Origin of the sequence: Paenibacillus taichungensis (assembly GCF_003287275.1) — a bacterium.
Classification (GTDB): domain Bacteria; phylum Bacillota; class Bacilli; order Paenibacillales; family Paenibacillaceae; genus Paenibacillus; species Paenibacillus taichungensis_A.
In genome coordinates this window covers 403,700-461,370 of sequence record NZ_QEVW01000009.1, presented here as the reverse complement: position 1 = coordinate 461,370, position 57,671 = coordinate 403,700, and the positions used below count along the sequence as shown (strand labels likewise).

The 57,671-nt window shown below is 46.0% G+C and carries 60 protein-coding genes and 1 riboswitch (2 of these 61 running past the window's edge); of the genes, 7 read left to right on the top strand and 53 right to left on the bottom strand.

The annotated features are described in order from the left end of the window. The 11 genes from DC345_RS16910 to DC345_RS16860 all read right to left on the bottom strand — a co-directional run. Positions 1 to 519: the 5' portion of a segregation and condensation protein A gene (locus DC345_RS16910; protein WP_024630942.1), read on the bottom strand. The gene continues 282 nt to the left of window position 1, outside the view; only the first 519 of its 801 coding nucleotides appear in the window; the start codon lies at positions 517 to 519; its stop codon lies beyond the left edge, outside the window. A 102-nt stretch (positions 520 to 621) separates the two neighbouring features. Further along, positions 622 to 1,089, bottom strand: coding sequence for a 6,7-dimethyl-8-ribityllumazine synthase (ribH, locus tag DC345_RS16905; RefSeq protein WP_063565743.1), 468 nt, complete (start codon positions 1,087 to 1,089; stop codon positions 622 to 624). An 86-nt stretch (positions 1,090 to 1,175) separates the two neighbouring features. Next, positions 1,176 to 2,414, bottom strand: coding sequence for a bifunctional 3,4-dihydroxy-2-butanone-4-phosphate synthase/GTP cyclohydrolase II (locus DC345_RS16900; protein ID WP_113054033.1), 1,239 nt, complete (start codon positions 2,412 to 2,414; stop codon positions 1,176 to 1,178). Positions 2,415 to 2,471: 57 nt separating this feature from the next. Further along, positions 2,472 to 3,140 (bottom strand): riboflavin synthase, encoded by a 669-nt coding sequence (gene ribE / locus DC345_RS16895; protein WP_113054032.1) that lies wholly within the window; start codon positions 3,138 to 3,140, stop codon positions 2,472 to 2,474. 40 nt (positions 3,141 to 3,180) lie between these two features. Beyond that, on the bottom strand, positions 3,181 to 4,284 hold the full coding sequence (gene ribD, locus DC345_RS16890; RefSeq protein ID WP_181586613.1) for a bifunctional diaminohydroxyphosphoribosylaminopyrimidine deaminase/5-amino-6-(5-phosphoribosylamino)uracil reductase RibD: 1,104 nt from the start codon (positions 4,282 to 4,284) through the stop codon (positions 3,181 to 3,183). Positions 4,285 to 4,643: 359 nt separating this feature from the next. Continuing rightward, positions 4,644 to 4,807: riboswitch (FMN riboswitch) on the bottom strand. A gap of 146 nt (positions 4,808 to 4,953) precedes the next feature. Further along, entirely contained in the window at positions 4,954 to 5,385 is a 432-nt protein-coding gene (locus DC345_RS16885; protein ID WP_024630947.1) for a peptidylprolyl isomerase, read from the bottom strand. Between the two features lie 222 nt (positions 5,386 to 5,607). Next, positions 5,608 to 6,939 (bottom strand): diaminopimelate decarboxylase, encoded by a 1,332-nt coding sequence (gene lysA / locus DC345_RS16880; protein ID WP_113054031.1) that lies wholly within the window; start codon positions 6,937 to 6,939, stop codon positions 5,608 to 5,610. A 102-nt stretch (positions 6,940 to 7,041) separates the two neighbouring features. Next, positions 7,042 to 8,652 carry a spore germination protein gene (locus DC345_RS16875; RefSeq protein WP_099858268.1) on the bottom strand — a complete coding sequence of 537 codons (1,611 nt, stop codon included), beginning with the start codon at positions 8,650 to 8,652 and terminating at the stop codon, positions 7,042 to 7,044. Between the two features lie 83 nt (positions 8,653 to 8,735). Beyond that, the gene (locus DC345_RS16870; RefSeq protein WP_076291911.1) at positions 8,736 to 9,164 is read right to left on the bottom strand and encodes a stage V sporulation protein AB; all 429 of its coding nucleotides are present in this window, start codon (positions 9,162 to 9,164) and stop codon (positions 8,736 to 8,738) included. Next, the gene (locus DC345_RS16865) at positions 9,145 to 9,801 is read right to left on the bottom strand and encodes a stage V sporulation protein AA (protein ID WP_076291910.1); all 657 of its coding nucleotides are present in this window, start codon (positions 9,799 to 9,801) and stop codon (positions 9,145 to 9,147) included. The genes DC345_RS16870 and DC345_RS16865 overlap by 20 nt, the downstream gene beginning before the upstream one ends. A 441-nt stretch (positions 9,802 to 10,242) precedes the next feature. Then, positions 10,243 to 11,154: an AraC family transcriptional regulator gene (locus DC345_RS16860; RefSeq protein WP_113054030.1), complete on the bottom strand. Its 912-nt coding sequence runs from the start codon at positions 11,152 to 11,154 to the stop codon at positions 10,243 to 10,245. Positions 11,155 to 11,263: 109 nt separating this feature from the next. Between DC345_RS16860 and DC345_RS16855 the strand changes: the two genes are divergently transcribed. Further along, positions 11,264 to 12,196: a DMT family transporter gene (locus DC345_RS16855; RefSeq protein WP_113054029.1), complete on the top strand. Its 933-nt coding sequence runs from the start codon at positions 11,264 to 11,266 to the stop codon at positions 12,194 to 12,196. An 88-nt stretch (positions 12,197 to 12,284) separates the two neighbouring features. On the opposite strand, the gene sigF is transcribed toward DC345_RS16855, so the two are convergent. The 11 genes from sigF to DC345_RS16800 all read right to left on the bottom strand — a co-directional run bounded on the left by sigF (position 12,285) and on the right by DC345_RS16800 (position 20,999). Beyond that, positions 12,285 to 13,040, bottom strand: a complete 756-nt coding sequence (gene sigF / locus DC345_RS16850) for an RNA polymerase sporulation sigma factor SigF (RefSeq protein ID WP_076291907.1) — start codon at positions 13,038 to 13,040, stop codon at positions 12,285 to 12,287. Between the two features lie 14 nt (positions 13,041 to 13,054). Then, positions 13,055 to 13,510, bottom strand: a complete 456-nt coding sequence (gene spoIIAB / locus DC345_RS16845; RefSeq protein ID WP_062324397.1) for an anti-sigma F factor — start codon at positions 13,508 to 13,510, stop codon at positions 13,055 to 13,057. Beyond that, a complete protein-coding gene (gene spoIIAA / locus DC345_RS16840; RefSeq protein ID WP_036663380.1) occupies positions 13,507 to 13,860 on the bottom strand; it encodes an anti-sigma F factor antagonist in 354 nt (117 codons plus the stop codon). The genes spoIIAB and spoIIAA overlap by 4 nt, the downstream gene beginning before the upstream one ends. A gap of 143 nt (positions 13,861 to 14,003) precedes the next feature. Then, positions 14,004 to 15,125 (bottom strand): D-alanyl-D-alanine carboxypeptidase family protein, encoded by a 1,122-nt coding sequence (locus tag DC345_RS16835; protein ID WP_258530698.1) that lies wholly within the window; start codon positions 15,123 to 15,125, stop codon positions 14,004 to 14,006. A gap of 307 nt (positions 15,126 to 15,432) precedes the next feature. Beyond that, complete coding sequence (locus DC345_RS16830; RefSeq protein WP_090900713.1) at positions 15,433 to 16,257, bottom strand: purine-nucleoside phosphorylase; 825 nt, start codon at positions 16,255 to 16,257, stop codon at positions 15,433 to 15,435. 189 nt (positions 16,258 to 16,446) lie between these two features. Beyond that, positions 16,447 to 17,337: a tyrosine recombinase gene (locus DC345_RS16825; RefSeq protein WP_113054027.1), complete on the bottom strand. Its 891-nt coding sequence runs from the start codon at positions 17,335 to 17,337 to the stop codon at positions 16,447 to 16,449. Between the two features lie 73 nt (positions 17,338 to 17,410). Then, complete coding sequence (locus tag DC345_RS16820) at positions 17,411 to 17,653, bottom strand: DUF4227 family protein (RefSeq protein WP_024630960.1); 243 nt, start codon at positions 17,651 to 17,653, stop codon at positions 17,411 to 17,413. 157 nt (positions 17,654 to 17,810) lie between these two features. Further along, positions 17,811 to 18,278 (bottom strand): ferric iron uptake transcriptional regulator, encoded by a 468-nt coding sequence (gene fur / locus DC345_RS16815; RefSeq protein WP_024630961.1) that lies wholly within the window; start codon positions 18,276 to 18,278, stop codon positions 17,811 to 17,813. Positions 18,279 to 18,386: 108 nt separating this feature from the next. Next, complete coding sequence (gene spoIIM / locus DC345_RS16810) at positions 18,387 to 19,016, bottom strand: stage II sporulation protein M (protein WP_113054026.1); 630 nt, start codon at positions 19,014 to 19,016, stop codon at positions 18,387 to 18,389. A 187-nt stretch (positions 19,017 to 19,203) separates the two neighbouring features. Further along, positions 19,204 to 20,424 carry an endonuclease Q family protein gene (locus tag DC345_RS16805; RefSeq protein WP_397333674.1) on the bottom strand — a complete coding sequence of 407 codons (1,221 nt, stop codon included), beginning with the start codon at positions 20,422 to 20,424 and terminating at the stop codon, positions 19,204 to 19,206. Continuing rightward, positions 20,424 to 20,999 (bottom strand): NUDIX domain-containing protein, encoded by a 576-nt coding sequence (locus DC345_RS16800; RefSeq protein ID WP_113054025.1) that lies wholly within the window; start codon positions 20,997 to 20,999, stop codon positions 20,424 to 20,426. Before DC345_RS16800 ends, DC345_RS16805 begins: the two co-directional genes overlap by 1 nt. Positions 21,000 to 21,120: 121 nt before the next feature. Between DC345_RS16800 and DC345_RS16795 the strand changes: the two genes are divergently transcribed. Then, a complete protein-coding gene (locus DC345_RS16795) occupies positions 21,121 to 21,255 on the top strand; it encodes a Z-ring formation inhibitor MciZ (protein WP_090810664.1) in 135 nt (44 codons plus the stop codon). 126 nt (positions 21,256 to 21,381) lie between these two features. Here DC345_RS16795 and DC345_RS16790 read toward each other — a convergent pair whose 3' ends face one another. Next, a complete protein-coding gene (locus tag DC345_RS16790; protein WP_113054024.1) occupies positions 21,382 to 22,515 on the bottom strand; it encodes a tripeptidase T in 1,134 nt (377 codons plus the stop codon). An 81-nt stretch (positions 22,516 to 22,596) separates the two neighbouring features. On the opposite strand from DC345_RS16790, the gene prli42 reads away from it, so the two are divergent. After that, positions 22,597 to 22,698 carry a stressosome-associated protein Prli42 gene (gene prli42, locus DC345_RS16785; RefSeq protein ID WP_090810668.1) on the top strand — a complete coding sequence of 34 codons (102 nt, stop codon included), beginning with the start codon at positions 22,597 to 22,599 and terminating at the stop codon, positions 22,696 to 22,698. A 27-nt stretch (positions 22,699 to 22,725) separates the two neighbouring features. On the opposite strand, the gene lipB is transcribed toward prli42, so the two are convergent. From lipB to lpdA, 5 genes are all read right to left on the bottom strand, one after another. After that, positions 22,726 to 23,433 (bottom strand): lipoyl(octanoyl) transferase LipB, encoded by a 708-nt coding sequence (lipB, locus tag DC345_RS16780; protein ID WP_113054023.1) that lies wholly within the window; start codon positions 23,431 to 23,433, stop codon positions 22,726 to 22,728. A gap of 166 nt (positions 23,434 to 23,599) precedes the next feature. After that, the gene (locus DC345_RS16775; RefSeq protein ID WP_113054022.1) at positions 23,600 to 25,054 is read right to left on the bottom strand and encodes a dihydrolipoamide acetyltransferase family protein; all 1,455 of its coding nucleotides are present in this window, start codon (positions 25,052 to 25,054) and stop codon (positions 23,600 to 23,602) included. 48 nt (positions 25,055 to 25,102) lie between these two features. Beyond that, the gene (locus DC345_RS16770; protein ID WP_024630968.1) at positions 25,103 to 26,089 is read right to left on the bottom strand and encodes an alpha-ketoacid dehydrogenase subunit beta; all 987 of its coding nucleotides are present in this window, start codon (positions 26,087 to 26,089) and stop codon (positions 25,103 to 25,105) included. Positions 26,090 to 26,091: 2 nt separating this feature from the next. After that, positions 26,092 to 27,120 (bottom strand): thiamine pyrophosphate-dependent dehydrogenase E1 component subunit alpha, encoded by a 1,029-nt coding sequence (locus DC345_RS16765; RefSeq protein WP_113054021.1) that lies wholly within the window; start codon positions 27,118 to 27,120, stop codon positions 26,092 to 26,094. 139 nt (positions 27,121 to 27,259) lie between these two features. Next, entirely contained in the window at positions 27,260 to 28,684 is a 1,425-nt protein-coding gene (gene lpdA, locus DC345_RS16760) for a dihydrolipoyl dehydrogenase (RefSeq protein ID WP_113054020.1), read from the bottom strand. Positions 28,685 to 28,928: 244 nt separating this feature from the next. Between lpdA and DC345_RS16755 the strand changes: the two genes are divergently transcribed. Together DC345_RS16755 and DC345_RS16750 are read left to right on the top strand one after the other, a co-directional pair. Continuing rightward, positions 28,929 to 29,252: a DUF2627 domain-containing protein gene (locus DC345_RS16755; protein ID WP_064636780.1), complete on the top strand. Its 324-nt coding sequence runs from the start codon at positions 28,929 to 28,931 to the stop codon at positions 29,250 to 29,252. A gap of 185 nt (positions 29,253 to 29,437) precedes the next feature. Further along, positions 29,438 to 29,785 carry a potassium channel family protein gene (locus tag DC345_RS16750; RefSeq protein WP_024630972.1) on the top strand — a complete coding sequence of 116 codons (348 nt, stop codon included), beginning with the start codon at positions 29,438 to 29,440 and terminating at the stop codon, positions 29,783 to 29,785. 8 nt (positions 29,786 to 29,793) lie between these two features. On the opposite strand, the gene DC345_RS16745 is transcribed toward DC345_RS16750, so the two are convergent. Next, positions 29,794 to 30,006, bottom strand: a complete 213-nt coding sequence (locus DC345_RS16745) for a hypothetical protein (protein WP_113054019.1) — start codon at positions 30,004 to 30,006, stop codon at positions 29,794 to 29,796. A gap of 184 nt (positions 30,007 to 30,190) precedes the next feature. Here DC345_RS16745 and DC345_RS16740 point away from each other — a divergent pair, with 184 nt between their 5' ends. Then, positions 30,191 to 30,784: a thymidine kinase gene (locus DC345_RS16740; protein WP_113054018.1), complete on the top strand. Its 594-nt coding sequence runs from the start codon at positions 30,191 to 30,193 to the stop codon at positions 30,782 to 30,784. 221 nt (positions 30,785 to 31,005) lie between these two features. Here DC345_RS16740 and DC345_RS16735 read toward each other — a convergent pair whose 3' ends face one another. From DC345_RS16735 to DC345_RS16715, 5 genes are all read right to left on the bottom strand, one after another. Next, entirely contained in the window at positions 31,006 to 31,482 is a 477-nt protein-coding gene (locus tag DC345_RS16735) for a hypothetical protein (RefSeq protein ID WP_024630975.1), read from the bottom strand. A gap of 538 nt (positions 31,483 to 32,020) precedes the next feature. Beyond that, positions 32,021 to 32,665, bottom strand: coding sequence for a hypothetical protein (locus DC345_RS16730; protein WP_113054017.1), 645 nt, complete (start codon positions 32,663 to 32,665; stop codon positions 32,021 to 32,023). Positions 32,666 to 32,889: 224 nt separating this feature from the next. Then, positions 32,890 to 33,927 carry an NAD(P)/FAD-dependent oxidoreductase gene (locus DC345_RS16725; protein WP_113054016.1) on the bottom strand — a complete coding sequence of 346 codons (1,038 nt, stop codon included), beginning with the start codon at positions 33,925 to 33,927 and terminating at the stop codon, positions 32,890 to 32,892. A 157-nt stretch (positions 33,928 to 34,084) separates the two neighbouring features. Next, positions 34,085 to 36,064, bottom strand: a complete 1,980-nt coding sequence (locus DC345_RS16720; RefSeq protein WP_113054015.1) for an AraC family transcriptional regulator — start codon at positions 36,062 to 36,064, stop codon at positions 34,085 to 34,087. A gap of 184 nt (positions 36,065 to 36,248) precedes the next feature. Next, positions 36,249 to 38,207, bottom strand: a complete 1,959-nt coding sequence (locus DC345_RS16715; RefSeq protein WP_181586612.1) for an ABC transporter substrate-binding protein — start codon at positions 38,205 to 38,207, stop codon at positions 36,249 to 36,251. Positions 38,208 to 38,400: 193 nt separating this feature from the next. Between DC345_RS16715 and DC345_RS16710 the strand changes: the two genes are divergently transcribed. After that, positions 38,401 to 39,210, top strand: coding sequence for a FlxA-like family protein (locus tag DC345_RS16710; protein ID WP_113054013.1), 810 nt, complete (start codon positions 38,401 to 38,403; stop codon positions 39,208 to 39,210). A 113-nt stretch (positions 39,211 to 39,323) separates the two neighbouring features. Here DC345_RS16710 and DC345_RS16705 read toward each other — a convergent pair whose 3' ends face one another. The 19 genes from DC345_RS16705 to accB all read right to left on the bottom strand — a co-directional run. After that, a complete protein-coding gene (locus DC345_RS16705; RefSeq protein WP_258530694.1) occupies positions 39,324 to 40,154 on the bottom strand; it encodes a GGDEF domain-containing protein in 831 nt (276 codons plus the stop codon). A 174-nt stretch (positions 40,155 to 40,328) separates the two neighbouring features. Then, positions 40,329 to 41,102, bottom strand: coding sequence for an EAL domain-containing protein (locus DC345_RS16700; protein ID WP_258530693.1), 774 nt, complete (start codon positions 41,100 to 41,102; stop codon positions 40,329 to 40,331). A gap of 392 nt (positions 41,103 to 41,494) precedes the next feature. Further along, entirely contained in the window at positions 41,495 to 42,310 is an 816-nt protein-coding gene (gene spo0A / locus DC345_RS16695) for a sporulation transcription factor Spo0A (protein ID WP_024630982.1), read from the bottom strand. A gap of 192 nt (positions 42,311 to 42,502) precedes the next feature. After that, positions 42,503 to 43,834: a SpoIVB peptidase gene (gene spoIVB, locus DC345_RS16690; RefSeq protein ID WP_113054011.1), complete on the bottom strand. Its 1,332-nt coding sequence runs from the start codon at positions 43,832 to 43,834 to the stop codon at positions 42,503 to 42,505. Positions 43,835 to 43,954: 120 nt separating this feature from the next. Continuing rightward, positions 43,955 to 45,673 (bottom strand): DNA repair protein RecN, encoded by a 1,719-nt coding sequence (gene recN / locus DC345_RS16685; protein WP_113054010.1) that lies wholly within the window; start codon positions 45,671 to 45,673, stop codon positions 43,955 to 43,957. Between the two features lie 57 nt (positions 45,674 to 45,730). Continuing rightward, on the bottom strand, positions 45,731 to 46,180 hold the full coding sequence (ahrC, locus tag DC345_RS16680) for a transcriptional regulator AhrC/ArgR (RefSeq protein ID WP_063565708.1): 450 nt from the start codon (positions 46,178 to 46,180) through the stop codon (positions 45,731 to 45,733). 111 nt (positions 46,181 to 46,291) lie between these two features. After that, entirely contained in the window at positions 46,292 to 46,777 is a 486-nt protein-coding gene (locus tag DC345_RS16675; protein ID WP_113054009.1) for a hypothetical protein, read from the bottom strand. Positions 46,778 to 46,861: 84 nt separating this feature from the next. Further along, entirely contained in the window at positions 46,862 to 47,707 is an 846-nt protein-coding gene (locus DC345_RS16670; RefSeq protein ID WP_113054008.1) for a TlyA family RNA methyltransferase, read from the bottom strand. 68 nt (positions 47,708 to 47,775) lie between these two features. Further along, on the bottom strand, positions 47,776 to 49,683 hold the full coding sequence (gene dxs, locus DC345_RS16665) for a 1-deoxy-D-xylulose-5-phosphate synthase (protein WP_113054007.1): 1,908 nt from the start codon (positions 49,681 to 49,683) through the stop codon (positions 47,776 to 47,778). 281 nt (positions 49,684 to 49,964) lie between these two features. Continuing rightward, a complete protein-coding gene (locus DC345_RS16660; protein WP_076291882.1) occupies positions 49,965 to 50,870 on the bottom strand; it encodes a polyprenyl synthetase family protein in 906 nt (301 codons plus the stop codon). Continuing rightward, positions 50,863 to 51,120 (bottom strand): exodeoxyribonuclease VII small subunit, encoded by a 258-nt coding sequence (xseB, locus tag DC345_RS16655; protein ID WP_063565703.1) that lies wholly within the window; start codon positions 51,118 to 51,120, stop codon positions 50,863 to 50,865. Before xseB ends, DC345_RS16660 begins: the two co-directional genes overlap by 8 nt. Further along, positions 51,110 to 52,474: an exodeoxyribonuclease VII large subunit gene (xseA, locus tag DC345_RS16650; RefSeq protein ID WP_113054006.1), complete on the bottom strand. Its 1,365-nt coding sequence runs from the start codon at positions 52,472 to 52,474 to the stop codon at positions 51,110 to 51,112. The genes xseB and xseA overlap by 11 nt, the downstream gene beginning before the upstream one ends. Positions 52,475 to 52,480: 6 nt before the next feature. Then, on the bottom strand, positions 52,481 to 53,341 hold the full coding sequence (gene folD / locus DC345_RS16645; protein ID WP_113054005.1) for a bifunctional methylenetetrahydrofolate dehydrogenase/methenyltetrahydrofolate cyclohydrolase FolD: 861 nt from the start codon (positions 53,339 to 53,341) through the stop codon (positions 52,481 to 52,483). A gap of 266 nt (positions 53,342 to 53,607) precedes the next feature. After that, complete coding sequence (gene nusB, locus DC345_RS16640; protein WP_063565701.1) at positions 53,608 to 54,060, bottom strand: transcription antitermination factor NusB; 453 nt, start codon at positions 54,058 to 54,060, stop codon at positions 53,608 to 53,610. Positions 54,061 to 54,255: 195 nt separating this feature from the next. Continuing rightward, positions 54,256 to 54,489, bottom strand: a complete 234-nt coding sequence (locus tag DC345_RS16635; RefSeq protein WP_053784412.1) for a DUF2273 domain-containing protein — start codon at positions 54,487 to 54,489, stop codon at positions 54,256 to 54,258. 14 nt (positions 54,490 to 54,503) lie between these two features. Continuing rightward, positions 54,504 to 55,043 carry an alkaline shock response membrane anchor protein AmaP gene (gene amaP / locus DC345_RS16630; RefSeq protein WP_076291879.1) on the bottom strand — a complete coding sequence of 180 codons (540 nt, stop codon included), beginning with the start codon at positions 55,041 to 55,043 and terminating at the stop codon, positions 54,504 to 54,506. Positions 55,044 to 55,192: 149 nt separating this feature from the next. Then, positions 55,193 to 55,603, bottom strand: coding sequence for an Asp23/Gls24 family envelope stress response protein (locus DC345_RS16625; protein WP_024630996.1), 411 nt, complete (start codon positions 55,601 to 55,603; stop codon positions 55,193 to 55,195). Between the two features lie 226 nt (positions 55,604 to 55,829). After that, positions 55,830 to 57,173: an acetyl-CoA carboxylase biotin carboxylase subunit gene (gene accC / locus DC345_RS16620; protein ID WP_099858204.1), complete on the bottom strand. Its 1,344-nt coding sequence runs from the start codon at positions 57,171 to 57,173 to the stop codon at positions 55,830 to 55,832. Positions 57,174 to 57,228: 55 nt separating this feature from the next. Beyond that, positions 57,229 to 57,671, bottom strand: partial view of an acetyl-CoA carboxylase biotin carboxyl carrier protein gene (gene accB, locus DC345_RS16615; RefSeq protein ID WP_113054062.1) — the 3' portion only. 22 nt of this gene lie beyond the right edge of the window; the window shows 443 of its 465 coding nt (coding positions 23-465); its start codon lies beyond the right edge, outside the window — the gene reads right to left on this strand; it ends in the stop codon at positions 57,229 to 57,231.

Sequence of the window (57,671 nt, the reverse complement as noted above, 5' to 3'; positions counted from 1 at the left end):
GGTTGTCCGCTTCTCTGCCTTGCGCAGCGCCTTCTGGAAGGCCGCAATCAGATCCGAGGTATGCAAACCCTCGACCGGATTCGATTGTGCTTCTACAGGCATATACGGCCGCAAATCTTCGGGCTCTTTGGAGAAAATAAGGCTGCGTTCCCACTCCCGTTCGTGCAAGTGACGCGCAATCCCCTTGTATTTGCGATATTCAATCAGACGCGCAATCAGTTCTGCACGTGGATCATAATCTTCATCTTCCATATATGCATAATCCTCAAAGTCCTCGATTACCGGTGGTTTGGGCAGTAATAGTTTGCTCTTTATCGACAGAAGTGTTGCCGCCATTACCAGAAATTCACTCGTAATATCCAGCTCCAGCTCCTGCATCGAATGCAGATACGCCATATATTGATCGGTAATATCGCTGATGGGAATATCCTGGATATGAATCTCTGCCTTATCGATCAGATGAAGCAGCAGATCCAAAGGCCCTTCAAAAGTCTCCAGTTTGTATGTAACTACCGTCACTAGACGAATCCTCCCGCCAGAAAAATAAAAACCCCCGCTAAGCCGCCGAATCCGGTCTCCCGTTTTCGTCTGCGCAGAGCAGGGCACTATATTAAATAAGCACTATTTTAGCTGTTTCGTCAAGTTTGCCATTTCAATTGCGGCAGTAGCTGAATCCCAGCCTTTGTTTCCTGCCTTAGTTCCAGCACGCTCAATGGCCTGTTCAATATTCTCTGTTGTAACCAGGCCGAAGATTGTAGGTACACCTGTTTTCAGGTTAATTGCGGCTACACCCTTAGCCATCTCATTGCACACATAATCATAATGTGTTGTTGAACCGCGGATAACCGTCCCCAACGTAATGACTGCATCGTATTTGCCACTTTCAGCCATTTTTTGTGCAATCAACGGGATTTCAAAGGCTCCTGGAACCCACGCTACATCCACTTCATCATCTTGTACACCGTGGCGTTTGAACGCATCCAGTGCTCCGCTGAGCAATTTGCTTGTAATGAACTCGTTAAAACGTCCTACGACCACTCCATATTTTAATCCTTCTGATACCAAATGTCCTTCAAAAAAGTGTGGCATTCAAGTCATCTCCCTAATTGTATTATATGATGTACGCAGCTGATCTTTGGAAACTAGTTCACCCTTTTTAACCTCAGAAAAGCTACTCAGTTTTTTTCTTCATTCTGTTCGATATCATCGAAATTCAGCATATGACCGAGCTTCGCCTGCTTCGTGTGCAAGTAGACCGTATTATCCTCGTTCTCTTCCATCTGAATGGCAACTCGTTCCACCACTTCAAGTCCATACCCTTCAAGCCCTTTAATTTTGCGTGGATTGTTGGTTAACAACCGAATTTGGCGAACGCCTAGATCCTTGAGGATTTGGGCACCGATGCCGTAATCACGAAGATCGGCTGCAAATCCAAGCTTCAGATTGGCATCCACGGTGTCCAGACCTTCCTCTTGCAGTTTGTAGGCTTTGAGCTTGTTGATCAGTCCAATGCCTCGTCCTTCTTGTCTCATATAGAGCAGGACGCCATTGCCTTCGTCATGGATCTGTTTCAGGGCCGCATCGAATTGTGGACCACAGTCGCATCGATGAGAATGGAATACATCCCCCGTGAGACATTCGGAGTGTACGCGCACCAATACAGGTTTCGATCCATCAATTTCACCTTTAACCAAAGCGACATGCTCCTTGTTGTCCACCGCATTGGTGTATGCCACCGCCTGGAATTCACCAAAGTCCGTTGGCATGCGTACAGCTACTTCGCGTTGAACCAACTGCTCCTTCTCATTCCGGTACCGAATCATATCCTGAATGCTGATCAACTTTAGATCATGTTTGCGAGCGATCTCCTGCAGATCCGGAAGTCTGGCCATCGTGCCATCTTCCTTGATCACTTCACAGATTACACCTGCGGGATAGGAACCGCACATAATGGCGAGATCCACAGCCGCTTCCGTGTGGCCCGCGCGTCGTAGTACACCGCCATCTTTGGCGATAAGTGGGAACATGTGGCCCGGCTTGCGGAAATCTCCGCTTTTCGCTTCGGGGTCGATTAGACCCTTAACTGTAATGGAGCGTTCATGAGCCGAGATGCCCGTTGTGGTATCTTTATGATCTACAGAGACGGTAAAGGCCGTCCCATGAAAGTCCGTATTTTGCTGAACCATAGGTTTCAGGTTGAGTTCATCGGCACGTTGCTGCGTAATGGGAACACACACCAGACCTCTGCCTTCGGTAATCATGAAATTGATCACTTCAGGTGTAGCCTTTTCCGCCAAAGCGATAAAATCGCCTTCATTCTCCCGATCCTCATCATCCACCACAATGACCGGTTTACCCTGCATGAGATCGTAGATGGCTTCCTCAATAGAATTCAGAATGGATTTCTCTGACATAGGTCACCCTCCAGTTTCCATTTCAATTTATATTTGTAGTTAATTAATTATGATTTGTTAAGCAAATCCGTGATTAGCGAGGAAATCCTCACTGATACTTCGCGGCTTGCCCGCACCTGTCTCCTGATGTCCCTTACCATAGTGCAACAGATGATCCACGTATTTGCCCAAAATATCACACTCAATATTGATGGTATCACCCGTCTTTTTCACATTTAATACGGTCTCACCAATAGTGTGGGGAATAATGGATACAGTGAATGCGGTCTGTGAAGTATGCACAACAGTCAGACTAATTCCATCCAGGGTTACTGATCCTTTGGGTATCAGATATTTGAACAGCTGCGAATCATCAGGTTTGATCTCGAAAACAATTGCATTCTGGTCACGTGTAATGCTGCCAATCACCCCAGTACCATCGACATGGCCTTGAACGATATGCCCGCCAAAACGACCACCTGACAGCATGGCTCGCTCCAGATTAACTTTGCTGCCGGATTGCAACTGACTAAGATTGGTATGTCGATATGTCTCTGGCATTACATCGGCAGTAAACCCGCCACCCTCCAGGGTTGTCGCAGTTAAGCATACCCCGTTTACAGCTACACTATCGCCAATCTTCAGGTCGTTCATAATGGCGGAAGCTCCGATATTCAGGACCATCGCTTCGCCTTTCCGACCTATGCGCCGGATCTGACCAACTTCTTCCACCAAACCGGTAAACATGCTACCGCCTCCTTTATTTATTTCTTTATCGTTAATTCATTTATTCTGGCCAAACCGGAATTCCGCCAATACTAATATTATCTCCAACTTGCTCAATTTCCAGCTGATGCAATTGAATCGCTTGACTCATGCGCTCTACACCCTCGAAGCGGAAACTGCCTGGTGTTTCATATCCTCCGACGATTTTCGGAGCAATGAACATGAGCAGTCGATCTACCAACCGTGCTTCCAGCATGGCACCATTCAGTGTGCCCCCGCCTTCCAGCAGAATTGAACCAATCTCACGCTCACCGAGCTTGCTGAGTGCACTCAACAGATCAACTCGTGGTCCTGGACCACAACGTATAATCTCCACCCCATAGGCTTCCAGCCGCTCGGCCGCCTCAGAGCTCGCCTCATCCGTTGTAAGCACCCAAGTTGGTGCAAGGCCATCCTTGACCATTTTGGCTCCTACAGGCAGACGTAGCTTGGAATCGACCACAATTCGTACCGGGCTGATCCCTTCCACTTGCAAACGAGTCGTGAGTTCGGGGTTGTCTGCAATGACCGTTTCCACACCAACCATAATGCCTTGATGGCGATGACGAAGCGCGTGTACAATCTCGCGAGCTGACTCGTTAGAGATCCATTTGCTGTCACCGCTACGCGTAGCGATTTTGCCATCCAGAGTAGAGGCCGTCTTCAAAGTTACAAAGGGGAGACCTGTTGTAATGTATTTGATGAATTTCTCGTTCATCCGTCTTCCGCGCTCACGAAGCACGCCAACTTCAACTTCGATCCCTTGTTGACGCAGCATGCTGATCCCTCTGCCGGAGACTTGCGGATTCGGATCTTCGCAGCAGACGACCACACGTTTCACTTTCTCATGAATGAGACGTTCACTGCATGGTGGAGTCTTGCCATAATGACTACAGGGTTCGAGCGTAACATACACTGTACTGCCTTCGGCATCACTGCCCGCCATGTTGAGTGCATGAACCTCTGCATGACCCGTTCCCCGTTTGAGATGACTTCCGAGGCCCACGATACGTCCTTCTTTTACAACGACACAACCTACGACCGGATTGATTCCGGTCTGTCCTTGTGCCCGCTCTGCCATATCCAGTGCAAGCGCCATATAAAATTCATCATTAATCATTTCCAAGTCCGTTCACCCCACGGTTAAAATCTTAAGTTATAGACCTCCCTTCCAACAGAGAGGCATGTTCCATATCCAATAAAAAATCCCCGTCGAACAAACCGTTCGATGGGGATGATGAGAGACATGTGTCACCAGCAGTACTATTGATACATTGCCAACAACACATCGCCCAAAACTTCATTTCAGGCAAGTGAAAGCAGACACATACCTTAATGAACTTCAATTACAGGTAAAGAGCTTCTATGATGTGGCATATGTATGAAGATTGCCGGAAGTAACCGGATTTCTCCCTGCACAGAAAATGAATTCGTCAAAAACTGTACAGCAACACTCCTGCGGAATGCGGCCCCTAAAGACTGCACCCTCTCCTTCTCCCATCCAGACTATACTGTCGGTTCTGGAATTACACCAGATCAGCCATCTGCCACAGGCAGACGGGTCACGGACTTTGCATCAATGCTGGATAGATATCCTCACATACTGCATCACCGCCGGTAGGGAATTACACCCTGCCCTGAAGGATTCGTTGCGTTATTAATTGGATGTTAGCACTTTAACGTCAAAAAATCAATTGTTTTTTGTTCCTTTTTGTCACATACTAACTTTTAATAAGCTTAAGTGCAAACAAAAACCGCTTCGCTAATTGCGAAACGGTTTACATACAGTTATTGATTAAGCTTCTACTACTTCAACAGTTTCCATTTTGTCGCGACCTTCGAAAGCGTCTACGAACTCCATACCTTTGGTTACTTTACCAAATACAGTATGTTGTCCATCCAAATGTGGTTGCGGTTGGTAGCAGATGTAGAACTGACTTCCGCCTGTGTTACGGCCTGCATGTGCCATAGCCAATGTTCCACGCTCATGTTTGTTCGGGTTGATTTCACAGTTGATTGTGTAACCTGGGCCGCCTGCACCGGAACCGTTAGGACATCCGCCTTGCGCTACAAAGCCCGGAATAACACGGTGGAATACAAGACCGTTGTAGAAACCGGAGTTAGCCAGTTTCTCAAAGTTTGCTACTGTGTTTGGAGCTTCTTGATCGAACAAATCGATTACAACTTCTCCGCCGTTTGCCATTTTAATTTTTGCTTGTTTCGCCATATGTAAATGACTCCTTTCGTATTGACCATCGTTAATGGTGCCAGAACGCATGACCCTGGGCCAAGCTTTATAGCACTTTTCTTAGTGTACACCGAAAATGGTTTGATCGCAAAATAATCAGCAAGATTTTTTTCAAAATCCGGCCCTAAACATGCAAAAGAAGACAAAAAAGAGTGTCCTTTTTTGTCTTCTTCATATAGAACTCCGCTATTTGAACTTAAATTAACGGGTAACTGGCTGTTTTGCAATACGCTCAGGTACCAGATCATTCTGGATAATGTCCTGATACGTCTCACGGCGTACGACAACATCCCCTTGACCGTCTTTGACAAATACAACTGCCGGACGACGAATCCGGTTATAGTTGCTTGCCATGGAGTAGTTGTAAGCACCTGTGCAGGCTACTGCGAGCAGATCGCCACTTTGCACTTTAGGCAGGTCCAAATCCCAGATCAGCATATCGCCACTCTCACAACATTTACCAGCAACAGATACCGTTTCCTGAGCTACCTCATTTGCACGGTTTGCCAATACAGCTTCATATTTTGACTCATACAGCGCTGGACGTGGATTGTCTGTCATTCCACCATCCACAGCTACGTATTTACGAACCCCTGGAATATCTTTGCTTGTTCCAACCGTGTAGAGTGTTGTTCCGGCTTCACCTACGATGCTGCGGCCTGGTTCAACCCAGATCTCAGGCACGGCATAGCCGATTTGAGCAAAATGATTTTTTACCGCATCCGTGATAGCTTTCACGTATTGTGAAACTTCAAGCGGTGTATCTCCATCGATATAACGGATTCCGAATCCACCACCCAGGTTAACCACTTTGAAAGCAACATTAAGACGTTCATACACAGCTGCTGCAAATTCAGCAACACGTTGAACAGCCATCTGGAAGCCTTCAACTTCGAAGATCTGGGAACCGATGTGTGAATGCACACCGAGTAAAACTAAGTTCGACTGTTTGGAAGCCAATTCAATGGCTTCAAATGCGGTTCCGTTTCCGATATCGAATCCAAATTTGGAATCCGTTTGTCCTGTCGAAATATATTCATGCGTATGCGCTTCAACACCAGGCGTCACACGCAGCAAAATGTTAACTTTGCGATTTTTGTCTGCGGCTACAGCTTGCAGCAAGTGCAGTTCATTGAAGTTATCTACAACGAAGCAGCCAATTTCTGCATCAAGCGCCATTTCGATCTCTTCCAATGTTTTGTTGTTGCCGTGGAAGTGAATACGCTCTGCCGGGAAACCGGCTTGTAGTGCCGTGAACAATTCACCATCGGATACTACATCTAAGGAAAGTCCTTCTTCCGCAGCAAGGGCACACATGGCCATTACGCAGAATGCTTTACTTGCATAAGCAACTTGGAAACCCAGGCCTGAAGCACGGAACGCTTCCATGTACTCTCTGCAACGCTCACGAACTAATTGCTCGTCCACAACATACAGGGGAGTTCCAAATTGTTCTTTCAGGACGGTAGTATCGACTCCGCCAATTTCCAGATGTCCCTGTGCATTTATTTTACTTGTACCATGTAAATACATATCTGCATTCCTCACTTTTTATATACTGGAACAGCTGTTATTCCAATGATTTTACACCAGTATATCAAATTAGTGAATGAGAAGAATGGATTTTTCGGCAGATCATTTGTGTTTTTTACTTTTTTGCAATTCCCCGTCCGGATCACTGTCCATTTTGGTATTGTCACGCGTTTTGTTGATCGAAGGACGTTTTTTATTCTCCAACAGTGGCAAACGGAATAAAAAGTTACCCAAAGCCTTTGCATTAAACGGTATGAATGGCCAGAGATACGAAGAGTTGTAGGAGCGATGCAAGGTGAGCGCCACAATAATGAACGTCGTCCCGACAACGAAGCCGGGAACCTTGAATATCGCCACAGCAACGAGCAAAAACAACCTGACCAACCGATTCGCCAAACCAAGCTCATAACTGGGTGTTGCAAACATACCAATGGCGGCAATCGCCATGTAAAGTACAACTTCATTCACAAAATAACCTGTTTTCACGGCGATATCCCCGACCAAAATGGCCGCAATCAAACCCATGGCCGAAGCGAGTGGCGTCGGGGTATGAACTGCTGCCATCCGCAATAAATCCACCCCGAATTCAATAAGCAGGAACTGCAGAATCAGCGGAAGCTGTGCATTCTCGTGAGGGCCGATGAACTCCATTCCTGCTGGCTTAATGGCAGGGTCAATAACCATCAGCAACCACAACGGCAACAGGAAAAGTGAAATCAGAATACCTCCAAATCGTACCCAGCGCAGATAGGTTCCCATAAAGGCGGTCTGTCTGTTCTCTTCCGCATGCTCACATAGGTCAAAAAAGGTCGTGGGCAGAATCATCACACTGGGTGAAGTATCTACAAATACAACCACACGTCCGTCCATCAGATGGGAAGCTGTCACATCCGGTCGTTCCGAATACCGAACCAACGGATACGGGTGCCAACCCTTGTTAATAATCGCTTCTTCAAGCTGCTTATCGGCAGCAGGGATACCGTCGATATTTACTCGTTTGATTTTTTCGCGAACGGAATCTACCTGAACCTTGTCCACGATATCATCAATATACACAACACAGACATCCGTTTGCGATCTGCGTCCGACCTGCATAATTTCAAACTTTAATCCAGGGTCCCGTATTCTTCGGCGTACTAACGCCACGTTGGTCAGAAGTGTCTCTGTAAACCCGTCTCTAGAACCACGGACCACTCTCTCCAGCGAAGGTTCCTCTGGTGAGCGTACCGGATAGCTGCGGGTATCCATAACAATAACGGAACGATCCCCTTCGACGAACATGGCACTCATGCCTGTGAGGACCTTGTTAATGACAGCACTCATTTTCTCCACTCGCTCAACTTGAATATGAGGAATGTAGCATTCGAAATACGACTTCAGTGCATGTCCAGACACTTGCTCCGGTGTAAGATACGTTAATCTTTTTAACACTTCGAGCAAAATTTCATCCTTCGCAAATCCAGTCAGCAGCAGTAATCCAACGTGTTTGCCGCCCAAGACCATTTCCCTCATATTCACATCAAAGGACTCCCCAAGTCCCAACACTTGTTGAAGCGTATATCTGTTATCACTCATGCGAGGGGAAATATCGTCGTTTTCCTGCCAATATTCTACTGATTCCTCGATACTGTCAGACATTTCATTTTGCTTCTTTTTTTCGTAAGCCTTCTTTTCTTCTTCCTCCTGAATCTCATAAGGAGATTTATGCATCATCTCTTCGGATGTTGCTTCGCTGGAGTTATGCCCGTCGTTGTCTGATCTTACGTCCATTTCCCATCCTCCTTAGGCCAAACGTTTCAACGCTGGTATACAAAAAAGTCAAACAGGGAGCCTGTCATCTTCCCCAAAATCATGGCAAGCAGCAATCCAAATAGATACGATTTCATGCCCAGTCGTTTCGCCAGCACTGGCAGTACATTCAACACTTCTGTGAGTGCCGCAGCAAGCAGACCGATGAACACACCGCAAAACAGTCCGATGATCGGGCTCAGCAACACCGCTCCATGCACCTTCCAGTGCCAAAAATCCGCAACGGTACCGAGCAGCGAACCTCCGATCAAGGCCCCTTCATACCAATGGGTTTTGTCATAGGTTCGCGTAAGCTGAGCTAGTCTTGGGATCATATCAAGCACGAGAATAAGCGCAATCACACCACTTCCGACCGCGATCCCCCCCGCAATACCCAGCACAATGCTGATTGCTCCGTTAAGAACGCTCATCCGCATTCATCTCCCTGCGTTCCTCTTCATGCATACGTTCGGTTTCTTCAATCACCACATACTTGTCTACATTTTGCTGATATAGGAACATTTCCACCTCCAAAGGGGTAGGTTCTTCATTCCACTTTTTCTTGAATAAATGATTAAAGAACACGGCCATGCCAAATCCTATTCCGATTGAATACGCCACCTGAAACAGATACGGATGCTCATCCCGGCGGCCTGTAATCATCTCTACAATTCGAATCTGAACTTCCTGCATGTTTACGTCAGCATGAAAATTCATAATGGTCAACGCTGATCCAAAGAAAAGCAGCAGCCACACCAGGATAAACAGGGATTTGGAAGGTTTGCCACTTCCCGCAACTACCTCAACAAGCGTATGACCCGATCCGATCAATTCAACGGTGACATCTGGTAAGGCCCGACGGATCTGAGGGATGATCTGCAATATATCAATGAGGATCAGATTGCCATCCTCCGGTCCGGGGCGCAGCAATTCAAGTTCAAGCAACCTTCCTTCCTTTTCTTCGGGAGAGGTGAGCAAGTGAGCTACATCTCCAAGCTTGACACTTCGGCCCCTTTGGATACGAATACGGCTGCGCAATCGAACATAGACCGTTGGAGTGGGTGTCAGGGACATCCGAAACACTCCTTTACTGCGTAATTTAGGTTAGTATTTGAAGAATGTGCAAATTTATTACATTCTGGTTGGAAAAAGGTTTTGTAGACACTGAGGGCGCTTCGGGATGGATCGGCCATCGGTCGCTGTTATCCCCGGATTTCTTGAATCTCCTTTTTCAAGGAGGAAATCCGGTGCTAAAGGCGAACGCTTTGCTCCTTAGTCCGATTCCATCCCTCCGCTGCACGTGTCTCCCTTTTTTCCCAAAGGACTGAAATAAATATGCTGGGAGGCTGTAGTAAGAGAAATAATAGATGGTGAATTTGGACTTTATTTTTTCACAATCCTTTTGTTAAACAAACAAAAAAAGCCGCTATTATAGCGACTTACTGAGAAGAGAAGATCTTATGGATGGACTGGTAAGAAACTTGGGGATCAGGTATCTTTGGGGCATTTTTTTATTCACTGCCCAATACCCTCCTTATTCCTCAACTCCATTTCTCTTCTGAACTTTAACGGGGTGATTTGCATCGTTTTGCGAAATTGATTAATAAAATAGCTCGTGCTATTAAAGCCCACTTCATAAGCAATCTCGGTAATGCTGCGTTCTTGGAGTTGCAACAGCTCCACACTCTTTTGGATGCGATAATCGATTACATACTGCATGGGCGTTGTCTTCAACATTTGCTTGAAATAACGGCAGGTTTCCGAGCGACTTAATTGACCGGCTCTTGCAATGTCCTCCAATTTGATTGGTTCAGCGGAGTGCAGGTGAATCCATTCAACCATACCCTTCATTCGCTTGCTTCTGATGACTTCGGATGGATTGTATTCCAGTGCGTATCCGCTTGTAATTAGATGTTTCCATATCGTTAAAAGGCTTGAAGCCACATTCATTTCGTAAAATGGAGGCTGTTCATCCAGATTCTTTTTAACCTGCCGAATGGCGTTCAGGACTTGAGCTCCCCAGGAAATTTCCCTTTTGATATAAAGATAAGGTAAATTGGTTGCTGAGATATAAGGATGAACATACTTCAAATATAACTCGGGAGGCACAACAAAATGAGGAGAGACATTTAGACAAAGATAAATACAATTATCCTTCTTCCCCCGTTCCTCTGCCATGTGCATACAACCACTGTTGATAAACAGCCCATCGCCTTGCGTCACAATAATCTTTTGATTATTCACATGAAAAAGAGCTTCGCCCTGGACAACCAAAACAAACTGCAATTCATCATGCCAGTGCAATGGAATATGCCCGTGAACATTGCGTACAATTGTGGTTTCATAACACGCCAAAGGCAGTGTAACCGTACGATGCTCCGTCAGCTCCCTTCCATTTTGATCAATCCTGAATTCTGTTTTAAGCATATTTTCTCATCTCAATATAATGATATTTATCTGTGCGATATTGATATTATTATAGCCTATTCCATTTTAATATAGCACTATTCTTATATTTAAGGTGAGGGAACTATTCATGAAAATATCTATTAAGAGATCTAGGAAGTCAGGCCTATTCTTCGTTCTTACAGGTGCAATATGCTGGGGCGTTGGCGGAACGGTTTCACAAAAGCTGTTTCAACAATACGGAATTGAAGTCAACTGGTTTGTAACGGTACGACTGCTGATTGCCGGCATACTGCTCCTGACGGTTCAATCCTTTACAACAAGACGCTCGCAAATTTTCGATATGTGGAAGCAGAAAAAAACAGCCTTGCAGCTAATCATTTTCGGATTATTCGGGATGCTCGCTGTTCAATATACGTACATGGCGTCCATCCAACATGGCAATTCCGCGGTGGCGACCCTACTTCAATATCTGTCACCAGTCATGATCATGGTCTATATGATCTGGCGAAAACAGGCTGCTCTAACCAGAAAGGATGTTGCATCAGCGATTCTGGCTCTGAGCGGGTGTTTTCTCCTGCTGACCAATGGTTCTCCCTCTCAATTGTCTGTACCGTTACCCGCTGTATTGTGGGGGCTGTTATCCGGAGTTGCTGCTGCCTTTTATACCCTCTACGCCGTAAAACTGATTGAAAAGTTTGATTCACTCGTTGTTGTAGGCTGGGCAATGATTATCGGAGGGGCTGCACTGAGTCTCATCCACCCACCATGGAAAATGGACTTTGCCAGCTTGCGTTTGGAAACTTACGGATATATGGCTTTTACCATTATTTTTGGGACGATGATTGCATTCTGGTTCTATATCGAAAGTTTAAAAAGCCTGACAGCCAAAGAAACAAGTTTAATGGGAAGCGCAGAACCTCTTGCTGCCGTTGGCACAACTGTTATCTGGTTGCATGAACCCTTCGGGTTATTTCAATGGCTGGGGACCGCATGTATCGTTGGATTGATATTATTGTTGCAGTCGAATCGCCCCAAACCCATCCAGGCTAACGACAAATAACCTTCTCCGCATATTGACGCGCGATAGAAGGTTGTTAGTTGTCGTAAATTGGTATTTCAACACCAATATTGTTTTCTGCAATCCAAAATCACTGTGCGATCTGGTCGCGGATGGATTGAAGTATTTTTTTCTCCAGCCGTGACACCTGCACCTGGGATATACCCAGTCTACTGGCGACCTCGGACTGGGTCTGATCGCGATAATACCGGAGATATACAATCAGCCGTTCCCGTTCACTGAGACCGCCAATTGCTTCGTTTAGCGCCAGTTTGTCAAACCACCGTTCCTGAGACTCGTCGGCAATCTGGTCCATTAGTGTAATCGGATCGCCGTCATTCTCAAACACCGTCTCATGTATGGAGGTAGGCGGTTTGTTCGCTTCCTGCGCAAAAACAACTTCCTCCGGGGTTACCCCCAGCTCTTCAGCCACTTCCTTGATCGTGGGCAGACGGTCCAGGTTTTTGGACAACTCATCCCTTTTCTTGCGGACTTTATTCGCCATCTCCTTCAGTGAACGACTGACCTTAAGGGTGCCGTCGTCCCGCAGGAAGCGCTGAATTTCTCCGATAATCATCGGGACAGCATAGGTGGAGAATTTGACATCATAACTGAGATCGAATTTATCCACCGATTTGAGCAGCCCGATACAACCAATCTGGAACAGATCTTCCGGCTCATATCCCCTGTTCATAAAACGTTGTACGACGGACCAGACGAGTCTGATGTTGCAGTTCACCAGCGTATCCCGTGCGACATGGTCACCCGACTGACTGAGCGCAATCAGCCGTTTGACCTCGGCATCGTCCAAATAGGTCTGTGAAGACTGTTTCACTTCAGCATCCATAAGACCACCAACCCCTAATTATACAATGCTTTCTTGGATTCAATCCTTTTCTTCATCTTGATGGAGGTGCCTCTGCCGGGCTCACTGCTGACTTCGAATTCATCCATGAAGTTTTCCATAATGGTGAAGCCCATCCCCGAGCGCTCAAGTTCGGGTTTGGACGTATACAACGGCTGTTTGGCCAGTTCAAGGTCTTCGATGCCTTCACCGCGGTCTTCCACAATGATAGTGATCATGTCATCGCGAATCTCGGCTTGAATGGACACGACACCTTCCGGATTGTTGTTATAACCGTGAATGATGCTGTTCGTTACGGCTTCCGAAATGACTGTCTTCAGATCGCTAAGCTCGTCCATCGTAGGATCAAGCTGGGAGATGAAGGCAGCAACCGTCACCCGTGCGAACGATTCGTTCTCCGACTTGGCCGCGAATTGCAGATTCATGAAATTTGTCCCCGTTCCTTCATTCATGAGACGACCTCCAGACCCGAGAGAGCAGTTCCCTCATTTTCGTAAATCGGCATAATCTTGAACAAACCCGACATTTCCAGCAAACGATACACTGGCGGATTGACATCACAGACAACCATCTTGCCGCCTTTATTCTTAATGAGCTTGTATCTTCCCAAAATGACACCCAGACCCGAACTGTCCATAAATTGCAGATCTTTCAGGCTGAGTACCAGATGCTCGCATTGTCTGCGCTGGATGGCTTCATCCATCTGCATCCGTACCATGTCAGCTGTATGGTGATCCAGCTCCCCGGATAATCGCACAATCAGAATCCCGCGGTGATGTTCCATTTCCACATGCAAGTTCACGTTTGCTCACTCTCCTCCCTGTCTTGAACAAGGATTTCTACGTTCTCGAAGGCTTTTCCTGCCCCCCGACAAAACTAGAAGAAAACCCCTATTTAACTACAAAATATGTTCAACGGATGTGCGCAACCTGCATAAATCGCCGTTTAATCAAACAGATTGGAGGTTGTGCGTTTGAATAGCTTCCACCAGCCAGCCTTGTCCACATCCTGTGGAGCCTGAATGTCGAATTCCTTGATGACTTCATTGCCCTGGTAGACGACAAGCTTACCTACACTCTGACCTGCTTTGACCGGAGCTTTTACTTCTTTGGCCATCAGCAATTCATGACGGATCTCATCCGATTTCGCACCTTTGCGCATCAGCACACTATAATTTTGCGTTGCATTCAGCGGCAATTCGGCAACTTCACCTTTTTCAATTTTCAGGCTGCCCAGCAGGTCCCCTGACTTGTACAGAGCTTTCATCGTGTACTGCCCAAAAGCATAGTCAAACATCGAGGACACCTCGCTGTTCCGTGTTTTGGTATTTGGTTCACCCAATACCACGGAAACGACACGCAGCCCATCTTTCATCGCTGTAGCCGAGAGACAAAACTTCGCTTCGGAAGTGTATCCTGTTTTCAACCCATCCGCACCGGAGTAGAAACGAACCAATTTGTTCGTATTCACCAGCCAGAATGGCTTCTCGCTATCTTTACGAAGGTAGTCCTGGTATGCACCGGTATATTTCGTAATCCCCGGATGCTTCAGCAGTTCACGGCTCATGACCGCAATATCATGCGCGGAAGAATAATGATTATCTACCGGAAGGCCGTTACAGTTGGCAAAATGAGTATCCTTCATGCCAAGCTCCTTCGCCCGCTCATTCATTAATTGAACAAAAGCTTCCTCGGAACCGGCAATTTTCTCAGCCATCGCCACAGAGGCATCATTACCGGAAGCCATAGCAATCCCTTTTAACATATCGTCTACCGTCATCTCTTCCCCAGGTTCCAGAAATATCTGTGATCCACCCATGGATGCGGCATATTCACTCGTTCTCACTTTATCCGTCAGCTTCAGCTTGCCAGAGTCGACCGCTTCAATGGTGAGCAGCATGGTCATAATCTTCGTAATGCTCGCCGGAGGCAGCTGATCATGACTGTTTTTTTCAAAAATGACCGTGCCCGTATCTGCATCCATCAAAATGGCGGAGCGTGCCGACGGGGCCAAATCTGTTCCCCCCGCTGCTTTGGGAGTTTCTTCAGCCAGCGCGGTTGATGCCATCAGGGGCAGCAGGATACAAAGGGTCATGAACGATGCCATTATTCGTTTCTTCACTAGGGTTACCTCCTCAAATAACTTGCTTACTGCATGTTCCATGCATGCATGTACTGCTAATCATTGTCGGCCCGATTGAAGTAAATTATTCCATGTAAAGAATGATTTGCCGAACTTTTTATGTAATCCGTGTGAAACACCAAAAAACGAGCCTGAACTACTGGATGAGTGAACGGTCCGTTAAGGAAAATAAAAAAAGGCAACCTGCCCCAATGAATCACATTAGGGTAGATCGCCTTTTCTATATGATCAGTTACATTTGTGGAATAACAGCCAGGACAAGGGCCAGGAACGATTCACGAACACGTTCTGTTGTCTCCATAACTTCATCATGCGACAACGGCTGGTCCAGAATGCCGGCAGCCATGTTGCTGATACAAGAAATACCGAGCACTTCCAGGCCTGCGTGGCGTGCTACGATAACCTCAGAGACGGTAGACATGCCGACAGCATCCGCACCCAACGTACGCAGCATAACGATCTCAGCTGGTGTCTCGTAGTTTGGACCAAGCATACCTGCATATACACCTTCACGTACATCAAAACCTTGTGACGCGGCTGTATCCTTCGCCAGCGCACGCAGACGGCGGCTGTACGCTTCGGACAGATCCGGGAAGCGAACACCCAGTGCGGAGTCATTCGGTCCGATTAATGGATTCTTGCCTGTGAGATTGAGATGATCCGAGATCAGCATCAGGTCACCCGCTTCATAAGAGGTATTTACGCCACCTGCTGCGTTCGTTACGAGCAGAGAAGTTACGCCCAGCTCTTTCATAACACGTACCGGGAAGGCAGTCAGTTCAGGACCATAACCTTCATACATGTGGAAACGACCTTTCATCATAACAACCGGACGGCCTTTAATGGTCCCCACAAGCAATTCGCCTTCATGTCCCTCTACTGTGGACACCGGAAAATGCGGAATATCCTGATAAGCGATGCTTACACCATCTTCAATCAATTCCGCCAAAATGCCAAGCCCTGAACCTAAAATCAAACCGACTTCCGGTTTAATAGTACTTTTGCTTTGGATGTAAGATGCCGCTTCCAAAATCATCTGTTGGTTTAATGCTGTCATAAATGTTCCCCCTTGAGTTGAAACGATCCGTCTGTATCCGCAAATGGTATCAATCAAAACTACGCGTTATCAACGCGCTTAAATGATGCATTTGCTTATGTATAACGGCGTTTAAATGTGTTCAATTTATTTTATCCTAAATCGGACTATTGTTCCGCTTTTTTTTGCAGATTTATATCCAAGTAGAAACTATTTTGCCCGCGGATGATGAGATTCATAAATCTCTTTCATCGTTTTGCGGCCATGATGTCCATATTGTTGCCCAGGCTGCTCCACGTGACCGAGCATGTCCTGCACCGCGCGGGTATCTGCCCCACTGGCAATCAGGTGAGCGGCAAAGGAATGACGCAGCGTATGTGGTGTAATTTCACCCGATATTCCCGCATCCATCGCTGCTTTTTTGAGCAACTTCCAGAATCCTTGACGGGTTAATCGTTTCCCAGATACGTTGACAAAGAGAGCCTGCTCGTCCGTATCATTTTTAATTAGCAGGTTGCGGTACTCGTTCACATAAACACTTGCCCACTCTGCTGCAGGCGCACCTATTGGCAAAATCCGTTCTTTACCGGCACCTCCACAGCGGATAAAGCGCATGCCTGGCTGTACGTCCCGCACATCCAGTGCAATCAGTTCAGATACACGAATGCCTGTCGCATACAATAGCTCCAGCATGGCCCGGTCACGCACCCCTTGCGGTGAACGGGTATCGGGGGAGACGAGCAGCAATTCGATCTCTTGGACGGTCAACACCTGCGGCGGTGTCTTGTCTGCTTTTGGAGCCTCCACATCAAACGTAGGGTCCTGTAATATGTCACCACGCCGCATCAAAAAATGAAAATAGGAGCGCAGTGATACGACGCTGCGGGCAATGGTTGCATTCGCACGTCCTGCCTGTTTCTGCTGACCTATAAACAGGATAACATGCGTCCGGCGCACCTGCTCCGCTTCCCGGATACCGTATTCTTTATCCGCAAATTCGATGAACTTGTCCACGTCCCGAAGATACGATTCCAGCGTGCTGCTCGACATCCCTTTATCCTCTTCCAAGTATAAGGCATAGGCGTGTATCGTCTGCTTCATGCACAACGCTCCTCATCTGACAGGACTGCCACACGGGCAACCTGCTTCCGTATTTGCATCCCTGGCTGTCCAGCTACTCTCCGTACCAATAAAATAAACGGAGACGCTCTGCCATTGTAGGACGTCCTTCCCCGTTACTTGGCCAAACCGTTTCCTGAAATACTTTAACCGCATTTCCTGTTGGCATCTGATATTGGTCCACAGGTGAGATCCATCCGTTGAACAAATCCAGGACATGATAGAACAGATAAACTAATGCAGCAAAAAATACGATAAATCGAATAAAACGGAGTCCTCTCCGCAGCGATATAATCATGGGTTGTACCCCTTTCTGGTTCGAATCCGACTCGTCTAGAATCAGGGTATGTTACCGAACACAGGAATATGACATTCAGGGTAAACCTCACATCACACGCTGGACCAAAAAAGCTCTCCCGTCAAAACCGCCGGTGAGAGCTTGAAGATATGCTATGTTATTCTTCGTCTTTGGGCTTCTGGTCATTTTTAGCTTTGCAACGGTAACAAATCCCATGGAAATCCAGTCGGTGATCTACTACCGAAAAGTTAAATTCCCGCTCCAGTCGCTCTTCAAGCGGTCCAAGCCAGTCTTCACGTATTTCATCCATACTTCCGCATTGAACACAGATTAAGTGATGATGGTGATGCTTGGATGTATCTCCGCGTAGATCATAACGCGCTACACCGTCGCCGAAGTTGATTTTCTCTACAACATGCAGCTCACTCAGCAGTTCGAGGGTACGGTACACGGTTGCGAGACCGATTTCGGGAGCCTTTTCTTTCACGAGCATGAATACGTCTTCTGCGCTCAGATGATCTTCTTCATTCTCAAGAAGTACTCTTACGGTGGCTTCCCGCTGGGGCGTTAATTTATATCCTTGGGACTGTAGTTGCTGCTTAATTTTATCGATCCGTGCTTCCATTTTCTCCCTCCCCCTAGGAAATCACTGCACACTGCAACTTAACCCACTTCTTTCATTATAGGGGGAGTACATAATTAAAGTCAACATTTTACACTGTCACGCGCAAAGCTAAGCTGGTAGCAGCATCGGTGTGACCCAGCGCATCATCGCAGGTGTAACCCATGTTTCAAATGACGCAACCCCTAACAGCAGTGCTGCCATAACGAGAGTTAACACGATATATGAAGCAAAAGGTTTCTGACGACCTGGTGTCCGCTGCATCAGAACACGGTTCCGAATAATGTATAACGAAAAGGTCATGGCCGACACACTGCAAATGAGCAGCACCGGAATCACGAATAAATTATGAGGCGCAACGGAAACCAGGGCAAACAACAGCCCTTTCCATGAATACTGTCCAACAAGGTACCCCACGGTAAAACCAATGAGCACACCTTTCAGAAAATCCAGAACCAATATGCCCGGCAGACCGATGACCGATAAGCCCAGAATGAAAATCAGACCAACCCACTTTAAATGAAGCATGGCAATGTCCCAATAGGTTCCTGTCTCAATCACTTGTCCGCTGTGCTGTACCGTCATGAAGAAGTTACCGAGGTATCCCTCCAGATCCTGGCGCTGTTCAAGGGATAGGGCATTAACCATCAGGGCGCCAAAAATGACACCCACCAGGAACAAGACAGCCACAAATACATATAAAGAGGTTTGGCCTTTGAATGTGAAGTAGGCAGAACGCATACAGGTACGGGTCCCCTTTCCGGTTATCATGCTGCAAGGATAACGAGTGAAATCCTCATAGTCATTCTTATGAACCGGAAAGCACACGTATGACTTCTTGTCCAGATTCCAATTCCTTCTCCATGACAAAATGCCATTCCCGCACCAAATGGTGCTTACTCACTTTACGAACCTGCCGTAAACTCCTTTACTCTATTCTTTCCTTGTTGGACACTTTTCCGTAAGTGCCTCCACCACCAGATGACAGTTCCAGTTGGCCATTCCGCGCAGCAACGATAAGACCTGCAAGTACCTGTCCAACGACCTCTGCAAGTTCATCCTCGCTTGTACGATGTAATACGTTCATTTCGGTACCAAAACGATCCAGCAGCTGGCGCAATTTGGCTTTCCCCAAACCCGGGATGAATTCCAATGGTACCTGATAGTGATAAGCCGGTCGGTTTGCTGGAACATGCGGACTCTCCCGATCCGCGATTGCCAGTATGCGATCGAGCACACCTTGCACAAGTTTCATACTGCCACAGTATGGACAACGTTCTGCCGACATCGCTTGCTCATCCATAATGCTTCCACAAGATGCACAATAGGTGCGGTGGTATTTGCCAAGTCTTGGATTCAAACCGTAATTGGCTGTAAGGCTTCTACCTGCCTGTCCTTTAAGTGCCATATTGAATTCGTCAAAGGAAGGCTTCTCGAGTTGTAACTGGTTGTACTCTCGTCCAATCTTGCCCAGAGAATGAGCATCCGAGTTAGTTAAAAAAGGAACTTGCTCCAGTTCCCGAATATAACTGGCCATGGAAGAATCGGAGCTTAGCCCAAGCTCAACCGCATCGATCAGGCTAGTATCCAGCACATCGGCCATACGAGGGGCTGTGCTTCCGTATATGCCTTTATGCGGTGTGAACGCATGCGCTGGCACAATTAGCCCGCCACGCGCCTTTATCTCGGCCTGCATCTCAAGTGCGGGTACATATACCCGCTGTGAGCTCAGGTTTACATTTTTCATATAACGTTTCATCCAGTCCGTGAAGGACTTCATGGTTTTCAGATCACGGAAGTAGGCCAGCATATGAAACTCCCGCATTCCTGGCTCACGCAGCTCCAATTCCGTACCCAGCAGGATGGTTGTATCCTGATACGCAATACCCCCTCCCTCCAGCTCGGACATCGTGCCGTTCTCAAGCAGCTGTTCGATGTCCAGCTGTACAACCGGAGAGTGACAATCAATGACACCGAGTAGATGAATTCCTTTGCGATCCGAGGCTTCTCTAGCAATGTTCTCGAATGTCAAATCACGGCTGCCACTGATTTTAACTGTTTCACCGCGCGAAGTTCGTCCAATGTGAATATGGAGATCTGCATAACAAGGCTCCCACCCTGCAGACGCTGCCTGCTGCTCATTCATCATTAAAACCGTCCTGTCGTTCTGTAAAGATCCCATGCATACACAGCCATCATCGTTTTGGCATCACTGATCCGATTCTGATCCATCAACTGATAAGCCTCTTCAATTGTAATCTCGGACACTTCAAGAAATTCATCTTCGTCCAAAGCCATGTCCCCTGCTTCGAGCTCCTCAGCGATGTACAGATGGATGATCTCATCCGCAAATCCCGGCGAAGTGTAAAACGAACGCAGATGCCGCAGTGATTTGGCTACATAACCGGTTTCTTCGCGCAATTCACGCGCTGCTGCCACTTCAGGTTCTTCTCCTGGGTCCAGTTTGCCTGCCGGAATCTCAACTTCGGTACGTCCCATGGCCTGACGATACTGATCAACGACCAGCATACGATCGCCATTCAGCGCGAGGACAGCTACTGCTCCAGGGTGACGGATGATCTCACGGGTAGCGGTCTGACCGTTAGGCAGCTTGACCGTGTCGACTTGAAGGGAAATAACTTTGCCCTCGAAGATGGGCTTTGTCGATATCGTCTCTTCGTCAAGTTTTGGATTGGCAGGATGCTTATGATTGATTGAATTCATCTGTTCTTCAACTCCACTTCTTCGAATTTTGGTTCTCTTTATACGTATAAAGCTCTGTATTTTGGCATATGGTGAGCTTATAGCGATTTCAAACAAATATAACAAATCAGGGGGACAACCAATGAACAGTTATTTAACACCGCAATCCGTACACGTGGTCGGACAAGCCAGACAAGTCCAGCTCATACTCAAACAATGGGTGCGTGAGTGGGGTCCAGATGCTAAGTTAATCGATATGCTCGCTGGACGTAAATGATTCTATTCTTGGTCTGCAATACCCATGAAATATAACATGGTTTTGCCAAAAAGTCCGAACTCGGTTTGTACCGGATTCGGACTTTTCAGTTGAAGAACGGGGGAGTTTCACCCTCAGTCTCTTTGATTATTTTTTACTCGCAGCCGTTTCCTGAATAATAGCTACAACCACTTCAGATAGTTTCACAATATCCTCGGCTCGGATGCGTTCTTTCGTCGTATGGATGTCTTCATAGCCTACAGCCAGGTTGACCGTGGGTATGTTGAACCCATTAAAGATGTTGGCATCACTGCCACCACCGGATGCAAACGTGCTAGTCTCCAGCCCCAGGCTCCGAATGGCACGCTGTGCAAGCTGAACAACCTCATGTTCATCATGGAAGCCAAATGCAGGATACAGGATCTCACTGCGGAATTCAGCGGTTGCACCGTATTTGCGGCATGTCGTTTCCAATGCTTCACGCATCTGGGCCACTTGAAGTTCTACCTTCTCCTGCACAATACTGCGTGCCTCAGCCTCAATCTGCACAAAATCGCAGACGACGTTCAGTGCTGATCCGCCCTGGAATTTGCCGATGTTCGCCGTAGTCTCATCATCAATTCGTCCCAGCTTCATCGCTGCAATGGCTTTGGCCGCCACTTGGATGGCACTGATGCCGTCTTCCGGATTCACGCCCGCATGTGCGGATTTCCCATAGATCTTCATCTGAATTTCAGCTCTGGCTGGAGCAGCCACACAGATAGTACCCACGGCTCCGTTGGAATCCAGGGCATAACCGAACTCGGCTTCAATATCCTTCGGATTCATTGCGCGTGCACCAACCAGACCCGACTCTTCACCTACGGTAATCACAAATTGAATTTTTCCATGTGGAAGGTTGTTCTCTTGAATAGCTCGAATCGCTTCAAACAAAGCGGCGATCCCCGCTTTGTCATCTGCACCCAGAATTGTCGTGCCGTCACTGCGAATCCAGCCATCTTCACCCAGCTCAGGTTTAATTCCTTGTCCAGGCGTTACGGTATCCATATGACATGTAAAAAAGATTGGTGATGCTTCTTCCGCACCCTCGGCTTCCCAGGTAATTACGAGATTACCCGCACCATGTCCGGTTTTCTCCATAGTGTCGTCCTCATATACACTGAGGCCCAGCTGAGTAAACTGATCTTTTAGCACTTTTGATATATTTTGTTCATGGGTTGTTTCACTATCAATCTGCACCAGTTCCATAAACTGATCAATAACACGTTGCTGTTTTATCATAGGACTTTCCTACCTTTCGTGGATACGGTACAATACAATTACTATGGTCTGTTTATTTATTTGTTGAAAGGAGTTCTCTTCATGCAAAAAAAGAAATGGTTCCGCATCATTATCTATCTCATGCTGCTCGCCATGATTGGGTCCACCCTTTTCATTGCGCTCGAACCTTTATTGTTCGGATAGAAACATGAAGCCTTTTGACTGTCTGATTTACAGACGGGGAAGGGCTTCTTTTTCTGTAATCCAGGTAATCTCATACGGAAAAATCCGATTAAAATATGGAACGATATCCTGCGCAACCTGCTCTACAGTGAAGGTCTTGCCTGTAATATCCTCCAACGAGGTCACACCATACTGCTCAATCCCGCAAGGAACAATCCCCTGAAAGCCTGCGTGCTGAATGCCTGAGGTGATATTAAAAGCAAATCCGTGACTCGTCACGAAGCCGCGCCGATGTTTACACCGATTGAACTTTACGCCGATGGCGGCAATTTTCAAATCTCCGATCCATACACCTGTGTAAGATTCTTTACGTCCCGCTTCAATACCCTGATCAGCCAGGTAATCAATAATCATCTGCTCCAGACAACGTAAATAGCCATGTAAATCCAAGGCTTCATCCCGCCCAAGAACAAGTAACGGGTAACCTACCAACTGGCCAGGGCCATGATAAGTAATATCACCGCCGCGGTCAATTTGAAACAAGGAGATGCCTTGCTCCCGCAGCTCGTCTTCACTAAGAAGCAGGTGCTCCGGGTGATTCTGTGAACCGATCGTATACGTCGGCGGATGCTGGAGCAACAGCATCTGTTCAGCGCCTTCTCCCTCATCCAGTTGCTGCACAATCGCTTTCTGGCGGTTCCAAGCCTCTTCATAATCAAGCATCGGTATGTACACAACATCCAGCGGCTTGCTCATGATTCCCCCACACCCTTCTGTTTCAATGTTCATTGTATAATGATGAGCATTCTAATGAAGAAAACGGGAAAAGTGCACGGCCATTGGCACATACACTTTCCCATTATCCATCTATTCAGCGCTTGGCATCATTAGTAACTCATTGAAATGATGCAATTGCTCTCTCTTAATACACGTTCGATTCCATGGTATATCCTTCAAGATTTTCTTTTACACGTTGCAGGAAACGTCCGCTAATGACTCCATCCAGAATACGATGATCCAAGGAGAGACAAAGGTTCGCCATGGAACGGACAGCAATCATGTCATTAATGACCACAGGTTTCTTGACGATCGACTCAAATGTAAGAATCGCCGCCTGCGGGTAGTTAATGATAGGTTGCGACAGAATCGACCCAAATGATCCGGTATTGTTAACCGTGAATGTACCGCCCTGCATATGATCCAGCTTCAATGTGCCTTCACGAGTTTTGCGTGCCAGCTCATCAATTTCACGAGCCAGGCCAGCGATGTTGCGCTGATCCGCATGTTTAATTACGGGTGTCAGTACAGAGTCTTCTGTACCTACTGCCATCGACAGGTTGATATCCCGTTTGACAATAATTTTGTCAACAGCCCAGACGGAGTTCATGATTGGGTAGTCTTTAATGGCATTGACGACACCCTTCATCATGAAGGACAGGTACGTCAGATTGATACCTTCTTTGCGCTTGAACTCATCCTTAAGTTTGTTGCGCAGCATCACCAGGTTCGTCACGTCTACTTCAATCATCGTCCACGCGTGAGGGATTTCCGATACACTTTGACGCATATTACGAGCAATGGCATTACGAACTGGAGTAACGTCGATGAAGTATTCGGATCTTCCTTGTCCGCCACCCTCTACTTCGATTTGCGGAATTTTCGGACTTTCGGTCAGGTGTATGCCGGAATGTCTTACAGGAACGCCTGCGTCGGCTGCTGGAACTGTTTCTCCTGCAGATACGCCCAAGTCTGCATTCCCCCGATTCAATCCGCTGAAAGGAGAACCTGAAGTTACTCCCGAAGAGGCATGCTGTCCTGCTACAGTAGAAGACTGTGCAGACGTTGCGCCCGTGTTTCCACCCTGTGCAATCACTGTCAGTACATCCTTACGTGTAATCCGTCCACCTGCTCCAGTGCCCTGAATGCTCTGCAAGTTCAGACCATGTTCCGCTGCAAGGGATTGAACCGCAGGAGAATAGCGGTTACGCATCGGCTGATTGGGATCATGACCTGTTGTACCCGCTGCACCAGCAACAGGTACATAGTTCGCACTTTGTTGTGCATGAACATGATCACCATTCTGTTGCTGCGAAGTTTGTGTTACTTGTTCTGCTGCTTCCGAATCAGAAGCAGCTACCTGCATGCGGCAGATGGCTTCGCCAACCGCAATGGTCGTACCTTCTTCGACCAACAGGTCACCCATAATTCCATCAACAGTTGATGGAATCTCAGCGTTGACTTTATCCGTAATCACTTCACAGATCGGTTCGTATTGTTCAACCCGGTCACCCGGTTTTTTCAACCATTTGGCAATGGTAGCCGAGACCAGCGATTCCGCCAGCTGCGGCATAATGACCTCGATCCATTTCATACTCATTGGTTATATCACTCCAAACTTTGCTTTTAAACTATCTCACTACACGACTTAATACTCGGCGAGTGTACGCATCGCTTCCTTGGCTTTGTCCTTGCTCAGCATATAGAATTTCTCCAATGTTGGGCTAATCGGCATTGCCGGTACATCCGGTCCGCAGAGACGCTGAATCGGAGCATCCAGTTCGAACAGACATTCTTCACTGATGATAGCTGCAACTTCCGCTCCTACACCACCGGTTTTATTATCTTCATGCACAATCAGCACTTTGCCTGTCAGACGAGCCGATGCAATGATGGCTTCGCGATCAAGTGGCTGCAATGTACGCAGATCCAGTACATGGGCAGTAATACCTTCCTCACGCTCCAGCTCTTCGGCAGCCTGCATGACAAAATGAAGTGGCTGGCTATAACCGATAACCGTAATATCTGCTCCTTCGCGAAGCACGTTGGCTTTACCAATCGGAACGATGTAATCATCTTCTGGCACATCTTCCTTGATCAGCTTGTAGCATTTTTTATTTTCAAAAAAGAGAACCGGGTCCGGGTCACGAATGGCTGCTTTGAGCAATCCCTTCGCATCATATGCCGAGTATGGAGCTATAATTTTCAGACCTGGTGTGCCAAAAAAAATCGATTCCGGACATTGGGAGTGATACAGGCCTCCAAAAATACCGCCGCCAATCGGCGCACGAATAACAATCGGACAACTCCAGTCATTGTTGGAGCGATAGCGAATTTTGGCCGCTTCACTAATAATCTGATTTGTTGCAGGCAGCATGAAATCCGAATATTGCATCTCGGCAATAGGTTTCATACCGTACATCGCAGCGCCAATGGCTACACCTGCAATGGCTGATTCGGACAAAGGTGTGTCCATGACACGCATTTCGCCGAACTGATCCTGCAACCCTTTGGTTGTAGTGAACACGCCACCTTTGACTCCGACATCTTCACCAAGGATAAAGACATTTTCATCCCGTTCCATCTCTTCTTTCATCGCGAGACGGATTGCATCAATATATTCCATAACCGCCATGATTACCGTCCCCCTTCTTCGCTGTCCGCATAAACGTGCGTCAAAGTGTCCTCAGGTTTCGGATATGGCGCGTTGTCTGCATATTCAGTCGCTTCTTTCATTTCCAGCGCAAGCTGGGAAGCCAGATCCGCATCCCGGGCTTCGTCCCAGATGCCGCAATCGATCAAATAGTTCTTCATGCGAAGCACGCCGTCCTTCTTCCAATTCTCTTCAACCTCTTCCTTGGTCCGGTATGCCAGATCATTATCGGAAGTGGAGTGTGGAGACAAACGATACATCATCGCTTCAATAAGTGTAGGTCCTTCACCAGCGATTGCGCGGCGACGAGCTTCTTTGACTGCACCGTATACTTCCAGTGCATCATTTCCATCTACACGCAATCCGGGGAACCCGTAACCAAGTGCACGATCCGATATTTTACCACTCAGCTGCTTGTGAATTGGCACCGAAATGGCATACTGATTGTTCTCACACATAATGATCACAGGAAGTTTATGAACACCTGCGAAATTGGCACCTTCGTGGAAATCGCCCTGGTTGCTTGACCCTTCGCCAAAAGTTACAAAAGAAACGAATTCTTGCTTCTTCATCTTGGCAGCCAGTGCAAACCCGACAGCGTGCGGGACCTGTGTGGTAACCGGGCTGGAGCCCGTTACAATCCGCAGCTTTTTGTGACCGAAGTGACCCGGCATTTGCCGTCCGCCACTATTCGGATCTTCCGCCTTCGCAAAAGCAGACAGCATCAACTCACGTGGAGTCATGCCAACCGCCAGTACAAAACCATAATCGCGGTAATACGGTAAATAATAATCGTGATCCCGGTCCAGGCCGAATGCGGCGCCTACTTGCGCAGCTTCCTGTCCTACACCGGATACGTGAAAGTTAATTTTGCCGGCCCGCTGTAAGAGCAAGCAACGCTCGTCAAACTTGCGTGCGAGCAGCATGTATTTGTACATATCCAATACTTCACCATCGCTAAGTCCCAGCTGTTTATGCCGATGGACCGCGTCTGCAGTACCTTTTGAACTCATATGAGGTACCTCCTTTTAATCAGAGCCTATGCCCGTCTTACTACCCGATCTTATAACCTGGTACTAAGACTTGCCTTAACCTTATTATAATCCCATTTGCCCAAAAAAGGAAAGGACCTTTCTCATAAGCCTGTCCGGATTACATTCCAATCGATTTTCCGTCTACTGCCAACATGGCTTCACCCATGATTTCCGATAAAGTAGGGTGAGGGTGGATCGTCTGTCCAACTTCCCAAGGTGTAGCATCCAGCATCTGAGCCAAAGAGGCCTCTGCGATCAGTTCCGTCACATGGGTACCGATCATATGTACTCCCAATATATCATTCGTCTTGGAATCCGCGATTACCTTCACGAATCCATCCCGACTTCCGTGAACCAATGATTTTCCAATCGCCTGGAATGGAAACTTGCCTGTCTTCACTTCATAACCACGCTCTTTGGCCTCATGCTCCGTGAATCCGATACTCGCTGCTTCCGGACGAGTATAGACACAGCGCGGAATTCGATGTGATTCGACGGCATGTACCGTTTCACCCGCCAGATGATTCACTGCCAAAATACCTTCATGGCTCGCTGCATGCGCCAGCTGTAATCCGCCGATGACATCGCCGATTGCATAAATATGTCCCTCACCCGTTTGCAAATGTTGATTCACAGCAATAAATCCGCGTTCGAGTTTGATATCCGTATTTTCGAGTCCGATATTTTCGACATTGGCCTGACGACCAACCGACACCAGCATCTTGTCCGCTTTCAGGGTCTCTTGCTTCTCATCCCCCAGCTTGACATCAATCTGAATACCGTCTTCCTGTATGCTATATGTCTCTGTCAGAACGCTGGCGCCTGTTAGGAAACGAACACCACGTTTCCCAAGCAATCTCTGCATTTCCTTGGCTACATCTTCATCCTCTGCCGGCAATACATGAGCAGCGGCTTCAACAACTGTAATTTCGACGCCAAAATCATTCAACATGGAGGCCCATTCGAGGCCAATCACACCACCACCAACAATGATCAGGGATGCCGGTAATTCGTCCATTCGCAAAGCCTCATCACTGCTCATGATGTACCGACCATCTGGCTCAAGACCTGGCAGTACCCGTGGGCGAGACCCGGTAGCAATAATGAGGTTGGTTGGCACAACCGTATCCATCTCGCCATCTTCAAACTCGACAGCCACTGCACCGCTCTGAGGGGAGAAAATGGAAGGTCCGATCACGCGCCCTTTGGCGTGTACGACCTGAATTTTATTTTTTTTCATTAAATACTGCACACCTTGATGAAGCTGCTCCACAATTGCATCCTTGCGCGCTTGAACCTTAGGAAATACAAGTGTTGCTCCAGCTGTTTCAATCCCATACATTTCGCTCTCTTGTATCTCAGCGTACACTTCTGCACTTCGCAGCAAAGCCTTGCTCGGAATACAACCACGATGCAGACAGGTGCCTCCCAGCTTATCCTTCTCAATAATAACAACCTGTTTTCCTAACTGTGCGGCACGGATGGCAGCAACGTACCCTCCCGTTCCTCCTCCAAGAATGGCAACATCACATGTAATTGGCATCTTTAATGTTCTCCTCTATCCATATAATTTCAATACAATTTCAATATATTTGTAAGATGATGATTCGAATGATTCTCTTTTTCATAGACGTTATCTATATTCCATTGTACTCCCCTTGAGCGGTCAACTCAAAATTTGACCCCGAAACGCATGGACAGCTTCTGAAAACCAAGCTATGATGGAATCAGGTATGACCTGTAAGCGCAACCTTTATTTTACGTCAACCTCAGGCAGAAGGAGTTTAATGGTGATGAATACTAGACTGATCTTTGCACGATTCGTGGCGATTATTGTTCTGGTCATTCCCGGGTTAATGGCAATGAAGGGTTTTCTAATGATGAAGGACGCCCTTTTCCTGTATTATGCCGAGCATGGGAACGAGCAGATCTCACCAGGATTTCAATGGCTCTCCTTTGGTGGAGGACTTGTCCTGTTCGCCGCAGGCATGAGTTTTCTGGGAGGTTGGATTCTGTTCCGTGACCGCAAGCGTAATTATGTAGGACCCCGTTTTCGTTCAAAAAGCGCACCCTCAGCCGACAAAGCAGAGACGCCCGGTACGACTTCCTGAGTCCGGGCTTTTTGTCATTTTTTCTGGCTCCGCAACATTTCAACATCCGAACCTTACATCTGCCTTTATATACGGTACTCAATCAGGTATAATGCTTATTTATTCAAACACGTATTTGCATAAATTCAGAGTTAGCATCTTGAATATGCACAATGCCCACTCTTCCATAGACAGGATGGTTCAACATGGTCTCGTTTATCATTACGCTAAAAAGATTGCTCAAAGGCATTTTCCATGCCTTCAAGGACCAGAAGTTCCTTGCTCTGTTTGTATTAACTGCGGCGACACTTCTCTCAGGCACGTTATTTTATACTCGCGTTGAAGGTCTGCACTGGATTGATGCCCTCTATTTCTGCGCAGTAACTCTAACAACGGTGGGACATCCGGATTTTGTACCATCGACCGGATTCGGCAAGGCATTTACGGTCATCTATATGTTTGCAGGCATCGGCCTCACCTTCGCCATGATTGCCAGAATTACCGCAGGTATTTTATTTCCCCGCAAATTGCAGACAGAAGAGAACCCGGAGTAGTCTCCGGGTTATTCGTATAATGCATCCCGCAGCTTGGTAGACATGCGCGACTCTTTGGAAGAGGACTTCAGAATCGTTCTGCGCAGCGTCAGATTACTGGTTTGCAGCCGCTCCGCTTCAGCGAACAAATCTGCAAATAACGCCTGTGCTGCTTCGTCAAGGTCTGACTGTCTTTTCAAACGTTCATATCGCTCATGTAACTCGGATAATGCTTCACTCATCGTTTACACCTCTTTTCAATCGCTCCTGACTTATGGACAGCACTGCCGTAACCAACAGCTTAACAATCCATATAGTAACACAAAGCTGCTCAGATTAGTTCTGGCTCTTACTAAAGATTTTGTGGTACTCTGTAATGGTCGCTTTTTTTTGTTGAATCCCGTATGTGAGAGGAGTAGCAGAACTGTGCAAACAGGACGAATTACCGTAATTACAGGACCTATGTTTAGTGAAAAATCCGGTGAACTCATTCGCCGTTGTCAGAAATTAATTCAATTTGGCCGTAAAAAGGTCGTTGCTTACAAACCTGCCGAAGATGATCGATTTGCCCAAGACGAGATAGTTAGCCGTATCGGCTATCGTCTGCCTGCCCATTCCATTCCCCGGCAATTGACCCCGGAATCCGTAGAGATGATCCTGAATCAGACCAAAGATGCTGATGTTGTTGCGTTTGATGAAGTACAATTTTTCAGCAGTGCCATCATGGAACTGGTCTCGGAGCTTGCCTACTGTGGCAAACATGTCATTGTGGATGGTCTGAATATGGATTACCGTGGCAAGGAATTTGGATATGTAGGCGGTTTGCTCGCCATGGCGGATGACATTGAGAAATTGTCAGCATTCTGTGCCGTATGCGGAAGCCCGGATGCGGCTTTTACCCAGCGTATCGTTAATGGAGAGCCTGTGACGCTTGGACCTGTCGTCATGATTGGCGATTCCGAAGCTTATGAGCCGCGCTGTCGCTGCTGCTTCATTCCTCCTCACAAAGTTGAATGCTGAGCTGACTTAGCTTTTCCATAATCAATCTATAGGTTCTGATCGGCGGTATCTGCTGCTACAGGTTTCCTGAGATTTCAAAAAAAGCCCCTCAGGGCTTTTTTTATTAGTACTCCTTTACCAGCATACCCTTAATATACCTCTGCTTATCTCGGTTATTAGCTGTTTTTGTGCACACAAAAAAGCACCGCCTCACAGCGATGCTTCCCATTCGTCATCTCCCGCTAGTCCCGGGAAACAAAATATTTGTTGGTCATGTAGTAAGCGTCGCCACGCGACGTTTCTACCATTCCTTTTTTGGCATCCAAAAATACAATTTCTTTGCACTTGGTGCAGTACCATTTGGTGCGCTTATATGGGGATTCCGTAACATATGCCGTACCACATTTGCAATCAATCTTCATTAATAACTCGGTTGATTTATATGCGCTGGACAAGCGTTCCATGTTATCCTGCTGCTGTGTAGGCATAATTGTCTGCTGATAATCCGATAAATGATTCTGAACTTTAAAATCTGCTACCAATCCTGCATTCAATCCAAAAAACTCCTTGCCGATTTCGGTCACGAAGCGCTTCTCATTTCTGTAGCAATCCAGCCACTCAATAATCTGCTTATTTGACAGTGGAACCGTACCCTTGATACCGCTGTTTAAGGTGTAGGTCATGATGTATAAAGTATCGTCTTGTCTACCTGAGTACATTAGAATCCTCCTTCGAATACATTTGCTAATGTACTACAAAAACGCTCATAAATCAAAGCAATGTTATTTCCTGAGCGTATCTCTTCCTTATTAAATGGGTAACATTCCTCGATGTTCCGCCACGGATTTACAAGAACTGCATACACCTGCAACATTTCCCAGGGAAGTCGCATAATGCACGATGGACTTCACTTTTTTACTACAGATGGAACAATATTGCCTCCTTTCGCTTTTTGGAGTGTAATCGGATAGGTTTACTACGTTTGAGTTTGATTTGAACCTGCGCACAAAGTTCAGCCATTTCATCTCTTTCTCTCTCTTCCTGGTTTGCCTTCTAAGGGGTGAATTGCTTATGCTTGGGCAAAAATTGATCCTGCATTGGTTATGTATACGATTCCAAGTTGTGCATGACTATCTCATAATCTATTCGACGTTTTGAGCCTTTTTCCTGTTTTTGATCTCTACGCATACAAAAAAAACCGACAGAACCTTCCCTAACCTCTTGTAGAAGAAGGGAACTTCCGTCGGTTAACTAGCCTTATTTATAAAACGTTCCAAGTACCTCCAGCGCAGGTGAGCGCTCGATTCGAAACGGATAGATATATCCCTGATTCAGCTTCACAAACTTGCGACTCCACAGATCAAGTCCAGTTGTAAATTGGTACGCCTGATATATAAATTTGGAACAATAGTTTCGTTCAATGCTGCGCAGATTTGTCTGCAATCGGTAAAATTTCACCTGCTTGTAATGATCCTGCACCCACTGCGCTGCCTTTACACCAGCCTGATTCAAACGGGAACGAAACACAATGAAACGATCTCCCTCATAAAAGCGGGTGATGTACCAATCCAAGGAATCGGCAAACACAGGTCCATAAGGATGTACGTGATACACTTTACCGTCCAGTCCAATAATCCCCATATGCCCGGCGTAATAAGTCGATTCCGAACTTGGTGTATATAAAATATCTCCCGGCTCCAGCTTCATCTGGCCCAAAGCGGTAATAGGCAAATCCTGATGCAGTCTTTTGGCCGCTGAACGTGCGCGCCTTCCCTCCACCAATAGTCGGTGCATTTTTCCAGCAACAGCGAGATAGACTTCCGACCATTTGATCCGTTTTTTCTCAGTGCCTTTGAACCACCGATGAATGAATGTGGATATACGTTGAGATTCTTTTTTCATATTCTGAACTCCACTCTAATCTGTTTGACGTTTCTTGATGTTTTTCCCCACATATAAGGCTCATTATAGACAGTTGATGATTCATGTTCAATTCCGGTGCCTGTTCTATGTTGTGCAATTCGAGGAGGTTCATACCGAAAATGGAATCAAAAAAAGCAGTTCCGGCATTAGCCAGAACTACTTCATTTGATTTGAACTTGGAGTTACAATTATATGAAGAGATTCTATTCTTCCACGACCCCAAGTGCTTTATTTTTCTCCTTAAAACGGCTGTTATGGGAAGACACATAGGCAACTTTCTCCGCCTCAGGGTCCATATACAGTTTTGCACTGTTTACCGCAAGGGCTGCATCCGTAAATGTACCAGCAATCAGATACAATTTACTTCCATAATCGACAAAGTCTCCTGCAGCGAAGACGCCTGGAATATTCGTTTGCAGCTTCTCTGTTGTGGTCACATGCCATTCACCAAGATCAAGTCCCCAATCCCGGATCGGGCCAAAATCACTCTTCATGCCATGGTTGACGATAATCGCATCCACATCAAGAACTTCACTCTCACCTGTCTCCACATGGGATATTGTCACCTGTTCGATGATCTCCCCACTTTGACTATGTAGGGTATCAACGGCATATGGTGTACGAATATCCACTGAGGATTCTCTCATTCGCAGTACATTGCGCTCCAATCCGCCAAAGCGGTCACGACGATGCACCACCGTCACTTGCTCTGCCAAAGCTTCTAGCTCATTGGCCCAATCGACCGCGGAATCACCTCCACCTGAGATCAGTACCCGTTTGCCACGGAAAGGCTCCAGCTCCTGTACCGTATAGTGAAGATTGGTAACCTCATAACGGTCAGCGCCTTCAAGCTCCAGCTTCGCCATTTTATATATACCATACCCGATCGCCAATATGACGGTACGTGTCCAGTGTTGTTCTCCTGTATTCGATGTCAGCAGAATTGTGCCATCAGGCTGACGCTCAAATCCTTCAATTTGCTGTTCAAACACAATCGTTGGCTCAAACGTTCTCGCCTGTTCTTCCAGCTGTTTAATCAAATTTTCACACAGAATCGGGGTAACACCGCCAACGTCCCAGATCATTTTTTCTGGATAGAAGAGCATACGACCACCCAATTTATCCCGCGCCTCAATCAACTTGGTCTTCATATCACGCATGCCGCTGTAAAATGCAGAATACATGCCGGCAGGTCCTCCGCCGATAATTGTTACATCATATAATTCCAAATGCTGATCCATGTAGTTACCTCCATCAGTTCGATCCAAAACGCTCGACTATTTGATATCGATTCTCATTATCACTCTTTTCCTAGTCTAATGGGAAACTTATCAAATTACAATGGCTAAAATTCAAACATTTCTTATACAAAACTACCATCGTTTTTTTATTTGTTGATTACTTTACTTTGGGTGCTGCCAGTAAATGCTCGACAACGAAATCAATCTGCTTGTTGATGGAATAGATATCCGAGTAATAGAAGAAATCAAAGTCAATTTCGATTAGACGGCCTTCTTTGATAGCGGGTATGCTATTCCAGATTGGGTTATCGTTCAGGTTATCTGCGCCTTCATATACCGAACGAAATACGTAATCTCCCATATATTCTGGAAGAACCTCCATGGACAAGGTCGAACCTGCCGCGTCGGAAACGACGTCAATTTTTTTCTGGACCGCTTCAGGTGCTTTCATTTCCAAGTACTCGTATATAGCCTGAGATCCTCGGCCGTATTGCTTACTTTCTACAATGACCATCTCTTTCAGCCCACCCTCGACGATGGAAGCTGTTTTGTCCAGTATGCCTGCATCAGCAAGTGTTTTCTTGCTCTCTTCGACTTTGCTGTTGAGATTGTCGATTAAAACGTCGGCTTCCTGCTCTTTGCCGAAAATGCTAGCTATACTATGAAGTCTTTCTTCCGTTGTCAATTTCTCATATGGGACATAAACAGTTGGTGCAATATCTTTCAATAGCGTGTAAGTCTCTTCTGAAGGAACAATGATCAAATCCGGGTCAAGATCAATAACCGCCTCAGGGTTTGGTTCAAACCAGGTGCCCAGTGAATTTACACCTTCAAGCTCATTCTTATATGCAGCCCCATCAAATACGTCAGAAGTCGCAATAGGCTTAATGCCAAGCGCTACAACATCTCCTTGAAGATAAAGTACAACAACCCGTTTAGGATTTGCCGGGACAACCACATCACCTTTAACCGTGGAGACCGTGCGTGTTCCATTTTCGTTGTTCGTTTGACTACCTGAATCTGATGATGAAGATGCGGCTGTGCTCGTAGAAGAGTTCGCATTCGTGCCTTCCCCCGTAGCTGTTGTTGTTGCTGAGCCAGCGGAGCATGCCGATAAAAGCATTGTGATGCTTAAAAGTGCAACCAAAATCATGCTTGAGCTTGTTTTTCTTCTTTTCATTGATGTAGACCCTCCGTCTATATATTGATAATGATTCTCATAATCAATATATCCTCGCATCCATCTCCAGCCAATGGACGATTCGGAGAATTGTAATGGACGATCCTCTGCAAGAGTCTGGTCTCTTATTTTCCGCTGATAGAGTGTGGGGGACAGGCCCACATGTTTTTTGAAAATACGGCTGAAATAATACACATCCGTGTATCCTACTTCTGCCGCGATTTCACGCAGGGTGGCATCAGATCGTACAAGCAGTTTCCGGGCCTTGTTCAGTCTCGTTTGAATGAGATAATCAATTGGACTGTGTCCTGTCTTTCGTTTAAATTGCATGGATAAATGACGGGAACTGTAGTTGAATTGTTCAGCCAGAAAATCCAGAGTTACCTGTTCCCTATAATGTTGCTGAATGTAGCGAAGTGTTTGCTCAATAGGGTCTGGAAGCACTGTTCTGACCTCCTGCTCTGCCAATTGAAACAACAGCTCATGAATAAATTGGTAGAACAAACTTTTCACTTGAAGCAAGTCCAGTCTGCTCGCCTGATCCCAAGCTTTCTCCAATTCATCAAAAAAGCGCAATATAACAAGAGGATTGCTCGGCGTAAATCCATATTGCAATGAGAACGGAGCACCCTGAGGAGGTTGTGGCAACCGCCATGTTTTACGATGAGTTGGGAACGCAAGGAATGCCCTGTAGAACAGCAAATAATATTCAAACTTTTTTCTCACCCGAATATCCAGTGATGATCCTTTACCACCATGCAGAATACAGAATCGCTGTACTTCGTGTGTTTTTCCATCCATTTTAAGTTGAGCTGCACCCCGAATACTGTATATAAAAGCGTTTGCCGGAAGTAAATAGGACTCTTGTATCTCCCCTGCCTCCATGACGATTCGGCGTATATCCAGAATTTTAACAGCCGCGTGGTTCCAGCATTGCATCTGTTCGTTTAATTGCATCGATTACTCTCCAATCCCAGTCTCACCAGGAACAAAGACCTTGTACAGGTCTTTGTTCTGCAAACCACCCTCTAACCTAGCGTTAGTGGTTCACTATGATTTCTTTATTATAGGTGATAATAATTTTCATTATCAACTGTATTTTGACCGGGATTCAATTTTACCAACCAATGCACCGAAAGATTTATTTTTGATCCGCTTTCTTCGTAAACCAAGCTGCCAATTCCTCGGTCTGATCCAAGGTTGCAATCGGGTCAAAGTACCATGAACGATCCGGACTCCAGATAAACACACGATCATTCTTGACGGCATCAAGCGAATTCCATACCGGCTTAGACTTTAATTCCTCTACAGTCAGGTTGTCTGCCGTAAGAATAATGTAATCACCAGCAAATTCGGGTATGGATTCGGACGAAACTTCAACAAGCTGATCTTTCATTAATATCTCTTTTTTGTCTACCGGAGGATTCAATCCGAGAGCACTATACACAGCCTGACCTCCACGCCCAAAATTATCACCAAAGGCTAACGGTGCTTTATCGTAAAATTGCATAACTGATACTTCTGCATCTGCATCGATTGCTTCACTTACACGCTTCTTGGCATCTGCAATTCGTCCATCGTAATCGGCCAACCATGATTCAGCCTCTTTTTCCTTGTTCAACGCTTTACCGAAATAAGCGATCTCTTCATGGGTATTTTTCAACTCTCCATAAGGAACAACAAGCGTAGGCGCAATTTTGCTAAAAGAATCAAACAAATCAGGATCACCTGTGACAATCAGGTCTGGTTGAAGTTCCAACACCTTTTCAAGAGAAATGGTTTCGTATTCACCAATATTCTCTACGCCCTCAAGTGATTTGATAAAATAGGGATTCTTCAAATTCATTTCCGGTGTACCGACTGGTTTGATTCCCAAAGCAATCAGGCTTCCCAAATATAAATCAACTACAATTCGTTTCGGTTCAGCCGGGACCGTGATATCTCCTTTAACCGTCGAGATAATACGAGGCTCGGAAGTGCTCGATTGGCTGTCTGCCGTTACTGTGCTAGAGGTATTCGAAGTCCCTTTGCTTCCGGCTGTTACTCCCCCAGAATTACTTGCTGTCCCTGGCGAACAGGCACTGAGCAGTAAAGTGAGACTTAATAAAATACTAAGCAACATTCCCGTTCTTGTCTGTCTATTCATGTACAATGACCCTCCGCGTTTATATTGATAATGATTATCATCATCGTTATAAACATACCTTCCAGCTCTTTCGCTGGAAATGTCATTTCGCGCCAACGTTGATGTCAGATCAGGCCATTTTAAGGGTTCTGATGTTTGCTCCTTGAACTGAAGCGGAGAAACGCCTGTATGTTTTTTGAACATACGTCCCAGATAATATCCGTCCGGATATCCGATGCCTGCTGCAATCTCATCCAATGTAGCGTCGGTATGCAGCAGCATCTCCTTGGCCTTGAACAAACGGAACTGAATCAAATAGTCGATTGGACTATAACCCGTGGCCTGCTTGAACTTGCGGGACAGACTTCTGGGACTGCTGCCGATCCTCTCTGCCAGAACATGCAGCGTCAATGGCTCAGCATAAGAGGATTCCACAATTCCGATGACTTTGCTGACCTGATCTGTAACGGAATACCGAGCTGCAGCATAAGGAATTTGTGCCGATACTTGCTCTACAAAAGGATAAAACAGGCTTTTTGCCTGAAAATGATGTATGGGGTTCTTTTGATTCCATAATGTGTGTATCTGTTTAACTTGCTCATAAAGCACAACTGGTGAATTGGGGGGAAAACCATAGCTGAGCTGAAATGGATTCGTGCGCTCCAACATGTTTACTAAATCGGTTCTTCCTCCACTTGGCAAGCTTGATTTGTACATAAGGTAGAACAGGTTCAATCCGGATTGTCCAGCTTCAATATGCAGCACGCTTCCCTTTCCACCATGGAGAACATAAAAACGACTTACTTCATGCTTCTGATCGTTTATGGTCACATAGGCTTTACCCTGGATGGTGAACACAAACGTGCTCGCAGGGAATTTATATGTTAGCTCCTCAGCTGGCCCTAACTCCATATAACGTATATCCGCAATACTCACAGCAGCATAGTTCCAGAGTATGTAATAATTATTCCACATTTCACTAACCCAACTCCGTCTAAATATATTGACCAAACAGTCCTTACTCATTGATAACCATTATCAATTATTATCAGCAAGTAAGCAATACACAAGTGAAAGTCAACTTATTAGCGAGGAACCTTCATTTGCTTCTCGTAACATCCGATATATGTAAGTAGATCCACGATATAACGAAGAAGGGGAAAAGACCATGAATTCAATTTCACCTGCGTCCAAAAGCAGCATCACCCCCGGTAGCCAAGTCTCCAGCAGAGATAAGGAAATTCAGGGACTTATGAAACAAAAAATTAGGCTGAATGAGGAACTACAATCCGTCAAATCCAATGATCAGTTGGACTCCAAAATTAAGGCCGAGCGAATTAAATCTATAACGAGTTTCATCCAACAGGTCGATAATCAAATCGCTCAAATCAAAAGCGAGGAGATTCAAGAAAAAAATAAATTGAAGCAGTCTGAGCAACCTAAGCAACAACAGCCGCAACCGTCTGAGCTCTCTAGCGAAAATCAGGCTCCGGCAATGGGTCATCTAATCAAACATAGCCAGACTTATGATCAGTTAGGCAAACTGGTCGGTTTGCGTGATCGCATGCACGGGTCAATACAAACATTAGAAGGAGAAACTCGCTTCGACCGGATCGTTCTCGATAATGATGTAGGAAACGACATGGGTAAGTCGATGATGCTGGAGAACGCGGAACAAACCGTTTTTCAAATGAAGCGTGAGATGGTCCAAGAGATTGATTCTCAAATCCGCAAAGTTGATCAGTCCATCGGGGAAAAATTGAAAGAAATCAACCAACCTGTACCAACAGAAGCTGCCCATTCGACTCCACCATCTCATACAGATGGAGATCAGGAAGTGAGTAAAGAAAATAGGACCGAAAACAAATCGAAGAACTCCAATGGTGTGCAGGGTGATAAAGACACAGGAAAAATACAAGAGACGCAATCAAATTCATCCCCTGCCCCACCCTACACTACACTCGACATTCGGGTTTAATTAGATTACATAATGGATAACAATTCCGCAATTAAAAACCGTTATTTACAGGTCCCTTTTACCTGATGAATAACGGTTTTTTCCGCAGCTAATAAATCTCCCGACAGTTATGGTTATACAGCTTCCTCATTCCCACAAATAATGCTGCCATTCACCGATTTACATACTTTTTTTATCCGTGTCGCCTCACTCACAATTTGATCAATGTTTTGATATTGTTGTCTTTGATTCGTGACCACAGCGATCGACACCGATACAAGCGGTATAGGTCGGTTCAGTCCAGAACGCCCTTCTCCCAACACATACTGATTATCCAAGTCCTCCTGATTGTAAAACGTTCCCTTGATCTTCTCAAAACCTGTTATCACCTCTTCACAAACGTACCTAAAGTCATGATGATTTAATATCGCAATAAAATCGTCTCCACCGATATGGCCAAGAAAAGCTTCTGGAAAAACAAAAAGTTTACGGAGCAGATTAGCAGTAGCTTGAATAAGTTGATCCCCCATTTTGAACCCATAGCTATCATTGTAGGATTTAAAGTGATCCAAATCTATGTATAGAACACTAAAATCATCAAGCTGCAGTAACTGATACAATCGTTCATCTATAATTCTGTTACCTGGAAGACCTGTCAAGGGATTCATAAAAATCGCCATTTCGGCTCGAACATCCGCAACAGCAAGCAGCAAACGTCGAATACTAACTGCTCCATACAAAACGCCTTCGGCTGTTATAAGCACTAGATCGTATAACTCTTCTTCAGATCGATTCATAGCCAGTATGCTTACATCCGTAATCTGTTCAGCGTAATCGACGACCAGTGCCCGGGCATTCATAACCAGTTCCACAGGGCGTCCCATATACAAATTATAGCCATACTGTGTACCAATCTGCTGGAAGAACCGAGCTCGCATCATTAATGACACAGCTTGTTCTCCCATAACTGCTACACCTTCCAGATTTGGATTCGATTTGAAAAGATGATAAACAATATCACATTTTGTTTCAGGCGCTACTACAGGAATCGTTTCGGCTATCTCACCTATTTGCGTAAATATACCATTCGCCTCCTCTATACATAGCCATGCCATCTACTTTTTAAATCTCTAATTCCCCTATGGAAAAGATAAGGGAGACGGCCTTAATACTGTATCAGGCCTTCCAAGTGCATAACCCTGACCGTATTCGATACCTTCACGTCGCAAAAATTGAATTTCCTCGTAACGCTCAATACCTTCTGCAATGATACTCGTCCCCGAGTCGGCAGCAAATTGCTTAAGGATCCTTACTATGTGCTGCTGATCCGGATGTGTGTCCACTCGACTAATCAGTGCTCTGTCCAATTTGATAAAATCCGGCTTTAGACTTACAATCGCCTTAAGACTGCTATATCCGGAACCCGCATCATCAATGGCAATTCGAAAACCCTGTGAGCGATAATTCGATAGAATGCGTTCGAACTCTACATAGTCATGAACTGCCTGTTTTTCAGTTAGCTCAAAGACAACTTGCTCAGGAGATAAACCATAACTGTTTAATAGACTGATTGTTTCTCCACTGCGATATGTGGAATCGGCTAAAACCTGAGGATGTATATTTAAAAAAACGACGGTATTGTCAGGATATCGCTCTGTAGTTAAAGAGGCTCTGAATCGTTCAATCGAAATCTCACGACAGAAGCGCTCAAATGTGAACACCTGATCCGTATGACCAATAAATTGATAAAAAGCTTCTGCATTCGGAAAAAGATCAGATATGGGAGGACGGTTTAATATCTCGTAACCAAGACATTGACCGCTCTGCAGATCTAGGATTGGCTGAAAATATGTAGTAAGCATTCGATTACGCATAATTTTTTGCAGTCCTTTGAATTGCCTGTAACTAAGCATAGAATGTTGACATGATTTACTTGCATATTTCAAAGAATTGTATATTTCATTTATGTATGTACAGAAAAAAGTCGTTCTCTTCATATATTTCATCCTTTATACCTATAATGATTATCTTGTCAGTGGTCACATCGTACCACTTTCCTGCTGAGAAAGCGTTAACTGCAAGTAAAAGTTTGTAAAAAATTTCACCCTTCCAAATATATATCTGAGAAGCCACACTGAAGCCTCTTCTGTTTATCATAGGTTATTCGATTTCTTTAATGGAATTTTATAGTATTGAAAAAACACCACGTTTTTATTGGTCTTGATAGACTCAATAAAAACGTGGTGTTCCTTATGTGTAAATAAGTTTAATTTATTTGTTCAGATGATCACTATTCCTGATCCTTTCAGGACACCTTATGCTCAATTCTAAGCTTATCAGCAACCATCGCGATGAACTCGGAGTTCGTCGGTTTCGACTTACTGATGTTGATCGTATAGCCAAACAGATGGCTGATGCTGTCGATGTTGCCGCGTGTCCAAGCCACTTCAATGGCATGACGGATGGCACGTTCGACGCGAGACGGCGTTGTTTTGAATTTTTCGGCAATCGCCGGATACAGGGTTTTCGTGATAGCACCCAAAATTTCGATATTGTTATACACCATAGTGATGGCTTCGCGTAAATACTGATATCCTTTAATATGCGCAGGAACGCCGATTTCATGTATGATGGACGTAATACTTGCATCCAAATTTTTGTGTTTACCCATCGGCACCACGTTGGACTTGTTCATAAACATCGATGAACCGCTACCACCACCTGTGGAGATTGTAGTTTGCGTGCCAACCAGTTGACGTACACGATTCGCGAGCACTTCCATGTCAAACGGTTTCAGGATGTAATAAGAAGCTCCGAGTTGCACGGCACGCTGCGTGATATTCTCTTGTCCGAAAGCCGTAAGCATAATGACTTTGGGCTGTGGAGACAGATTCAGATTGCGCAGACGCTCCAACACACCCAGTCCATCCAGGTGAGGCATAATAATATCCAGAATGAGTACATCCGGTACATCGCGAGTCTGCTCCAGCAGCTGCAGTACTTCTTCTCCATTGTAAGCAATTCCGGTTACTTCCATATCTTCCTGTTCGGATATATATTCGGCAAGCAAATTCGTAAATTCACGATTATCATCGGCCAGCAATACCTCAATTTTTTGCAAAACGGTATCCTCCTTTAATTTAAACATCGTTTCGTACATTTCCTTACAGGTTAAATTTTCGACACAGGGGAGGAAATTCCTTCTGTCGAAAATTATTTTTCTTTATTTTTTTTTCTCATTGCTATATAATAAATAATTTATTTCATTATCCGATATTATATGTTTACATTCGACAAAAAAACCTTAAGGAGGTTAACCCGCCTTAAGGTTTTTTGCATGTTCCTTTTTCATCATGACTCCTGCATCTTGTAACATCCACTCAATGAAGCAACCATAACCTGATTTCGGATCATTGACGAACACATGCGTCACGGCACCAATGAGTTTTCCGTTTTGCACAATGGGACTACCGCTCATGCCTTGTACAATGCCTCCGGTCTTATCGAGCAGCTTCGGATCTGTGATACGTAGCACCAGGCCTTTGGTGGCCGGTTCGGATTGATCTGCTACGTGTACAATATCAATTGAGAAACGCTCCACCTGCTGACCCTCAACAACTGTGAGAATTTCTGCAGGACCTTCTTTTACTTCATGGGAGAAAGCAACAGGAATGCCTTTAGAATACAAGCTATGTTCAGGATTACCGGACATTTTACCAAAGATACCAAAAGCAGTATTACGTTCAATATTGCCTAAAATTTTACTTTCTTTCAGGAAATGAGCTCGTTTTTCACCCGGATCACCGGATTCACTCTTAGAAATTGACGTTACATTGGACTGAACAATCTGACCACTGCCAACAACGATGGAGGTCTGAGTGTTCATATCCGTAATGACATGTCCCAGAGCGCCATATACGCCTTGATCCGGAGCGTAGAAGGTTAATGTTCCTACACCTGCGGCGGAGTCACGAATGTACAATCCAAGCCTCCAGGCTTTGTCTTCCGCATCATAAGCCGGTGTCAAACGGGTTTTAACCGTTTCTTTGCCGCGTTTTAATACAACATCAATACCTTTTTTGCTCTTGCCTGCGAGTTCAACCGCTTCAGCTACACCCGATACACCATCAAGGCGTTTACCGTCCATATGGGTAATCAGATCTCCAAGCTTGATGCCTGCTGATTCTCCAGGGGATACACGTTCATCTTGTCCAGAACGAACCAGATGGTGACCTACGACCAGAATACCTGCAGATTTTACTTTGACGCCAATCGTTTGACCCCCGGGTACAACACGCAAATCCGGGATCACGTTTACGTTAACCGTTTTTACCGGAATTTTGCCCCACAACTTCAACGTTAATTTGGCCTGCCCCGTTTGTTGGGGGTGAAGATGCAAAGGTTGTTGCTTCGTTACGTGGACCGCAGTTTCCTTTCCATCAAAACCAACGATGTCAGGACGATCTACAACAGCGCTTGAAGCAGCCGGTACAGCGAGATGAACGTCAGCCTGCCTGCCTGCAAATACCTGGAGTTCATCAGGCAATGAAGCATAACTTTGCACAGGCTGAATGGCCTGGCTGATCACACATAGAAAGAAGGCAAATAAAAGACCTAGCAATTTCTTCCTGAGGGGGGAATTCAATGGCTGTCACACTCCCTTTGCTTCTTTCGCTTGACGAAAGGTGGTCGCCAATTGCGTACCTATAAGATAACCTCGCCCCCAGGCTTTTATTACTGTCAATCATTACGCCAGCCGCTCGTTTCACCCTTTTTTGGCTTCCGCCAAATTCAGCATTTCCTGTGCATGATGCAGCGTTTTTTCTGTAATTTCCACACCGCCGAGCATACGTGCCAATTCCTTCACTCTGCCTTCGTCTGACAGCGATTCCACTTGTGTCATCGTACGCCCATCGTACACATGCTTTTCGATGAGATACTGATGATCCGCCATACAAGCGACCTGTGGCAAGTGAGTAATAGAGAAAACTTGGCAAGTAGAAGACAGACGATATAATTTTTCCGCAATGGATTGTGCCGCTCTTCCGCTTACACCTGTATCCACCTCGTCAAAGATCAACACCGGAATTCGGTCATGACGTGCGAAAATACTCTTCATCGCGAGCATCATTCGGGACAACTCACCACCGGAAGCAATCTTACCGAGTGGACGTAAAGGCTCACCAGGATTCGGAGAAATCAGGAATTCCGCATTATCTGCACCCTGACGCGTAAGACGAATACGACGTCCATTCCATTCAATCCCTTTTGCATCTTCAAAAGGAGTAATCTGAACTCGTAACGTCGTTCTCTCCATCTGCAGATCCTTAAGCTCACTCTCCACCTGCGCTGCAAGTTCCTCGGCACATTGTTTACGAACACGGCTAAGTTCCTCCGCAGACTCCATGACTAATTTGAGCAATTTGTCACGTTCATTACGCAGCTTCTCCAGACGTTCATCCTTGTTCTCCAGCTGGTCGGTTTCATGGCTAATTTGTTCATAATAATTCAAAATAAGTTCCACACTGTCGCCGTATTTCCGTCTGAGGCCAGAAATCAGATTCAGTCGCTGTTCCACTTCTTCCAATCTACCCGGGTTAAATTCGATCTTCTCCCGATAATCCCGCAACTGAAACGTAGCGTCTTCCAGTTGATAAAATGCAGACTGGAGCTGTTCAACTATAGGCTGTAGCCCTTTACTGTCATATCCCGATATATCTTCAATTCGTGACAATGCGATACTTACAGCTTCTAACCCACGTTGACCGCTAAGCAGATCATATGCACCAGCAACACTGTCCATCATTTTCTCACTATGGGATAGTTTGACCCGTTCTTCTCCGAGTAATTCATCCTCTCCCAGCGTTAAAGCAGCAGCTGCAATCTCTTCAAGCTGAAAGCGATACATGTCCAGCAATTGATACGCACGTTGACTTGACTCCTGAAGTGCACGAAGTTCTTTTTCCGCAGTAATAAATTTACTGTAGCGTTCCTGATATTCCGTTTTGACTGGACCGATGATTGCTGCCCCGTATGTATCCAGAAGCCCGAGATGACTTTCTGCGCGCAACAAACTTTGATGTTCATGCTGACCGTGAATATTAATTAATTTTTCTCCGACTTCACGGAGCATCGTCAAATTGACCAATTGGCCATTGATACGAGATGTACTTTTCCCTTGAGTATTCAGTTCACGGCGAATCACCAGATGCTCCTCCGGCTCACAATGGATGCCAAGCTTCTCCAGCGTTTCCCATACCGGATGGCTTGGCTCCATTTCAAACAGAGCCTCCATCTCGGCTTTCTCACATCCATAGCGGATCAGATCGGCTGAGCTTCGTCCACCAGCAATCAGACCCAAGGCATCAATAATGATCGATTTACCCGCTCCCGTTTCACCAGACAAGACATGAAATCCCGGGTGGAAAACAACATCAACTTCTTCTACAACAGCCAGATTACGAATCGATAATGTAACTAACATCTGCAAAAACACCTCCGGATGACTCACTCAGAAATTATGTTTTTGAACCATTATATTCTAAGAAATATAACCCATAATCCGCTCGATTACGGTCACGCTGTTACTTTCCGTCCGGCAGATGATGAGGATGGTATCATCTCCACAGATGGTGCCCATCACTTCCGTCCACTCAATATTATCGAGCAAAGCTGCAATGGAGTTAGCTGTACCAGGCAAACACTTCATCACGACCAGATTGTTTGTATGATCGATGTGTAAGAAGTTGTCCACGAGGGCACGTTTCAGTTTCTGAATCGGATTGTATCGTTGGTCTGTAGGCAGTGAATATTTATATCGTCCATCGTCCATGGGGATCTTAATTAAAAGAAGCTCCTTAATATCCCGTGATACCGTAGCTTGAGTCACCTGAAATCCAGATTTACGCAAAGCTTCAACCAGATCATCCTGGGTTTCAATTTCGTTTTGACTAATGATTTCACGTATCTTAATGTGTCGTTGTCCTTTCATACATGCCTCCAGTTAAAAGTTCAATGTATTGCATAGAACGGCTAATTTCCCTTTGCCATTCTGCAATTCGTCATTCGTTATATAAACAACTTTCAGGTTTCATAAATACCCTTAGTCCAGATCATCTCCATCGTACACGTCTTCCTGATAATCCATAAGCCTTATAACCTTGATATCCGATTCCTCCATGTCCACATACAGCAACCCTTCACAGCCGGGATATAACAATAAATAGTACAGGAAGCGATCGCGCAGGGATGGCCCAGTAAGTTCAAGAGGTTGTCTGCGACGGGAAGTCTTCACCAGATATCTCTCATCATCACGCTCTGCTACATAATCAATAAAGAGCCTGCTGTAATAAACGGATTCATCCGCTTCAAAGGCTAAAGGAATTTTCATTTTACCCCCGATGACTTCATATCCTTCCGCTTCAAGCAGATCCACTGCCGGTGAATCCTGAATTTCCAAATTCAGTTGCATACCCGACAAGCTTACTGGAATCGGACGATTAACCCAATTCCGAAAGCCAAAGAACAGCCATAAAATCAAGCAGACAGCAAGTACACCAATAACAATTGTGTCATATTGCCCATCCATCATCGCTCACCTCGAAGACATATTCGAGATTCGACAACCGATTTCCTTTTAGAATGTCACCTTTCCAGCGAAAAGAAACTCATCCTATGATGAGTTTCCTGTAAAAGTATGGGCAGCTTCCATTGCAACTTGATCTGCAAGTGCATCAAGTGAAGCCTGAACGTTCTCTTGTTGTGTTGCCTCTGGTGCTTCCAGACGCCAGTGAGCGAGAAATTCAATATTTCCTTCTCCGCCTGTAATCGGCGAGAATGTTAAACCTTTTAGCTTTAACCCAAGCTCATTGGCGAAACGAAGCATCGTCTGCAAAACGTCCTTGTGAACCTTAGTATCACGAACGACGCCAGACTTGCCGACTTTCTCACGGCCTGCTTCGAACTGAGGTTTAATTAACGCCACAATATCTGCAGGTTGCTTTAGAAGTGCCAGCAACGGGGGCAAAATAATTCTCAGCGAAATAAAGGATACATCAATACTGGCAAAATTCGGCACAGGTCCTTGTAGATCTTCGGGGGTCACATAACGGAAATTGGTTCTTTCCATGACAGTGACCCGTTCATCATTACGGAGTGACCAATCCAGCTGGTTATAACCTACATCAATGGCATATACATGAGATGCACCATGTTGCAGGGCACAATCGGTAAATCCACCAGTGGATGAGCCAATATCGAGCATCACAAGTCCATTCATATCGAGATCGAAGTGACGGATCGCTTTTTCAAGCTTTAATCCGCCTCTACCGACATAGGGATGTACTGAACCTTTTACTTTAAGTTCGGCTTCCCGTGGAATCTTCATGCCCGCTTTTTCAATCCGCTCATTGTTGGCATATACCAGTCCAGCCATGATTGCAGCTTTTGCCTTCTCACGACTTTCGTAATATCCTTGCTCAACCAGCAGAACATCAATTCGTTCTTTCGGGAGTGACATGTCTTTCTCCTATCATGTAGTAATCCTGATTAATCAATAATGTGTTCCAGTTTCTCTGATTGTTCCAGTTATGAAGGGAACCGAGTTCTGGACATACCATACGAAGATTGGGCTGCCATGCTACGCAGCTCTGAGCTCACATTCTCAACTGTAAGTCCCACTTCAGCTCTTTGATCCTCAATACTGCCATGTTCAATGAATCGATCTGGAATGCCCATCAGTTGTACATGCACATCATGCAGCCCTTGTTCTGCGTAAAACTCCAGAACTGCACTGCCCATACTGCCTGCCTGTGATGCTTCTTCAAGCACAATTAACTTCGTGCCTCGAACTGCCAGATCACGCAGCATCTGCTCATCAAGAGGCTTAAGGAAGCGGGCGTTAATTACGCCAGCCGTAATGCCTTCTCTTTTAACCGTCTCTGCAGCTTCTTCAGCAAGCTGTACCATAGATCCCGAAGCGATGATAGCAAAACCTTCAGACGGACGTAGCTGTTCCCATGTACCGATTGGAATCGGAATGAGTTCATCATCAAGAGGCACACCTACAACATTGTTTCGTGGATAACGATAAGCAATTGGACCTTCATTATATTCAAGCGCCGTCTTCATCATATGGCGCAGTTCATTCTCATCCTTAGGCATCATCAGAACGATATTCGGAATATGACGCATAAACGCCACATCGTACACACCTTGATGCGTTTCACCATCTGGACCGACAAATCCGGCACGGTCAATAGCGAACATGACATTAGCGTTATGACGACAAATATCATGTACAATCTGATCATACGCACGTTGCATAAACGTCGAATAGACGGCAAATACAGGTTTTAAGCCTTCCATCGCCAATGCTGCACACATGGTGGCCGCATGCTGTTCGGCAATACCCACGTCAATCATGCGATCAGGGAATTCCTTACTGAAAGGAATGAGACCGGAACCTGTTGGCATGGCTGGTGTTACCGCTACTATTCGTTTATCCTGCTTGGCAAGATCAATCAACGTTTTACCAAACACTTCCGTATACATTGGTTTGCCTACAGCTTTAAGCACTTGACCTGATTCGATCTTGTACGGAGAAATTCCGTGCCATTTGTGTGAATCGGCCTCGGCTGGCTGATAGCCTTTTCCTTTGGTTGTCAAGACATGAACCATTACAGGTCCATCCACGTTATCCGCCTGTTTGAACGTTTCAATCAATTTCGGAATGTCGTGTCCATCAATGGGTCCCAAATAAGTGAAGCCCAACTCTTCGAACAGAACTCCTGGAACCATCATGTATTTGACACTATCTTTAATCCAGCTCGCCGATTTGGCCAAACGATCCCCTATGGCAGGAATTTTCTTGAGCATTCCTTCCACGTCATCCTTGGCTTTTAAATAATGGCGATCCGAACGAATTTTGCTCAAATATTTATGCATAGCCCCGACATTCGGAGCAATGGACATTTCATTATCATTCAGGATAACCATCAGCTTTTTCTGCTCATGACCAATGTGATTGAGAGCTTCAAAGGCCATACCACCTGTAAGCGCTCCATCCCCAATCATCGCGATAACCTGATTGTCTTCCCCTTTGAGATCACGAGCAAGCGCCATACCCATCGCAGCAGATAATGATGTACTGCTGTGACCCGCTTCCCATACATCATGTTCACTCTCGTTACGTTTAACAAATCCACATAAGCCATTATGCTGACGCAGTGTATCAAAACGATCCATCCGCCCTGTTAGAACCTTGTGTACGTAAGCCTGATGCCCTACATCAAAGATCATTTTGTCCACTGGGCTGTTGTAGCAGTAATGCAGGGCTACCGTGAGCTCAACCACTCCTAAGTTGGGTGCGAGATGGCCCCCTGTAACGGACAGCTTCTCAATCAGAAACTGCCGGATCTCAGCCGACAAAAGAACGAGATCATCCTGAGACATCGACTTTAGATCACTGGGTTGTTTAATTTGTGGAAGCAGCACGAGAATCTCCCCGCTTTCCTAGATTGTTTGATTTGGTGTAAACCATATATACACAGTTTATTAAATGACATTAAAACATTATAACATAAAAGAACAAGAATCATAATTTACGGCACTATACTCCAGATAACGAGCATTTTCGCCAGCAAGGTTCGTATGATCTTCCTCAATATGTATTTCTATCTCCAGTTGGAATTGTCTCTCTTCATGAAGCCCAGAAAAAGCACATTAAATTGATTACACGATTCTGGGTGATTTGAAACAGGGACGCTCAACCAAAACTAATGATCTCGACTCATTAAATAATCTGCAATCTCCATCAGTCTGGAAGGGTCAGGTAACTCCGCTCTGCCGAGCGCATCTTTCGCAGATTGCGTCAGGGACTTCACTTCTTGAAGAGAGGCATCCATACCAATAAAATATGGGTATGTGACCTTTTGCTGATTCACATCACTTTGCGTCTTCTTGCCCATTTTCTGCTCGTCACCCGTCAAATCCAGAATATCATCCTGAATCTGGAAAGCCAGCCCCAGGTCTCTACCAAATACGCGTAGCGCCTCCAACTGTCCTTCTGTAGCACCACCAATTCGAGCGCCGGCAATGAGGGAAAACACAATCAAATCTCCGGTCTTGTGCAAATGAATGTATTGCAATTGAGCAAGATCTGTCATGCCCTGCTCGCCTTCCATATCAGCTACTTGTCCGCCAACCATACCTCTTGCTCCAGCCAGTTCGGACAACTCCTCCACAATGGACAACAATGCATCTGCAGACACACCGCTGCGACGACCTGACTGCACAATACTATAAAAAGCATGCGTTAACAGTGCATCGCCAGCCAATATTGCTGTCGCTTCGCCAAATACTTTGTGGTTCGTTAATTTTCCCCTGCGATAGTCGTCATTATCCATGGCGGGCAGGTCATCGTGGATCAACGAATACGTATGAACCATCTCCACGGCGCAGGCTACCGGCAATGCAGCTGTACGCTGTGCACCGAAGGCTTCCGCCGCAGCAACGACCAGAAGTGGACGAAGGCGTTTGCCCCCGGCCATAAGTGAATACTGCATAGCGTCAACCAGTGACTGAGGTACATCCCAATGAACAGGAAGAGTCTGCTTCAACTCTCCCGTCACTTCAGCTGTGACTTCCTCAAGATACGTTTCAAACGAAGGACGATTACTCATTGACTTCACCGCTTTCGTCGACGGCAGCGCCGAACGGTTTTTTGCGAAGTTCCCCATCCTCTTCTACGATCATCTCGATCTTACGTTCCACTTGTTCCAGCTTCAAACCACAAAGTTGGGAAAGTTTCATTCCGCGCTGAAACAAATCGATGGCTTGTTCCAGTGGAACATCACCATGCTCAAGCTGACCTACGATGTCCTCCAATGCCGCCATTGCCTCTTCAAAATTCAATTCCGGTTCATTCGCCATGGGTATTGTCGTCCTCCTTCATTCCCCAAACCTGACAGTCCAACTGTCCGTCTGTTAATTTAATCTTTATCGAATCTCCAGGCTGTACATCCTTCATCGATTTGATCAATCTCTGCTCCTGCTCGTCATATACAAGGCTGTATCCGCGTGACATGACTTTGAGCGGGCTAAGCGCATCCAAATGACGTACAGATGATTTCCACTGCTGCTGCTTCGCTCTCGTGATGGATCGGATTGCAACCTCCAGTTGACGCCGGGCTGATGCATTTTCACGTCTTGCTGCATTCACCTGTTCACGTGGATTGAATCGCTGCAGCGCTGCACGCAAACGCTCCTGTTTCTCAGTTGTCCATTTCATACGTGTATCTACAGTTCGTAGAAGACGCTGCTGCAGCATATCCAGTCGCTCCGTATGCTGCATTAAGGTACGCCTAGGATGCACAAGCACAGGTGAGCGTTGCAATCTGGCTAGTCGCTCCCGATTATGAACAGCTCGCTGGCGTAAACTGTGCTGCAGCTGGCGCTGGCGCTGAGCGATCTGATCAAGCAGTTCAGCTCGATTGGGTACTGCCAGTTCGGCAGCAGCCGTAGGCGTTGCCGCACGCAGATCAGCAGCAAAATCGGCAATTGTAAAATCCGTTTCATGCCCAACCGCTGAAATCACAGGAATAGCCGAACCCACAATTGCTCTAGCCACGATCTCCTCATTGAAAGCCCATAACTCCTCCAGTGATCCACCGCCTCGTCCAACAATCAACACATCGGCTTCGCCCATTCGGTTCAAGTTGTTGATGGCCTTCACAATGGAAGGAGCCGCACCTTTACCTTGAACGAGTACAGGATATAGAATCACTTGGGCAGAAGGATATCTGCGTTGCAATGTAATCATGATATCCCTTACCGCTGCACCTGTAGGTGAGGTGACCACACCAATCGTCTGTGGAAAACGGGGAATCTGCCTTTTCCGCGATGTAGAGAACAGCCCCTCGTCCTCCAGCTTTTTTTTCAGCTGCTCATAGGCCAAATACAGACTTCCAATACCGTCCGGTTGCATCTGTGTAGCGTAGAACTGATATTGTCCATCCCGCTCATACACCGAGACATTACCACGAGCTATAACCCTTGCACCCTCCTTCGGTACAAAGGGCAATCGTTGATTATGGGAAGCAAACATAATGGACTTAATTCGGCTGTCCTTGTCCTTCAATGTAAAATACATATGACCGCTGGAGTGATGTGTAAAATTGGAGATCTCTCCGCGCAGCCATACATCCGACAGTACCTGATCCGATTCCAGTTTCATCCGGATGTATCGGTTCAGGTCTTTGATGGAGTAAATTTTTTGATCTGCCACAGACAGTTACCTAGGCAATCCGTGAGCGCGTTTGGCCGCGATCAGTGTATTTTGCATTAACATAGTAATTGTCATTGGGCCAACGCCCCCAGGAACCGGAGTAATTGGGCCAGATACCGTCTTCACACTCTCGAAATCTACATCTCCTGCCAGTTTGCCGTTATCCAGACGATTCATCCCCACATCGATTACAACGGCACCCGGTTTGACGAAATCGGCATCCACAAAGTTTGCACGTCCGATAGCAACCACAAGAATGTCTGCCTGACGCGTAATCTCTTTCATGTTCGCTGTACGGGAATGACACATCGTTACCGTTGCGTTCTCACGTTGCAGCAGCAAGGATACCGGTTTACCAACAATGTTGCTGCGTCCGATAACTACGGCATGTTTGCCTGACATCTCGAGACCCGTACGCTTGATTAGCTCAATAACGCCCGCAGGGGTACATGGCAACAGACTATCGTCACCAATGACGAGGTTCCCCACATTAACTGGATGGAATCCATCCACATCCTTGTCCACGGCGATTGCATCGATAACTGCTTTCTCTTCGATATGCTTTGGTAATGGGAGCTGAACCAAGATGCCGTTAATGGATTCTTGTTTGTTCAGCTTGTCCACCAGCGCGAGCAGATCCTCTTGGGAGGTGTTTGCATCCAGACGATGAACTTCGGAATAGAAACCAAGGTCATGACATGCTTTTTCTTTATTACGCACATATACCTGGGATGCGGGATCTTCCCCGACGAGCACAACAGCCAGACCAGGCACTACCCCCTGTTCGCTAAGCTGTTTCACTTCTGTTGTCATGCTTGCGCGCATTTCTTGGGATACTTCTTTTCCGTTAATAATAGATGCTGTCACTGTACTCTCTCTCCCTTATGTGAACATATTTTTAGAGGTTGTTCAAAAAGTCCGCTTTTGATTAAGAAGGGTGCGTATCGGCATCATCAGCATCGAATATGAAATTCAGCCGAAATAAGCGGACGCTTGCGAAGTGTTGTTCCTTCGGAAACATGTAGTTGCTCACGTAGTTTCCCCTACGCTCCGCTACTCCATTTCTAGCTTCATCCCATCTTCTCGGTACTGAAAATCGGTCTTTTTGAACACGCACTATAATTAATTGTAACTTAAGACAGTTTTGCTTTGATAGTGCTGACTTCCTGAATCATGCGCCCAAGTACGCCGTTAACGAACTTGCCGGATTCATCTGTACCAAAATACTTGGACAATTCAATCGCTTCATTGACAGATACTTTTGCCGGAATATCATCACGGAACACCATTTCATACGTTGAAAGTCTTAGGATCTGGCGGTCGACACGCGACAAACGGCTAATCTGCCAGCCTTTCAAATAATCCACCAGTAATCCATCAATCGCTTCTTTATTGTTCCATGCGCCCTGTACCATTTCGGTCACGTAGGTACGCATTACATCTGCATCATGAATGACCACTTCGGTTTCATTGTCTTCAGCGGCTTCATTGATCAGCATATTCACGGCTTCAGCTGCGCCCACTTCATTCATTTCCATCTGATACAGACTTTGTACTGCAATTTCCCTTGCCAAACGTCTTTTCATGTCCTGCCTCCTGCAGCGCTCCCTTTGGAGCGTCATCATGCTTATTTTAAAATATAAAATCTTTGATGGAATCAGAGATCTTATTATATTGTTATCCCTTTTCACAAAAAAACCTGCAATCGTTTCCTCCAAAAAACGGGCAACCTAAACTACAGCTCTATTTTCGGAAGAAACATATTGCAGGGTTCAGGTGGCTCACTTAAAGGGACGCCAGCGATCGCCAAGCCATTGCCCCCATTCCCTCCAGGGAATGAACGAGCCCAACTTCGAGTCGCTTCGTCTGCCTAACGTATAACCGATGAACACCAAGAGTGCAAAGAACAACATATCCCAAAAACCGATCCATACATAAAGAAATCCAAAAAAGATGCCGCCGACAATTCCGGTAATTCGGCCTCTGTGACTATCCCAAATCTCTCTCCACAGCATCAGTGAAACTCACCTCATTCCACTCGACTCTTGTAGTTTGGCGACTGGGTAACATTGGCAATATACACGGTGACAAAAGAAACAGGGATACCCGTAATCTCCTGTACATGATCATGTATTGCCTTCTGCAGATCGGCCGTCAGCGTCGGGATTGGCGTCTCGCCATCCACGACTGCACGGATCATAATCTCCAGTCCGGATTCGACCACACGAATACGAGCTTTGACATCACGTACTCCCCGGAAACGGGAAGTCGCTTTGAGACAGAGATTTTCAATCGTTTCCATCGAAATCTGCACATCACCATACTCAGTACGCTGATCTACAGACGGCAATGAAGCACGATCACGCCGAACCGAGATGTAGAAAAATCGCAAACTCAGGATAAACAAAATCGCTGCTGCAACAACGGCTGCAATAATAACGTTTTGTTCCTGCTGGTAATTCAATTCGTAAGGCAGCACACCACTGATAAGAAGTATGACTGCTGCCGATATTGCTCCAACGCTTATGCTGTATATAAACAACAGAAGCCGATCCAGTATTTTAGCCACGAACTGCACAGCCTCCCTTGCTCACTAACATGGCTTAACCTGCACTTTGGCAAAAAGGTTGATCCTCAGGTGCAAGCTTCCGCTTTTTATGAAGACCTGTCCAAGACGGGATAACCCCCGGCAGTGATGCCGGGGGAATCTGTCTTCTTTTATTTTACACGCTGACTGTTCAGGTCGATTTCTTCCACTTTCTCTGTGCTCTTGAACTGAACGTCATGAATGTGCACATTAACTTCATTCACATTCAATCCTGTCATGTTCTCGATGGAACGCTTCACGTTCTGTTGAATTTCGGTAGCCACCTGTGGCAGACGGTAACCATATTCAATAATAACGGAAACATCCACAGCGGCTTCACGCTGACCTACTTCAACCTTAACGCCTTTGGAAAGGTTTTTGCGACCAAGCAATTCAGCAAATCCACCAGCAAATCCGCCGCTCATGCCTGCAACACCTTTGACTTCAACTGTAGCCAGTCCAGCAATCACTTCAATAACTTCAGGTGCGATCTGGATTTCACCGATATCCGTTCGTTCAAATTCTGTCGGCAGTGTACTCATAACTGTTCAACACACCTTTCGCGAAATAAGTTTGCGGCCATCCGTCAGGGCGCTGGTACTCAGGCCAATCTGGCCTTCAGAACCCTTCCGGTCCGGCTTTACCGGAACTCCTGCAACCTTCATCCGCGTATGTGCGGCGGCTTATCCTCTGCAGGAGACATGCGCTCTTATTATTACATACTATATCATTTGGGCTACATTATGACAAACAAGCCCAATATACCTTTTAAATCTCATTTTCTTCAAGAAATTTGATATCAAAGTCACCCCGAACAAACGTTGGATGATCCAGTAATTTCTGATGAAAAGGAATCGTTGTGGAGATACCTTCAATCGCAAACTCAGCCAATGCACGCTTCATCTTCGCGATGGCCTCTTCCCGGTTTGCTCCCCATACGATCAATTTAGCGATCATGGAGTCGTAATAAGGAGAGATCGTGTACCCCGGATAAGCTGCACTATCTACACGTACACCCGGTCCTCCTGGTGCAAGGTAGAAACCAATTTTGCCTGGTGACGGCATAAAGTTACGGTCCGGATCTTCTGCGTTAATACGGCACTCAATGGACCAGCCATTGATCACAACATCTTCCTGACGGAAAGAAAGTGGATTGCCTTCAGCTACCGAAATCATTTCGCGGATCAGATCCACTCCTGTTACCATCTCTGTTACAGGGTGTTCAACCTGAATACGTGTATTCATTTCCATGAAATAGAATTCACCGTTAGGGCTGAGCAAAAACTCAAGTGTACCTGCTCCCGAGTAATCCACGGCAAGCGCCGCCCGCACTGCGGCTTCTCCCATCAATGTACGCACATCTTCAGAGATGATTGGACAAGGTGCTTCTTCCACCAGCTTTTGACGACGACGCTGAACGGAACAATCACGCTCACCCAGATGCACTGCATTTCCATGTTTGTCTGCAATGATCTGAATCTCTACGTGCTTCATGCCTGTCAGGAATTTCTCCAGATATACTCCGGCATTACCGAAAGCTTTCTGTGCTTCCTGCTGGGCAGCTGTTATTTGCTTGATCAGCGTTTCTTCATCTTCAGCAATACGAATACCTTTACCTCCACCACCAGCGGTAGCTTTGATAATGACAGGATATCCAATATCTCTAGCAATCATAATGGCTTCATTCATATTTTCAACCAAACCGTCGGATCCCGGAATGACAGGTACACCTGCATCCTTCATCGTTTGTTTGGCAACAGCCTTATCACCCATTTTGGTAATGGCTTCCGGAGATGGGCCGATGAACGTAATATTGCAGGAACCACAGATTTCTGCAAAATCAGCGTTCTCTGCCAGGAATCCGTAGCCCGGGTGGATCGCATCACATTCCGTCAGTGTAGCTACACTCATCAGGTTAGTAAAGTTTAGATAACTGTCTTTCGAAAGTGTAGGCCCGATACAATACGCTTCATCTGCAAGACGAACATGCAGGGAGTCTTTATCCGCTTCCGAATAGACTGCTACCGTCGAAATGCCGATTTCACGACAGGCACGAATAATACGTACCGCAATTTCGCCACGGTTCGCAATCAGTATTTTTTGAAATTTCATTTCGTTATTGTCCTCCTTCGAAGCTCATGCAGTTGCCGTTATGCGGCTGTAACCGTTATTCCGGTTTCACCAGGAACAGGGGTTGTCCATACTCAACCAGCTGTCCGTTCTCAACCAACACTTCAACGATTTCTCCCTTGATGTCAGCATCAAGCTCGTTCATCAGCTTCATCGCCTCAATGATACATACCGTTGTTTTCTCAACAACTTTATCACCAGCGCTTACAAAAGGACCTGCTTCCGGCGAGGAAGCTCTGTAAAAAGTACCCACCATCGGAGATACAATTTTATGTAAATGACTTGTAGTATCGACTTGCGGAGCAGCCTCAGCTACAACTGCAGCCGGTTGCACCTGTGGTGCAGCAATCATTTGCGGTTGAATAGCAGCTGTCTGAACATACTCGGTTTTACCCGGTTTGCGAATCGACAACCGTGATCCTTCATTTTCAATTTCCAACTCTTGAACGGAACTTTCATCTACCAGTTTGATCAGCTCTT

Bases quoted from the DNA above. Each gene is read 5' to 3' on its own strand.
- DC345_RS16775 (WP_113054022.1), bottom strand. From the start codon at position 25,054: ATGAGTATGAAATGGATCGAGGTCATTATGCCGCAGCTGGCGGAATCG.
- DC345_RS16820 (WP_024630960.1), bottom strand. From the start codon at position 17,653: ATGATTATATCGCTGCGGAGAGGACTCCGTTTTATTCGATTTATCGTA.
- DC345_RS16765 (WP_113054021.1), bottom strand. From the start codon at position 27,120: ATGAGTTCAAAAGGTACTGCAGACGCGGTCCATCGGCATAAACAGCTG.
- prli42 (WP_090810668.1), top strand. From the start codon at position 22,597: ATGCAAAAAAAGAAATGGTTCCGCATCATTATCTATCTCATGCTGCTC.
- nusB (WP_063565701.1), bottom strand. From the start codon at position 54,060: ATGAAAAGACGTTTGGCAAGGGAAATTGCAGTACAAAGTCTGTATCAG.
- DC345_RS16625 (WP_024630996.1), bottom strand. From the start codon at position 55,603: ATGAGTACACTGCCGACAGAATTTGAACGAACGGATATCGGTGAAATC.
- DC345_RS16770 (WP_024630968.1), bottom strand. From the start codon at position 26,089: ATGGCGGTTATGGAATATATTGATGCAATCCGTCTCGCGATGAAAGAA.
- DC345_RS16835 (WP_258530698.1), bottom strand. From the start codon at position 15,125: ATGGCATCAACCGCGCTGGCTGAAGAAACTCCCAAAGCAGCGGGGGGA.
- spoIIM (WP_113054026.1), bottom strand. From the start codon at position 19,016: ATGCGTTCTGCCTACTTCACATTCAAAGGCCAAACCTCTTTATATGTA.
- xseB (WP_063565703.1), bottom strand. From the start codon at position 51,120: ATGGCGAATGAACCGGAATTGAATTTTGAAGAGGCAATGGCGGCATTG.
- DC345_RS16735 (WP_024630975.1), bottom strand. From the start codon at position 31,482: ATGTACTCAGGTAGACAAGACGATACTTTATACATCATGACCTACACC.
- DC345_RS16755 (WP_064636780.1), top strand. From the start codon at position 28,929: ATGGTGATGAATACTAGACTGATCTTTGCACGATTCGTGGCGATTATT.
- lysA (WP_113054031.1), bottom strand. From the start codon at position 6,939: ATGTATTTACATGGTACAAGTAAAATAAATGCACAGGGACATCTGGAA.
- DC345_RS16870 (WP_076291911.1), bottom strand. From the start codon at position 9,164: ATGCGGATGAGCGTTCTTAACGGAGCAATCAGCATTGTGCTGGGTATT.
- DC345_RS16800 (WP_113054025.1), bottom strand. From the start codon at position 20,999: ATGAATTCAATCAATCATAAGCATCCTGCCAATCCAAAACTTGACGAA.
- DC345_RS16855 (WP_113054029.1), top strand. From the start codon at position 11,264: ATGAAAATATCTATTAAGAGATCTAGGAAGTCAGGCCTATTCTTCGTT.
- ahrC (WP_063565708.1), bottom strand. From the start codon at position 46,180: ATGAAAGGACAACGACACATTAAGATACGTGAAATCATTAGTCAAAAC.
- lpdA (WP_113054020.1), bottom strand. From the start codon at position 28,684: ATGCCAATTACATGTGATGTTGCCATTCTTGGAGGAGGAACGGGAGGG.
- DC345_RS16660 (WP_076291882.1), bottom strand. From the start codon at position 50,870: ATGAGTAATCGTCCTTCGTTTGAAACGTATCTTGAGGAAGTCACAGCT.
- DC345_RS16715 (WP_181586612.1), bottom strand. From the start codon at position 38,207: ATGTGGAATAATTATTACATACTCTGGAACTATGCTGCTGTGAGTATT.
- DC345_RS16875 (WP_099858268.1), bottom strand. From the start codon at position 8,652: ATGATGCATAAATCTCCTTATGAGATTCAGGAGGAAGAAGAAAAGAAG.
- DC345_RS16790 (WP_113054024.1), bottom strand. From the start codon at position 22,515: ATGATAAAACAGCAACGTGTTATTGATCAGTTTATGGAACTGGTGCAG.
- DC345_RS16725 (WP_113054016.1), bottom strand. From the start codon at position 33,927: ATGGATCAGCATTTGGAATTATATGATGTAACAATTATCGGCGGAGGA.
- DC345_RS16745 (WP_113054019.1), bottom strand. From the start codon at position 30,006: ATGAGTGAAGCATTATCCGAGTTACATGAGCGATATGAACGTTTGAAA.
- lipB (WP_113054023.1), bottom strand. From the start codon at position 23,433: ATGAGCAAGCCGCTGGATGTTGTGTACATACCGATGCTTGATTATGAA.
- DC345_RS16885 (WP_024630947.1), bottom strand. From the start codon at position 5,385: ATGGCGAAACAAGCAAAAATTAAAATGGCAAACGGCGGAGAAGTTGTA.
- DC345_RS16805 (WP_397333674.1), bottom strand. From the start codon at position 20,424: ATGATGAATGAGCAGCAGGCAGCGTCTGCAGGGTGGGAGCCTTGTTAT.
- DC345_RS16700 (WP_258530693.1), bottom strand. From the start codon at position 41,102: ATGCTTAGTTACAGGCAATTCAAAGGACTGCAAAAAATTATGCGTAAT.
- DC345_RS16730 (WP_113054017.1), bottom strand. From the start codon at position 32,665: ATGAAAAAAGAATCTCAACGTATATCCACATTCATTCATCGGTGGTTC.
- ribH (WP_063565743.1), bottom strand. From the start codon at position 1,089: ATGCCACACTTTTTTGAAGGACATTTGGTATCAGAAGGATTAAAATAT.
- DC345_RS16860 (WP_113054030.1), bottom strand. From the start codon at position 11,154: ATGCTTAAAACAGAATTCAGGATTGATCAAAATGGAAGGGAGCTGACG.
- DC345_RS16635 (WP_053784412.1), bottom strand. From the start codon at position 54,489: ATGCTGTGGAGAGAGATTTGGGATAGTCACAGAGGCCGAATTACCGGA.
- DC345_RS16900 (WP_113054033.1), bottom strand. From the start codon at position 2,414: ATGTCAGAGAAATCCATTCTGAATTCTATTGAGGAAGCCATCTACGAT.
- DC345_RS16865 (WP_076291910.1), bottom strand. From the start codon at position 9,801: ATGTCCCTGACACCCACTCCAACGGTCTATGTTCGATTGCGCAGCCGT.
- DC345_RS16795 (WP_090810664.1), top strand. From the start codon at position 21,121: ATGAACAGTTATTTAACACCGCAATCCGTACACGTGGTCGGACAAGCC.
- spoIIAB (WP_062324397.1), bottom strand. From the start codon at position 13,510: ATGAATGAAGGAACGGGGACAAATTTCATGAATCTGCAATTCGCGGCC.
- DC345_RS16750 (WP_024630972.1), top strand. From the start codon at position 29,438: ATGGTCTCGTTTATCATTACGCTAAAAAGATTGCTCAAAGGCATTTTC.
- DC345_RS16710 (WP_113054013.1), top strand. From the start codon at position 38,401: ATGAATTCAATTTCACCTGCGTCCAAAAGCAGCATCACCCCCGGTAGC.
- DC345_RS16830 (WP_090900713.1), bottom strand. From the start codon at position 16,257: ATGACAGCATTAAACCAACAGATGATTTTGGAAGCGGCATCTTACATC.
- sigF (WP_076291907.1), bottom strand. From the start codon at position 13,040: ATGGATGCTGAAGTGAAACAGTCTTCACAGACCTATTTGGACGATGCC.
- recN (WP_113054010.1), bottom strand. From the start codon at position 45,673: ATGTTAGTTACATTATCGATTCGTAATCTGGCTGTTGTAGAAGAAGTT.
- DC345_RS16675 (WP_113054009.1), bottom strand. From the start codon at position 46,777: ATGGATGGGCAATATGACACAATTGTTATTGGTGTACTTGCTGTCTGC.
- fur (WP_024630961.1), bottom strand. From the start codon at position 18,278: ATGGAAGCACGGATCGATAAAATTAAGCAGCAACTACAGTCCCAAGGA.
- DC345_RS16720 (WP_113054015.1), bottom strand. From the start codon at position 36,064: ATGCAATTAAACGAACAGATGCAATGCTGGAACCACGCGGCTGTTAAA.
- ribE (WP_113054032.1), bottom strand. From the start codon at position 3,140: ATGTTTACCGGTTTGGTGGAAGAAGTTGGTCAGATCCGGCGCATAGGT.
- accC (WP_099858204.1), bottom strand. From the start codon at position 57,173: ATGAAATTTCAAAAAATACTGATTGCGAACCGTGGCGAAATTGCGGTA.
- DC345_RS16705 (WP_258530694.1), bottom strand. From the start codon at position 40,154: ATGGGAGAACAAGCTGTGTCATTAATGATGCGAGCTCGGTTCTTCCAG.
- DC345_RS16670 (WP_113054008.1), bottom strand. From the start codon at position 47,707: ATGTCACTCCCGAAAGAACGAATTGATGTTCTGCTGGTTGAGCAAGGA.
- DC345_RS16825 (WP_113054027.1), bottom strand. From the start codon at position 17,337: ATGAAGCAGACGATACACGCCTATGCCTTATACTTGGAAGAGGATAAA.